46 protein-coding genes and 1 pseudogene (2 of these 47 only partly in view) are annotated in these 57,671 nt (G+C 73.7%); 26 read left to right on the plus strand and 21 right to left on the minus strand.

Going from position 1 to position 57,671, the window contains the following annotated elements; all coding sequences use genetic code 11:
- Together ACF1AK_RS16840 and ACF1AK_RS16845 are read left to right on the plus strand one after the other, a co-directional pair.
- A protein-coding gene (locus tag ACF1AK_RS16840) for an alpha/beta fold hydrolase (protein WP_391499515.1) crosses the window boundary here: on the plus strand, positions 1–573 show its 3' portion. The gene continues 237 nt to the left of window position 1, outside the view; the window shows 573 of its 810 coding nt (coding positions 238–810); its start codon lies off the left edge, out of view; its stop codon occupies positions 571–573.
- A 226-nt stretch (positions 574–799) separates the two neighbouring features.
- Positions 800–1,171 (plus strand): hypothetical protein, encoded by a 372-nt coding sequence (locus ACF1AK_RS16845; protein ID WP_391499516.1) that lies wholly within the window; start codon positions 800–802, stop codon positions 1,169–1,171.
- 603 nt (positions 1,172–1,774) lie between these two features.
- Here the strand turns inward: ACF1AK_RS16845 and ACF1AK_RS16850 are convergent.
- Complete coding sequence (locus ACF1AK_RS16850; RefSeq protein WP_391499517.1) at positions 1,775–2,533, minus strand: TetR/AcrR family transcriptional regulator C-terminal domain-containing protein; 759 nt, start codon at positions 2,531–2,533, stop codon at positions 1,775–1,777.
- 108 nt (positions 2,534–2,641) lie between these two features.
- Here ACF1AK_RS16850 and ACF1AK_RS16855 point away from each other — a divergent pair, with 108 nt between their 5' ends.
- From ACF1AK_RS16855 to ACF1AK_RS16870, 4 genes are all read left to right on the plus strand, one after another.
- Positions 2,642–3,727: an ATP-binding cassette domain-containing protein gene (locus tag ACF1AK_RS16855; RefSeq protein WP_391499518.1), complete on the plus strand. Its 1,086-nt coding sequence runs from the start codon at positions 2,642–2,644 to the stop codon at positions 3,725–3,727.
- The gene (locus ACF1AK_RS16860) at positions 3,727–4,551 is read left to right on the plus strand and encodes an ABC transporter permease (protein ID WP_391499519.1); all 825 of its coding nucleotides are present in this window, start codon (positions 3,727–3,729) and stop codon (positions 4,549–4,551) included. The genes ACF1AK_RS16855 and ACF1AK_RS16860 overlap by 1 nt, the downstream gene beginning before the upstream one ends.
- An 81-nt stretch (positions 4,552–4,632) precedes the next feature.
- A complete protein-coding gene (locus ACF1AK_RS16865) occupies positions 4,633–5,619 on the plus strand; it encodes an aldo/keto reductase (protein ID WP_391499520.1) in 987 nt (328 codons plus the stop codon).
- A gap of 293 nt (positions 5,620–5,912) precedes the next feature.
- Positions 5,913–7,412: an FAD-dependent oxidoreductase gene (locus tag ACF1AK_RS16870; RefSeq protein WP_391499521.1), complete on the plus strand. Its 1,500-nt coding sequence runs from the start codon at positions 5,913–5,915 to the stop codon at positions 7,410–7,412.
- A gap of 137 nt (positions 7,413–7,549) precedes the next feature.
- Here the strand turns inward: ACF1AK_RS16870 and ACF1AK_RS16875 are convergent, their stop codons facing one another.
- Positions 7,550–8,416, minus strand: a complete 867-nt coding sequence (locus ACF1AK_RS16875; RefSeq protein WP_391499522.1) for a hypothetical protein — start codon at positions 8,414–8,416, stop codon at positions 7,550–7,552.
- Positions 8,417–8,658: 242 nt separating this feature from the next.
- Between ACF1AK_RS16875 and rpe the strand changes: the two genes are divergently transcribed.
- The 7 genes and pseudogenes from rpe to ACF1AK_RS16910 all read left to right on the plus strand — a co-directional run.
- A complete protein-coding gene (rpe, locus tag ACF1AK_RS16880) occupies positions 8,659–9,342 on the plus strand; it encodes a ribulose-phosphate 3-epimerase (RefSeq protein ID WP_391499523.1) in 684 nt (227 codons plus the stop codon).
- A gap of 128 nt (positions 9,343–9,470) precedes the next feature.
- The gene (locus ACF1AK_RS16885) at positions 9,471–10,430 is read left to right on the plus strand and encodes a pirin family protein (protein WP_391499524.1); all 960 of its coding nucleotides are present in this window, start codon (positions 9,471–9,473) and stop codon (positions 10,428–10,430) included.
- Between the two features lie 289 nt (positions 10,431–10,719).
- On the plus strand, positions 10,720–11,166 hold the full coding sequence (locus tag ACF1AK_RS16890) for a hypothetical protein (protein ID WP_391499525.1): 447 nt from the start codon (positions 10,720–10,722) through the stop codon (positions 11,164–11,166).
- Between the two features lie 5 nt (positions 11,167–11,171).
- A complete protein-coding gene (locus ACF1AK_RS16895; protein WP_391499526.1) occupies positions 11,172–11,789 on the plus strand; it encodes a hypothetical protein in 618 nt (205 codons plus the stop codon).
- 106 nt (positions 11,790–11,895) lie between these two features.
- On the plus strand, positions 11,896–13,767 hold the full coding sequence (locus tag ACF1AK_RS16900) for a DUF4357 domain-containing protein (RefSeq protein WP_391499527.1): 1,872 nt from the start codon (positions 11,896–11,898) through the stop codon (positions 13,765–13,767).
- On the plus strand, positions 13,764–14,969 hold the full coding sequence (locus ACF1AK_RS16905) for an McrC family protein (RefSeq protein ID WP_391499528.1): 1,206 nt from the start codon (positions 13,764–13,766) through the stop codon (positions 14,967–14,969). The genes ACF1AK_RS16900 and ACF1AK_RS16905 overlap by 4 nt, the downstream gene beginning before the upstream one ends.
- A 165-nt stretch (positions 14,970–15,134) precedes the next feature.
- Positions 15,135–15,296, plus strand: a pseudogene (locus ACF1AK_RS16910) (pirin family protein); the annotation flags it as partial.
- A 143-nt stretch (positions 15,297–15,439) separates the two neighbouring features.
- Here the strand turns inward: ACF1AK_RS16910 and ACF1AK_RS16915 are convergent.
- From ACF1AK_RS16915 to ACF1AK_RS16980, 14 genes are all read right to left on the minus strand, one after another.
- Positions 15,440–16,201, minus strand: coding sequence for a thioesterase II family protein (locus ACF1AK_RS16915; RefSeq protein WP_391499529.1), 762 nt, complete (start codon positions 16,199–16,201; stop codon positions 15,440–15,442).
- Positions 16,198–17,154 carry a 2-oxoacid:ferredoxin oxidoreductase subunit beta gene (locus tag ACF1AK_RS16920; protein WP_391499530.1) on the minus strand — a complete coding sequence of 319 codons (957 nt, stop codon included), beginning with the start codon at positions 17,152–17,154 and terminating at the stop codon, positions 16,198–16,200. The genes ACF1AK_RS16915 and ACF1AK_RS16920 overlap by 4 nt, the downstream gene beginning before the upstream one ends.
- Positions 17,144–19,042, minus strand: coding sequence for a 2-oxoacid:acceptor oxidoreductase subunit alpha (locus ACF1AK_RS16925; RefSeq protein ID WP_391499531.1), 1,899 nt, complete (start codon positions 19,040–19,042; stop codon positions 17,144–17,146). Before ACF1AK_RS16925 ends, ACF1AK_RS16920 begins: the two co-directional genes overlap by 11 nt.
- 8 nt (positions 19,043–19,050) lie before the next feature.
- Positions 19,051–19,527, minus strand: coding sequence for a hypothetical protein (locus ACF1AK_RS16930; protein ID WP_391499532.1), 477 nt, complete (start codon positions 19,525–19,527; stop codon positions 19,051–19,053).
- A 61-nt stretch (positions 19,528–19,588) separates the two neighbouring features.
- Positions 19,589–20,872, minus strand: a complete 1,284-nt coding sequence (locus tag ACF1AK_RS16935) for a homoserine dehydrogenase (protein ID WP_391499533.1) — start codon at positions 20,870–20,872, stop codon at positions 19,589–19,591.
- Between the two features lie 66 nt (positions 20,873–20,938).
- Complete coding sequence (locus tag ACF1AK_RS16940) at positions 20,939–22,810, minus strand: amino acid adenylation domain-containing protein (protein WP_391499534.1); 1,872 nt, start codon at positions 22,808–22,810, stop codon at positions 20,939–20,941.
- Positions 22,807–23,643: a hypothetical protein gene (locus ACF1AK_RS16945; protein WP_391499535.1), complete on the minus strand. Its 837-nt coding sequence runs from the start codon at positions 23,641–23,643 to the stop codon at positions 22,807–22,809. The genes ACF1AK_RS16940 and ACF1AK_RS16945 overlap by 4 nt, the downstream gene beginning before the upstream one ends.
- Positions 23,640–24,650, minus strand: a complete 1,011-nt coding sequence (locus ACF1AK_RS16950) for an NAD-dependent epimerase/dehydratase family protein (protein WP_391499536.1) — start codon at positions 24,648–24,650, stop codon at positions 23,640–23,642. Before ACF1AK_RS16950 ends, ACF1AK_RS16945 begins: the two co-directional genes overlap by 4 nt.
- Positions 24,647–25,963, minus strand: coding sequence for a cytochrome P450 (locus ACF1AK_RS16955; RefSeq protein ID WP_391499537.1), 1,317 nt, complete (start codon positions 25,961–25,963; stop codon positions 24,647–24,649). Before ACF1AK_RS16955 ends, ACF1AK_RS16950 begins: the two co-directional genes overlap by 4 nt.
- Before the next feature lie 39 nt (positions 25,964–26,002).
- The gene (locus ACF1AK_RS16960) at positions 26,003–27,286 is read right to left on the minus strand and encodes an MFS transporter (protein ID WP_391499538.1); all 1,284 of its coding nucleotides are present in this window, start codon (positions 27,284–27,286) and stop codon (positions 26,003–26,005) included.
- Complete coding sequence (locus ACF1AK_RS16965) at positions 27,273–30,887, minus strand: type I polyketide synthase (RefSeq protein ID WP_391499539.1); 3,615 nt, start codon at positions 30,885–30,887, stop codon at positions 27,273–27,275. The genes ACF1AK_RS16960 and ACF1AK_RS16965 overlap by 14 nt, the downstream gene beginning before the upstream one ends.
- 31 nt (positions 30,888–30,918) lie before the next feature.
- Positions 30,919–34,326: an amino acid adenylation domain-containing protein gene (locus tag ACF1AK_RS16970; protein WP_391499540.1), complete on the minus strand. Its 3,408-nt coding sequence runs from the start codon at positions 34,324–34,326 to the stop codon at positions 30,919–30,921.
- A gap of 96 nt (positions 34,327–34,422) precedes the next feature.
- Entirely contained in the window at positions 34,423–36,135 is a 1,713-nt protein-coding gene (locus ACF1AK_RS16975; RefSeq protein WP_391499541.1) for a condensation domain-containing protein, read from the minus strand.
- A gap of 7 nt (positions 36,136–36,142) precedes the next feature.
- Positions 36,143–37,453, minus strand: coding sequence for a cytochrome P450 (locus ACF1AK_RS16980; RefSeq protein WP_391499542.1), 1,311 nt, complete (start codon positions 37,451–37,453; stop codon positions 36,143–36,145).
- A 196-nt stretch (positions 37,454–37,649) separates the two neighbouring features.
- On the opposite strand from ACF1AK_RS16980, the gene ACF1AK_RS16985 reads away from it, so the two are divergent.
- The 6 genes from ACF1AK_RS16985 (at position 37,650) to ACF1AK_RS17010 (ending at position 45,605) form a co-directional block, all read left to right on the plus strand.
- Positions 37,650–38,720, plus strand: coding sequence for an aldo/keto reductase (locus tag ACF1AK_RS16985; RefSeq protein ID WP_391499543.1), 1,071 nt, complete (start codon positions 37,650–37,652; stop codon positions 38,718–38,720).
- Between the two features lie 83 nt (positions 38,721–38,803).
- Positions 38,804–38,983, plus strand: coding sequence for a hypothetical protein (locus ACF1AK_RS16990; protein WP_391499544.1), 180 nt, complete (start codon positions 38,804–38,806; stop codon positions 38,981–38,983).
- An 86-nt stretch (positions 38,984–39,069) separates the two neighbouring features.
- On the plus strand, positions 39,070–39,396 hold the full coding sequence (gene fdxA, locus ACF1AK_RS16995) for a ferredoxin (RefSeq protein ID WP_391499545.1): 327 nt from the start codon (positions 39,070–39,072) through the stop codon (positions 39,394–39,396).
- A gap of 169 nt (positions 39,397–39,565) precedes the next feature.
- Entirely contained in the window at positions 39,566–40,672 is a 1,107-nt protein-coding gene (locus ACF1AK_RS17000; RefSeq protein WP_391499546.1) for a DUF5959 family protein, read from the plus strand.
- A gap of 333 nt (positions 40,673–41,005) precedes the next feature.
- The gene (locus ACF1AK_RS17005; RefSeq protein ID WP_391499547.1) at positions 41,006–44,833 is read left to right on the plus strand and encodes a type I polyketide synthase; all 3,828 of its coding nucleotides are present in this window, start codon (positions 41,006–41,008) and stop codon (positions 44,831–44,833) included.
- A gap of 136 nt (positions 44,834–44,969) precedes the next feature.
- Complete coding sequence (locus ACF1AK_RS17010; RefSeq protein ID WP_391499772.1) at positions 44,970–45,605, plus strand: TetR/AcrR family transcriptional regulator; 636 nt, start codon at positions 44,970–44,972, stop codon at positions 45,603–45,605.
- A gap of 83 nt (positions 45,606–45,688) precedes the next feature.
- Here ACF1AK_RS17010 and ACF1AK_RS17015 read toward each other — a convergent pair whose 3' ends face one another.
- Positions 45,689–46,885, minus strand: a complete 1,197-nt coding sequence (locus ACF1AK_RS17015) for an epoxide hydrolase family protein (RefSeq protein WP_391499548.1) — start codon at positions 46,883–46,885, stop codon at positions 45,689–45,691.
- Positions 46,886–47,223: 338 nt separating this feature from the next.
- Here ACF1AK_RS17015 and ACF1AK_RS17020 point away from each other — a divergent pair, with 338 nt between their 5' ends.
- The 3 genes from ACF1AK_RS17020 (at position 47,224) to ACF1AK_RS17030 (ending at position 49,627) form a co-directional block, all read left to right on the plus strand.
- A complete protein-coding gene (locus ACF1AK_RS17020; protein ID WP_391499549.1) occupies positions 47,224–48,396 on the plus strand; it encodes an anion permease in 1,173 nt (390 codons plus the stop codon).
- The gene (locus ACF1AK_RS17025) at positions 48,393–48,638 is read left to right on the plus strand and encodes a hypothetical protein (protein WP_391499550.1); all 246 of its coding nucleotides are present in this window, start codon (positions 48,393–48,395) and stop codon (positions 48,636–48,638) included. Before ACF1AK_RS17020 ends, ACF1AK_RS17025 begins: the two co-directional genes overlap by 4 nt.
- A gap of 74 nt (positions 48,639–48,712) precedes the next feature.
- Positions 48,713–49,627 carry an NAD(P)H-binding protein gene (locus tag ACF1AK_RS17030; protein ID WP_391499551.1) on the plus strand — a complete coding sequence of 305 codons (915 nt, stop codon included), beginning with the start codon at positions 48,713–48,715 and terminating at the stop codon, positions 49,625–49,627.
- 65 nt (positions 49,628–49,692) lie between these two features.
- Here ACF1AK_RS17030 and ACF1AK_RS17035 read toward each other — a convergent pair whose 3' ends face one another.
- Both ACF1AK_RS17035 and ACF1AK_RS17040 read right to left on the minus strand, forming a co-directional pair.
- On the minus strand, positions 49,693–50,331 hold the full coding sequence (locus ACF1AK_RS17035) for a hypothetical protein (protein WP_391499552.1): 639 nt from the start codon (positions 50,329–50,331) through the stop codon (positions 49,693–49,695).
- Positions 50,328–50,888 (minus strand): RNA polymerase sigma factor, encoded by a 561-nt coding sequence (locus tag ACF1AK_RS17040; RefSeq protein ID WP_391499553.1) that lies wholly within the window; start codon positions 50,886–50,888, stop codon positions 50,328–50,330. Before ACF1AK_RS17040 ends, ACF1AK_RS17035 begins: the two co-directional genes overlap by 4 nt.
- Positions 50,889–51,263: 375 nt before the next feature.
- Here ACF1AK_RS17040 and ACF1AK_RS17045 point away from each other — a divergent pair, with 375 nt between their 5' ends.
- A complete protein-coding gene (locus tag ACF1AK_RS17045; RefSeq protein ID WP_391499554.1) occupies positions 51,264–52,076 on the plus strand; it encodes an SAM-dependent methyltransferase in 813 nt (270 codons plus the stop codon).
- Between the two features lie 80 nt (positions 52,077–52,156).
- Here ACF1AK_RS17045 and ACF1AK_RS17050 read toward each other — a convergent pair whose 3' ends face one another.
- Positions 52,157–53,890 carry an NAD-dependent epimerase/dehydratase family protein gene (locus tag ACF1AK_RS17050; protein WP_391499555.1) on the minus strand — a complete coding sequence of 578 codons (1,734 nt, stop codon included), beginning with the start codon at positions 53,888–53,890 and terminating at the stop codon, positions 52,157–52,159.
- A 273-nt stretch (positions 53,891–54,163) separates the two neighbouring features.
- On the opposite strand from ACF1AK_RS17050, the gene ACF1AK_RS17055 reads away from it, so the two are divergent.
- Genes ACF1AK_RS17055 through ACF1AK_RS17065 form a run of 3 tightly spaced genes read left to right on the plus strand, consistent with a single transcriptional unit; the run spans position 54,164 to position 56,768 of the window.
- The gene (locus ACF1AK_RS17055) at positions 54,164–55,222 is read left to right on the plus strand and encodes an NAD-dependent epimerase/dehydratase family protein (protein ID WP_391499556.1); all 1,059 of its coding nucleotides are present in this window, start codon (positions 54,164–54,166) and stop codon (positions 55,220–55,222) included.
- A complete protein-coding gene (locus ACF1AK_RS17060) occupies positions 55,219–55,776 on the plus strand; it encodes an NUDIX domain-containing protein (RefSeq protein WP_391499557.1) in 558 nt (185 codons plus the stop codon). The genes ACF1AK_RS17055 and ACF1AK_RS17060 overlap by 4 nt, the downstream gene beginning before the upstream one ends.
- On the plus strand, positions 55,773–56,768 hold the full coding sequence (locus ACF1AK_RS17065) for a mevalonate kinase (RefSeq protein WP_391499558.1): 996 nt from the start codon (positions 55,773–55,775) through the stop codon (positions 56,766–56,768). Before ACF1AK_RS17060 ends, ACF1AK_RS17065 begins: the two co-directional genes overlap by 4 nt.
- Positions 56,769–56,771: 3 nt before the next feature.
- On the opposite strand, the gene ACF1AK_RS17070 is transcribed toward ACF1AK_RS17065, so the two are convergent.
- A protein-coding gene (locus tag ACF1AK_RS17070) for a radical SAM protein (RefSeq protein WP_391499559.1) crosses the window boundary here: on the minus strand, positions 56,772–57,671 show its 3' portion. It continues 198 nt past the right edge of the window; the window shows 900 of its 1,098 coding nt (coding positions 199–1,098); its start codon lies off the right edge, out of view; its stop codon occupies positions 56,772–56,774.

Below are 57,671 nucleotides of genomic sequence, written 5' to 3' on the forward strand. Positions count from 1 at the left end.
GTCGGCCTGGGCCTCGCCCCGGCCTACGTCTGCGGCGACTCCTACGGCGGCCTGATCGCCCTGCGCCTGGCCGCCGCCCGTCCCGACCTGCTGCGCGGCGTGGCCGTCCACGAACCGCCCGCGACCGGCACCCTGCTCGCCGACCCGGAGCTGCGGCCCCTCGGCGTCGCCTTCGCCGAACGGATCTCCGCCGTCCGCGAGCTCCTCGAACAGGCCGAATCGGCGGCCGGCGCCGAGCGCTACGTCGACACCGTCGCCTTCGGCCCGGGGGCGTGGGAGCAACTCCCCGCGCCGGTCCGCCACACCTACATCCGCAACGCGCCGACGTACCTGGACGAGCTGCGCGACCCGGACGCCCTCGACCTCGACCTCACCGCCCTCCACCGCTTCACCGAGCGCGTCCTCCTCACCCAGAGCGACGACAGCGAGCCCATGTACGGCGAGATCCTCGACCTGATCGACCTCTCCCTCCCCAAGCCCGAGCGCCACGTCTACCCCCACGCCGGTCACGCTCCGCATCTGTCCGAACCCGAGCAATGGGTCCGCACCACCCTCCCCCGCGCCCTGGGGTGAGGCGCACACGGGGGGCGCGAACCCCCGCCGCGCGCCCCCGGGAAGCGGTCCGATCGAGCCCGGCCGGTGGTCCGCATCGTCCGGCCGACGCCTCGCCACCGGGTCGCGGACGCTCCGCTTCTCTTGACCCGTCCATGGATTGACCCTGCGACCCGCGCTGCCCGGATACTGGCAACTGGTCTGAACCACTGACGACGTCGGTGGGGCCATCACGGGGAGGAAGCCCATGCGACGCGCCTTCTGGACGAGGATCGCCGTACTGGCCACCGCACCGCTGCTCGCCCTCGGCACGGCCGCCACGGCCGAGGCCCACTCGGGCCTCGACACCAGCGGGTACTCGGTCCCCGACGGCAGTGGCACCTGCGAGATCAAGGTGCACTTCTACTACAACGCCCGCTGGTACGTGCAGTACGACCTCATCAACCACGGCAACGGAACCCAGGGCTGTGCCGCCTGGGCCGCCACCAGCGACTCGGGAACCGTCGGCTACATCACCGGCGGCAGTTTCTCCACCAACGACGACGGCTCGCGCTACGTCACCCCGTGGGTCCAGCTCATCGGCAACTCCGGTACCGCCAGGCCCGGTCGCACCCGCTGACCGGCTCCGTCGTCTCTGCGCTGAGCTTCTGATCCAACGTCCGGACTCGAACATGCGGACCCGTTGAGCACTCGTTCGGGTGTCTCCGGGACGTGGGTGCGGCTGCGGCCTTCGCGTGGTCCTGAACTCGACCAAGAGGTACGGGCTTGACGCGAGGGCCGCAGTGGTCTGCGGGTCCTCGGCCGTCATGATCGGGTCCGGGCCGAGGAAGCGGCCGGTGCTGGGCTGGTAGGGGCGGGCGCCCAGGTCGGTGAAGCCGGTGGTGTCGTCCTTGAGGCCGTTGACGAAGCCCTTGTCGCCGGACCACGGGGTGGACAGGGGGTGCCGTCGCCCTCAACCCTGCGTGAGGGAGCGGCTCGCGTGGGACGAATACTGGCCCAGGTGGCCCTCGGTCGCGGAGGGGCAGCTGGCGAGCGGCGACGAGGTTGCCGGCACGGGGGTCGGCGGCGGGCAAGTCGAGCCGGGCGTCCAGACCGGGGGATGTCGGGAGAAGGCGCGGTGCAGGACTGCGCCGAGGCAAGCCGGTGATGCGGCGGGTCGGCTTGCCGGTCGCGCCGTGGTGGCCGGGGAGCGATGGGGGCGGGGTGGCGCGGGGGCCGGCGGTCAGGGCGCCGTCACCGGGGCCAGCACGGCCGTGATGACGCGGTCGAGCGAGCGCTCGAAGGCCGCGTCGGGGTCCGCGGACGGCGGCGTCGCGGTGGCGAACGCGGTGGTCAGGTGCGGGTACGCGCCGCTCGCGGCGGCGCGGCCGAGGTAACCGGCCAGCTCCGCCTGCCACTTGATGCCGGCCGCCGCCGTGCGCTCGTACTGCGCGTACTGGCAGACGAACCCGTTGAGCAGGGCGAGCGCCTCCAGGCGGGCGGTGCCGTCCAGGCCGCTGGGTTCGGTGACGGCCAGGAAGTGGTCGGTGTAGCGCAGGGCGTTGGGGCCGAGGCCGGGGCGGGCGATCACCAGGCCCGCCACCCAGGGGTGCCGGCGCAGCGTGGCGAGCTGCTCGCGGGCGAGGCGGCGCAGGTCGGCGCGGCAGTCGCCGGTCGGGGTGAGGGCGGTGTAGTCGTACTCGCCGGCGACGGCGTCGAGCATGAGGTCGAGCAGGTGCTCCTTCTTCGGCACGTAGTTGTAGAGCGACATGGTGCCCGCGCCGAGCGCCGCGGCGACCCTGCGCATGGAGGCGGCGTCCAGGCCCTCCGCGTCGGCGATGGCGATGGCGGCGGCGGCGATCGACGTCCGGCTGTGGGCCGGGCGGGGGCCGCGGCCGGTGCGCTCGGGGCGCAGCCAGATCAGCTCGGGCGTCTCGCCCGGCTGCGGGACCGGCTGCTGAGCGGGGGCGGAGCTGCTGTTCGGGGACGTGCTGGACGGCATTGGTCGATCACCTCGGCTTCCCATCTTAGATACGTACGCCGTACGTAGTACGATGCGCTCGCAGGTGCTTCTACGTACGCTGTACCTAATGAGGGAGTGGGCAGAGCCATGTCCGAAACCGTCCGGAACCATGCCGCCGCCGCCGTCGAGATGGCGGGTGTGGAGAAACGCTTCGGTACCACCCGCGCACTGCGCGGCCTCGACCTGACCGTCCCGGCCGGCACCGTCTGCGGCCTGCTCGGCCCCAACGGCGCGGGCAAGACCACCGCCGTCCGGGTCCTCGCCACCTTGGTCGCCCCCGACCGCGGCACCGCCCGGGTGGCCGGCCACGACGTGGTCCGCGAGCCCGACGCCGTCCGCCGCAGCATCGGCCTGGCCGGCCAGCACGCCGCCGTCGACGAGGGCCTCACCGGCCGCGACAACCTGCACCTCCTCGGCCGGCTGCACCACCTCGGCGCCCGCGGCGCCCGGGCCCGCGCGGGCGAACTCCTCGACCGCTTCGGGCTCACCGAGGCCGCCGACCGCCTGGTCCGCACCTACTCCGGCGGCATGCGGCGCCGGCTCGACCTCGTCGCCAGCCTGGTCACCGCCCCGCCGGTGCTCTTCCTCGACGAGCCCACCACCGGCCTCGACCCGCGCAGCCGGCAGCAGATCTGGGACGCGGTGCGGGAGTTGGCCGAGGCGGGCACCACCGTGCTGCTCACCACCCAGTACCTGGAGGAGGCCGACCGGCTCGCCGACACCGTCGTGGTCGTCGACCAGGGCGCCGCCATCGCCACCGGGCCGCCGCAGCGGCTGAAGGCGTCGATCGGCAGCCGGATCTCGGTCACCCTCGCCGACGCCGCCCACCTCGGCAGCGCCGCCGCCGTCCTGGCCGGGCTCACCGGCACCGGTGACGTGCTGGTGGACCAGGACGGACGGACGGTCGAGGCGGTCTCCCGGCCCGGGGTGGAGGTGCTGCTCCCCGGCCTGCTGCGGGAGCTGGACGCGGTGGGGGTGGTCGCGCAGGACGCGGCGCTCAGGCCGCCCTCGCTGGACGACGTCTTCCTCGCGCTCACCGGGCGCGGGGGCGGCGGCACCGGCGCGGACGCCGGCGCCACCGCCGCCACCGCTGCCGCCGCAGGCGAAGCCGCCGCCACCGAAGCCGAAGCCGCCGCCGTAGCCGCCGACGACGCCCCGGGGAGGGCCGCCTGATGACCGCACCCGCACGCCTGCTCGCCGACACCTGGTCCTCGATGCTCCGCGTCCTGCTCGCCTACCGCCGCTCGCCCGGACTGCTGGCCGCCTCCCTGGGCGTGCCCGTGGTGCTGGTGGTGGTGTTCGGCTACGTGTTCGGCAGCGCCATCGCCGTCCCCGGAGCGGGGAGCGGGCCGGGCGGCGCCACCGGCGGCTACCGGGAGTTCCTCATGCCCGGTCTGTTCGCCATGGTCGCCGTCAACGGCATCATGCCCACCATGGTCGGCGCCGCCCGCGACGTCGGGCGCGGCGTCACCGACCGGCTCCGCTCGATGCCGGTCTCCCGCACCGGCCTGCTGCTCGGCCAGACCCTCGCCGACCTGCTGGTCAGCCTGGTGGTGCTGGCCCTGCTGGCGGCGGTCGGACTGGCCGTCGGCTGGCGGATCCGTGGCGGACTCGGCGACGCCGCAGCCGCGTTCGGCCTGCTGCTGCTCTTCCGGTTCGCCATGACCTGGGTCGGCCTGCTGCTCGGCCTGGCCGTCGGCAAGGAGGAGGCGGCCGGACAACTGGCCGTCGCGGTCTTCCCGTTGGCCATGGTCACCAACGCCTTCGTGCCCACCGGCGGGATGCCCGGCTGGCTGGCCGCGCTGGCCGACTGGAACCCGATGAGCGCCGTCGTCCAGGCCGGACGCGAGCTGTTCGGCAACCCGTCCGCGCCGGCCACCGCCTGGCCGATGCAGCACGCCGGCCCGGTCGCCCTGCTCTGGTGCGCGCTCCTGCTGCTGCTCTGCGGGCCGCTCGCGGTGCGGAAGTTCGCCACTCACGGTACTAGCGGGCGCTGACCTTCCCGGCGGTGGCCGACCCGCGTCCCGCGGGGCGGAATGTGCTGGACAGCACGGCCGGTGCGGCTCAGGGTGGGCCCCATGGAGTTCACCCACCTCGGCCGCACCGGCCTCACCGTCTCCCGACTCTGCCTGGGCACGATGAACTTCGGCCCGCACACCGAGGAGTCCGACGCCCATCTGATCATGGACAGCGCCCACGAACGGGGCATCAACTTCTTCGACACCTCCAACAGTTACGGCCGCGACCCCGAGGGCAACCAGAAGGGGCGCACCGAGGAGATCATCGGCCGCTGGTTCGCCAAGGGCGACGGCCGCCGCGAGCGCACCGTGCTCGCCACCAAGGCCTACGCCCCGATGGGGGACTGGCCGAACGAGGGCCGGCTCTCCGCCCTCGCCATCCGCCGCGCCGTCGAGGCCAGCCTGCGCCGCCTCGGCACCGACCACATCGACCTGTACCAGATGCACCACATCGACCGGGACACGCCCTGGGAGGAGATCTGGCAGGCGATGGAGGTCCTGGTCGCCCAGGGCAAGATCATCTACGTCGGCTCCAGCAACTTCGCCGGCTGGCACATCGCCCAGGCCCAGGAGGCGGCCCGCAGCCGCCACTTCCTCGGCCTGGTCAGCGAGCAGTCCCTCTACAACCTGCTCGACCGCACCATCGAGCTGGAGGTCGTCCCCGCCGTGGAGCACTACGGCCTCGGCCTGCTCCCGTGGTCCCCGCTGCGCAGCGGCGTCCTCGGCGGAGCGCTGAAGAAGGAGCGCGAGGGCGGCCTCGTCCGGGGCGCGATGACGCACGCCGGCGAGATCCTGGAGGCCAACCGGCCCCGGATCCAGGCCTACGAGGACCTCGCCGCCGAGGTCGGCGAGCACCCGGCCGACCTCGCCCTCGCCTGGCTGCTCTCCCGCCCCGCCGTCACCGCCCCCATCGTCGGCCCGCGCACCCCCGCGCACCTCGATGCGGCCGTCCACGCGCTCGGCATCGAGCTGGACGGCGAGGTCCTCGCCCGCCTCGACACCCTCTTCCCGGGCCGCAAGCCGGCGCCGGAGGACTACGCCTGGTAGGAGGCGGGGCGAGGAGGACGAACGCCGGTGTGCCCGCTTCTCGCCGAGAAGCGGGCACACGTGCGAAGCGCGGGGGAGGGAGGGGGCCGGGGAGGGAGGGGGCCTGGGCGGGAGGGGTGTGCACTCTCCGCCACTCTCAACGTATAGCGCACGGGGGGCCTTGCGGCAAGGGGGTGGGGCGGGCGCAGAATCGTCGGCCTGGGCCGGGTCGTGGCGGAACGGCAGGATTCGCGGAGTCCATGACGTTCCGCCCGGATCGGCGGATCTGCGGGAACGACGGAACGGGGCCTTCGATGATGGACGTGATCGTGGTCGGCGGCGGGCCGACCGGGTTGATGCTGGCGTGTGAGCTGCGGCTGCACGGGGTTGACGTGGTCGTGCTGGAACGGCGCGAGGAGCGGGGCGGGGAATCGCGCGGGCGCGGGTTGCACGCGCGCAGCGTGGAGATCATGGACCAGCGGGGGCTGCTGGAGCGCTTCCTCGCGGTGAGCGAGAAGTTCCAGGTGGGCGGGCTGTTCGGCGGTGTCATGGCGCCCTGGCCGGACAGCCTGGACACCGCCCACCCGTACGGACTGGCCACCCCGCAGGCGGTCACCGAGCGCCTGTTGGAGGAGCGCGCCCTCGAACTCGGCACCAGCATCAGGCGCGGGTGCGAGGTCACCGCGCTGAGCCAGGACGCGGACGGCGTGAGCGTCGGTCTGGCGGACGGCACGCAGCTGCGCTCGCGCTACCTGGTCGGCTGTGACGGCGGGCGGAGCACGGTGCGCAAGGCGCTCGGCGTCGGCTTCCCCGGGGAACCCTCCACGGTCGAGACGCTGATCGGCGACCTGGAGCTGGCCGCGGACCCGGCCGAGGTGGCCGCCGTGGTGGAGCGGGTGCGCCGCACCGAGCTGCGCTTCGGCGTCGCGCCCGACGTGGACGGCCGCCCGGGGGTCGCCCGGGTGATCGTGCCGGCGGCCGGCGTCGCCGAGGACCGGGCGACGCCGCCCACGCTGGAGGAGTTCAAGGAGCGGCTGCGGGCCGTCGCGGGCACCGACTTCGGCGCCCGCGCGGCGCACTGGCTCTCCCGCTTCGGCGACGCCACCCGCCAGGCCGAGCGCTACCGGGTCGGCCGGGTGCTGCTGGCCGGCGACGCCGCGCACATCCACCCGCCGACCGGCGGACAGGGCCTCAACCTCGGTGTGCAGGACGCCTTCAACCTGGGCTGGAAGCTCGCCGCCGAGGTCGCCGGCCGGGCGCCGGAGGGCCTGCTGGACAGCTACCACGCCGAACGGCACCCGGTCGGCGCCCGGGTGCTGACGAACACCCGCGCGCAGATGACGCTGCTCGGCAGCGCGTCGGGGCCGACCGCGCTGCGGGAGCTGTTCACCCGGCTGATGGAGGTCGAGGAGGTGAACCGCTACGTCACCGGGATGATCACCGCCCTCGACATCCGGTACGACCTCGGCGACGACGGCGGCGACGGTGGCGACGGTGGCGGTGACGCCGGCGGCGGCCACGAGCTCGTCGGCCGGCGCCTGCGCGACGTCCGGCTGTCGGGGGGCCGCCGCCTCTACGCGCTGATGCACCGCGGCCGGGGGCTGCTCCTCGACCGCACCGGAGGCCGGCTCGCGGCGGACGCCTGGGCCGACCACGTCGACCACGTCACCGATCCCGGCGCGGACCTGGACGTCCCCGCCGTGCTGCTGCGCCCGGACGGCCACGTGGCGTGGGTCGGGGACGACCGGCGGGCGTTGGAGGCCGCGCTGGCCAGGTGGTGGGGAACTCCGGTGCAGGGCCCGGCCGGGGGGTGAGGCCGGGGCGGGCCCGCCTCGCCTTCCGCCACCGGGTGCGGAGGAACGCGGCGGAACGGCGGGGGCGGCGGGGGCGGCGGGGGAGCAGTCGTCGCCCCCGCCGCCCCCGTCGCCCCCGCCGCCCGTCGGGAGGGGCGTCAGGCGGTGGTGGTGGCGGTGGCGGGCAGGCCGATCGGATTGATCGGGGGCAGTGCGGTGCGACAGAGGGCCGAGATCGGCTTGAGGGCCGCGGCGAGGCGGTCGAGGTCCGCGCGCGGGTGGTCCTCCCAGACCCGGGCGGCGGCGAGGTCGGTGGCCGCTTCCAGGGACTGGTGGCGGATCCGCCCGCACTCGGTGATGGTGCCGCGTTCGGTGAGCCAGCCGCGTTCGGTCAGCCGGGCCGTCGCCGCGTCCCACTCCTCGTCGGTCCAGCCGCGGAACGGCTGCAGGGCCTCGCGCCGCACGTCCAGGGCGCACCGGACCACCAGCGCCTCGCAGCCGTCCAGGCCCGCCGAGACCAGGGCGGCGATGTGGCCGTCGCCGCGGTGCTCGCGCATCACGGTGGCGGCCTGCCAGAGCCGGCCGTGCAGGTCGGAGGGGCGGGGGAGGGCGGCGTTGGCGGAGGCCAGGACCCGTCCGGCGCAGTCCAGCCGGGTGACGGCGTCCTCCAGGAGGTCGGTCGCCAGTTCGATCAGTGCCGGGTCGACGTGCTCCAGCAGCCGCTGCAGCGCCGCCGAGGCGCCGGCGGCCCGGGCGGCGAGCGCGGTCTCCGGGTCGGCCAGCTTCCAGGTCGCGGGCAGCGCGCGCTCGATCGGCGCGGGCGCGAAGTTGAAGAACGCGGCGATCACCGGCGTCGCGTCCACCGCGCCGAGCGGGGCGGCGCGGCCGGCGAAGTAGCTGCGCGCCGCGCCGCGCAGGCCGACCGCCTCGAACGCGCCGACGCCCTCCGGGGTGAAGTAGGTGACGGCGTGCACGGGCTCGAAGAGCCACCACAGGGCCCGGGCGGGGTGGACGAGATCGGCCAAGGGAGGACCTTCCTCGGGGAGGGAGCGGGCAAATCGCACAGCTGTTCCGGTGATGAGTGGTCGTACTGGCTGATGACCACGGCGGCGGTCACGATAACCCCGCCCGGGGTGTGATGACAGTCACGCGGAGGTCTCGGTGGTGATACGCGGCCGACGACGCACGAGATGATGGCCGGGATGCGCCCCGCGCGCGTCCGATCCCTCGGAAGACGGCACGAAGGCAAGAAGAGGTAACAGGCCCCATGGCGCAGATCAACCCCAGCATCCTGTCCGCGGACTTCGCCCGGCTCGCCGAGGAGGCCGAGGCCGTGCGGGGCTCGGACTGGCTGCACGTCGACGTGATGGACAACCACTTCGTGCCGAACCTCACCCTCGGCGTCCCGGTCGTCGAATCGCTGGCCCGGGCCACCGCCACCCCGCTCGACTGCCACCTCATGATCGAGGACCCGGACCGCTGGGCCCCCCAGTACGTCGAGGCGGGCGCCGGCTCGGTCACCTTCCACGTCGAGGCCGCCGCCGCGCCCGTCCGGCTGGCCCGCGAGATCCGGGCCAAGGGGGCCCGCGCCTCGATGGCGCTCAAGCCGGCCACCCCGATCGAGCCCTACGAGGACCTGCTGCCCGAGCTGGACATGCTGCTGATCATGACCGTCGAGCCGGGTTTCGGCGGCCAGGCGTTCCTGGACATCATGCTGCCGAAGATCCGCCGGACCAGGCAGCTGATCGCCAAGCACGGCCTTGAGCTGTGGCTCCAGGTCGACGGCGGCGTCTCGGCGAGCACCATCGAGCGCTGCGCCGAGGCCGGCGCGGACGTCTTCGTCGCCGGTTCGGCGGTGTACGGCGCCGAGGACCCGGCCGCGGCGGTCGCCGGGCTGCGCAGCCTCGCCGAGGGCGCGAGCGCGGACGCCTGGTGGGCCTGCGGGCACTGAGCCCCCGGCCGGCCCGTCCCGGGTGGAGGATCGCCGCGCCCTGACGGAGGATCGTGGCACCGACCCCTCCGGCCGGGGCGGCGGCCCCCTCCCCGCCCCGGCCCCCTGCGCACGGCGGTGACCGCCCCATGAGCAACCTCGACGCCAAGCCCGCCCCGACCACCTGCGGCGGCGAGCGCAGCACCGGCCCGGTCCGCGACCTGCTGGCCGCCCGCCGGGTGCCCCTCGGCGAGAGCACCGTCGTGCGCCGCCTCCTGCCCAGCCTGGGGCGGCGGATGGTGGGGGCGTGGTGCTTCGTGGACCACTACGGTCCGGACGACATCGCGGACGAGCCGGGCATGCAGGTGCCCCCGCATCCGCACATGGGCCTGCAGACGGTCAGCTGGCTGCACGAGGGCGAGGTCCTGCACCGTGACAGCCTCGGCAGCCTGCAGACCGTGCGCCCGCGCGAGCTGGGCCTGATGACCTCCGGCCGGGCGATCTCCCACTCCGAGGAGTCCCCCCGCCCCCACGCCCGCTACCTGCACGGCGCCCAGCTCTGGGTCGCCCTCCCCGACGCCCACCGCCACCGTGCCCCCGCCTTCGAGCACCACCCCGACCTGCCCACCGTCACCGCCCCCGGCCTCACCGCCACCGTCATCCTCGGCACCCTCGACGGCACCACCTCCCCCGGCACCACCCACACCCCCCTCGTCGGCGCCGACCTCACCCTCACCGCCGGCACCACCCTCGACCTCCCCCTCGACCCCGACTTCGAACACGCCGTCCTCACCATGTCCGGCGCCCTCACCGTCGACTCCGTCCCCCTCACCCCCGGCTCCATGCTCTACCTCGGCACCGACCGCCCCCACCTCCCCCTCTACGCCCCCACCGACGCCACCTTCCTCCTCCTCGGCGGCGAACCCTTCCCCGAGAAGCTCGTCATGTGGTGGAACTTCATCGGCCGGTCCGGTGAGGAGATCCTCCAGGCCCGCACCGACTGGGAAACCGGCACCCGCTTCGGCGAGGTCCACGGCTACGACGGCGCCCGCCTCCACGCCCCGGCCCTCCCCGACATCCCCCTGAAGGCGCGTGGGCGGGAGCGCTGAGGCGGCGGGGTGTGCGGACGGCTGATGGATCGGGACGGCCTCCCCACCTGGAGCCTGATGCTCCCGTCGTGGTGAGTTCGCTGTGCTCGTCCGGCTGCGTACTGCTGTGTTCCTCTCACTCCCCAACGAAGTAGTCGAGTTCAGGTTGCCTCTCCCCAGAAGAGGCGCACCCTTGATGTCGCACTTCGCTTCGTCACCCGATCGCCCGCTCGCAAGTCGTCTGACTGAGTCTGCTTCCTCGGGAGAAGCGGCTGCTACCGCGCTCTTCGACCAGGAGCTGTGCGGGCTCGTGCTCGACACCGCGCCCAGGATGTTCGCCATGCTCCAGGTGTGTGGCAACGGTGGTGAGGACTCTGACGGGTGGGTCGTGGCCTGGGGGTTCGTCGACAAGCCGTACCACCGCACCCCAGCATGGGCGGTCGTAGGGCCGAAACGCTCCGAGCGGCCTCGCATCTGGCGGGGCGTCACGCCACCCGACGTCCTGGTGGACGCGCTCCACGCCAGGGCCGTCGCCGAGCTCGAACGCGCCGACGAACAGACCCCCTGGAGATGGGACGAGCCCGCGGCCGGCGAGATTGTGGTGCTCGCGGACGAGCTGGTGGCCCGCGGGGCGGACGTACTCATGGCCGTGGCGCAGAACAGGTGTCGAGCGGTGCAGGCCGAGCGAGGGACGAAGGCCGAGTACTTCGGGCGCGACCAGGGGGACTTCGTGCTCGTTCAGGGCGTGGGATGCTGATCAGAGTGTCCAGCGAACCGTTGTCGGGCTGGAGTGCCAGCGTCCGGGCCGACGAGGGAGGGGTCTGGCAGCGGCTCGACCTTGGCGGTCTCCTGTTCGGTGAGCCTTCCGTCGTCCCTGGTGTGGAGTCCGACCGTGTCGACCGGGCGAAGCTCGCGGGACTCGTTGCGGATCTGGCCCGCCATCCCTATGAGCCCACCGCGGATGACCGGCCCCTCGGCCGGGACGGCCTGCCCGCGCAGCGGTCGCAGGCGGCCGACCGGTCGGCGCGTTCGGTTCTGGTTGACGGCGCGGTACGAGAGTTGGCCCGGATGGGATTCGCGGACGTCGTACCGGACGCCACGGGCGGCCGTCTTGAGTCGGAGAATTTCCACATCGAGTGGTGGAGCCGTTCGAAGAGCATCGGCCTCGGAGATGTGCAGCGGATGTACGGTGCCGCCGCTGTGGAAGGGCGACGCTTGATGGTGCTCTCGGAGAGCTCGGCCACCAAGCCCGCATGTGCCTTCGCGGACCAGGCGAAGGCTTTCGTCTTTGCGATCGGTCCAGACAGTCACTGTCCCGACGCCTGCAACGAACTCGCGAGGGAGGTCGTCCTCGACAAGTCGAGCTGGGCCCCGGCGTGAGGTCCGGTGGATCGCCGGCCGAGGAGAGGAGAGGGTGAGTGTCACTTGTCAGTGGCAGGGCCTATTGTGCGTACAGGATCTTCGAGGGTGAGGGGCGGAGCGGGGCGTGGAGGACGAGTTCCGGGAGTTCGAGTTGCGGTTGCCCTATGGCGGGCCCGTCGCGCGAGGCCGGCTGCTGTCGGAGAAGGGGAGCAACGGCAGTCAGAAGTTCCTGGTGTACGAGGGGGCGCCGGCGAGGGGCACGGTCGTTCCGTCGTACTCGGAGCGCAGGGCGTCCTCCAGCCGCCTGCGGACGCAGCTGATCGACGAGGGCAAGCTGCGACCCTCCGAGCGCTGGCCCGGGAATCTTGAACTGGCCGAGGACGTGGAGTTCGGCTCCCCTTCCGCCGCTGCCGAAGTGATGATGGGCCGCTCGGCCAACGGTTGGACACGGTGGCGGACGAAGGACGACCGGCCGCTGTCGGAGTTCATGTCGGGCGTCTGGGCCGGGCCCAACCGTGCCTGGCTGGTCCGCGGTTCCAACGTCTCCGGCCTCGATCTCGTCCAGCGACTCTGGCTGCCGGAGGGCCGGGTCACCCTCGCGGCTTCCCGGTTGCGGCAGGGCGTCGGGCAGGGCACGAGCAAGGAGCAGCTGAGCGCGTTCGTCCGGGAGGACTACGAGTCCACGGCCACCTACAGCCAGAAGCAGGACCTCATCGAGGAGCTGCACGCCTTCCTCTCCCGGATCAAGCCCGGCGACACCGTGTGCACCATCTCCGGCGGCCGGCTCTACGTGGGTGAGGTGACCGGGCCGGCGGAGCAGACGGCCTCGGACGACGACCGGTCCAACCTGCGGCGTCCGGTGGAGTGGCAGAGCGAGGGGTATCCCTACGCCGATCTGCCCGAGGAGCTTCAGCAGAAGCTGTCGGTGCAGCATGACGTCGCGGATCTCACCTCCGTACAGGCCCTGGTCAAGGGCCTCGGACTGAGCGACCAGGAGTTGGAGGAGGAAGCCGAGGCGATAGAGCGTGACCCTAGTGTGGAGATCCGCATCGCCCGGCGTGAACTGGCTCTGCCCGAGACCACCCATGAGCTCGCCGAGGACCTGCTCGTCCACGACGTGGCGTGGCTCCAGGAGGTCCGCGACCTCCTCTGGGACGAGCGCCAGTTGGTGCTCTACGGCCCTCCGGGGACCGGCAAGACGTACCTCGCGCAGAAGCTCGCGGAGTTCCTCGGCGGCGGCCCCGAACAGGTCAAGCTCGTCCAGTTCCATCCCTCCTACGCCTACGAGGACTTCTTCGAGGGCTTCCGCCCCAAGGAGGACCCGGAGACCCGCGAGGTCGCCTTCCGCCTCACCGCCGGCCCGCTGCGCGAACTCGCCGACCTCGCCTCCCGCGAGGGCAACCGGCACGTGCCGCACTTCCTGATCATCGACGAAATCAACCGGGCCAACCTGGCGAAGGTCTTCGGTGAGCTGTACTTCCTCCTGGAGTACCGCAACAAGGCCGTCCGGCTCACCTACTCTGGTGACGACTTCGCCCTCCCGCCGAACCTGTTCATCATCGGCACGATGAACACGGCCGACCGCTCCATCGCCCTGGTCGACGCGGCGATGCGGCGCCGGTTCGCGTTCGTCGAGTTGTCGCCGCGGACGGAGCCGACCAGCGGCCTGCTGCGACGCTGGCTCGCGGCGCAGGAGCGCGACAGTGAGCCGGCCGACCTGCTGGACGCGCTCAACGCCCGGATCGACGACGCGGACTTCCGGATCGGCCCCTCGTACCTGATGAAGCCGGGGGTCTACCGCGATGGCGGCCTGGAACGCACCTGGCGGACCAAGATCCTTCCTCTGCTGGAGGAGCACCACTACGGCGAGGGTGCCGACATCGAGAAGCGCTACGGCCTCGCGGCACTGAAGGCCGAAGTGGCCGCGAAGCGCACCAGGTTCGCCATGCAGCCGGGCGACATCGTGTGGGACGGCCAGTCCCAGGCGGAGTCGTGACCGTCGTCCACCTGACCGAGCACGCACCGGCGGCGTCCGTTCCCCTCCCGGACGCCGCCGGCCGGGCCATCGCGGCCTCGCGCATCCTCGACACAGCCGCCCCCGATCCGTACCGGACGGGCCACTGGACACTGCGGGCCGGCAGCAAGGTCGGCGCGGTGAGCCTGGCGGTGCCGGGCGGCGATCCCGTCACCGTTCGGATCACTCCCAAGGTGCCGATCGGCCGCCTCTTCTTCCTCATCGGGTACAGCCTCGACCCGTGCGGCTGGCGGAACGGGGACGTCGAGGTCGGCGACCACGACGAACTCCTGCCGGCCCTAGCCCACGCCGTGGAGCGCCAGGTGGACCGTGCCCTGCGGCAAGGGCTCCTCCAGGGCTACCGCACGGTCGAGGACAGCGCCCTTGTGGTCCGCGGCCGGATCCGCGAAGCCGAGCAGATACGCCGCCGGTTCGGCGCCGCGCTGCCCGTGGAGATCGCGTACGACGAGTTCACCACCGACATCGCGGAGAACCGCATCCTGCGCGCCGCCGTCGAACGCCTGCTCCGCCTGCCCGGCGTGTCCCAGGACGTGCGCCGCCGCCTGCTGCACCAGCGGGTACGCCTCGCGGACGTCTCCCCGCTCGTACGTGGCCAGGCGCTCCCCACCGGGCGCGCCACCCGCCTCAACGCCCGCTACCAGCACGCGCTCCACCTCGCCCGCGTGATCCTCGACGGTTCGTCGCCTGAGCACACCGCCGGTGAACTGCGCGTCGAAGGCTTCTTGTTCCCCATGAACAAGCTCTTCGAGGACTTCGTGACGGTCGCCCTGCGCGAGGCGTTCCGGGGCACGGACCGCATCTGTCGGCTCCAGGACCCGCACCACCTCGACGAGGCCGGTGAGATCCGGATGAAGCCCGACTTCGTCCTCTACGGCTCGGAGGGGGTACCGCAGGCCGTTGCCGACGCCAAATACAAGGCGGAGAAGGCCGGCGGGTACCCCGACGGTGATCTCTACCAGATGCTGGCCTACTGCACCGCTCTGGGCCTGCGGGAGGGACACCTCGTCTACGCCAAGGGCCACGCCCCGCACGCTGCCCACCGAGTGCGGCACGCGGGCATCGTCATCCACCAGCACGCGCTGGACCTCGACCGGGGGCCGGCCGATCTGCTCCGTGAAATCCGTTCCCTGGCTCGGCAGATGGCCCCGGGCGTGACGGTATGATCACGATCGGGACAGCCGCCAGGGGGCAGGGAGTCCGCCGGTGCCGCAGCTCGCATTCGCGAACAACTTCGGGGAGAGCCTGCTCTCCGGTCGGCCGCCCCGGTGCTCGGCTTCGATGTCGCGGCGACGATCACCGCAATCCATCGCGCGGTGCCGGGAGTGTGATGGCGGTCGGCCATCGGCCGCACCGGTGAGGAGATCCTCCAGGCCCGCACCGACTGGGAAACCGGCACCCGCTTCGGCGAGGTCCACGGCTACGACGGCGCCCGCCTCCACGCCCCGGCCCTCCCCGACATCCCCCTGAAGGCGCGTGGGCGGGAGCGCTGACCCGGGAGAGGGCCGTGAGTTCCGCTCCTCGTGCCCGCCGCCTCGGAGGGCAGGGCCGCCCCCGCAGGACGTCCCGCCGGCCGGCGGGACGTCCGTGCGCCGTCGGGTGTGGGGGCGCGCTCGGGTGACGGCGGGGGGGCGGTCTACAGGGCGGCGCGGACCAGGGCCGTGACGGCGTCCGCGTGGTCCTCCAGGAAGAAGTGGCCGCCCTCGAACAGGTGCAGGGCGATCTCCCGGGCGGACCAGTCCTGCCAGGCGGCGCCCTGGGCCCGGGAGACCCGGGGGTCGCGGGTGCCCAGCAGGACGCTCACCGGGCAGTGCACCCGGCTGCCCGGCACCGGGCGGTAGGACTCCACGGCCCGGTAGTCGGCGCGGACCAGCTCCAGGGTGTACCGCAGCAGCTCCCGGTCCTCCGTGATCAGCGGGCCGACGGCGCCGAAGGCCTGGAGTTCCGCCAGCAGTTCGGTGTCGCCGAGCTCGTGCACCAGGTCCGGGCGGCCCAGGCCGATGCCCGGGGCGGTGCGGCTGGAGACGATCAGCGCGGCCGGGGCGATGCCCAGGCGCTCCAGGCGCAGGGCGGTCTCGAACGCGATGCTGGCCCCCATGCTGTGGCCGAACAGGGCGAGCGGCTCGTCCAGGTGCGGCTCCAGGGCCCGCACCACGAGGTCGGCGAGCCTGTGGAGGTCGGTGACCGCAGGCTCGTCGAAGCGGTCCTGGCGGCCGGGGTACTGGACGGCCACCACCGGGAGGTCGGGGGCGAGCGCCTGTGACAGGAAGCGGAACGCCGACGCGGACCCGCCGGCGTGCGGCAGGGCGACCAGCCGGGTGCCGCCGCCGGCCGCGGTGTCGAAGCTCCGCAGCCAGCTGCGGGCCGGGGTCGCGGCCCCGGTCAGGACGGCTGTCATCCGGCCCTCCCGGCGGGCCGCGGCACCGTCCAGGAGTCCTGGCCGCCGAGCAGGGCCGCCAGGTCCCCTGCGCCGTGGCGCCGGACGGCTTCGTCCACCTGCTCGTTGAGCTGCCGGTCGTAGACCGGGCGCTCGACGTCGCGCAGCACGCCGACCGGGGTGGGGGCGGAGAGACGGGAGAGGGCGAAGGCGCGGGTGGGGTCGGGGTCGGCGACGTCGTGGACGACCTCCTCGGCGTCCGGGGCGAGCCGGTACGGCTGCCCGTGTTCCAGGCGGAGCAGGGCGCTGTCGCGGGTGGCCGGGTCCTTGAGGACGTCGAAGGCGCCGTCGTTGAAGATGTTGCAGTTCTGGTAGATCTCCACCAGTGCGGTGCCCTCGTGCCCGGCGGCGGCCCGCAGCACCGATTGGAGGTGCCGGCGGTCGGAGTCGATGGTGCGGGCGACGAAGCTCGCCTCCGCGCCGAGGGCGAGCGACAGCGGGCGGAAGGGCTCGTCCAGCGAGCCCATCGGGGTGGACTTGGTGATCTTCCCGGCCTCGCTGGTGGGGGAGTACTGGCCCTTGGTGAGGCCGTAGATCCGGTTGTTGAACAGCAGGATCTTCAGGTTGACGTTGCGCCGCAGGGCGTGGATCAGGTGGTTGCCGCCGATCGACAGGGCGTCGCCGTCACCGGTGATCACCCAGACGGAGAGGTCGGGGCGGGAGGCGGCCAGGCCGGTGGCGATCGCCGGGGCGCGGCCGTGGATGGAGTGCATCCCGTAGGTGTTGAGGTAGTAGGGGAAGCGGGAGGAGCAGCCGATGCCGGAGACGAAGACCATGTTCTCCCGCGCGATGCCCAGTTCCGGCAGGAAGGACTGGACGGCGGCGAGGATGGCGTAGTCCCCGCAGCCGGGGCACCAGCGCACCTCCTGGTCGGACTTGAAGTCCTTCGCGGTCAGCTGGAGTTCAGTGGGCATCGGTGACCTCCAGGCCGATCTCGGACTCGATGGCGGCGGCCAGCTGCTCGGCCTTGAACGGCATGCCGGAGACCTGGGTGAACGACCGGATGTCGACCAGGTACGCGGCACGGAGCAGCAGGGCGAGTTGGCCGAGGTTCATCTCGGGGACGAGCACCCGGTCGTAGCGGCGCAGCACGGCGCCGAGGTTGGCGGGGAAGGGGTTGAGGTGGCGCAGGTGGGCCTGGGCGATCCTGCCCCCGCCGGCGCGCACCGTGCGTACGGCGGAGGCGATCGGGCCGTAGGTGGATCCCCAGCCGAGGACCAGGACGCGGGCGTCGCCGTCCGGGTCGTCGACGTCCAGGGCGGGGACGGGGATGCCGTCGATCTTGGCCTGCCGGGTGCGGACCATGAAGTCGTGGTTGGCCGGGTCGTAGGAGATGTTGCCGGTGCCGTCCTGCTTCTCGATACCGCCGACCCGGTGTTCGAGGCCGGGCGTGCCGGGCACGGCCCAGGGGCGGGCCAGGGTGGCGGGGTCGCGTTGATAGGGCCAGAAGCTGCCGTCGGGGCGGTTCGCCTCGGTGGCGAACTCGACGCGGAGGTCGGGGAGTTCGTCGGTCTCGGGGATCCGCCAGGGTTCGGATCCGTTGGCCAGGTAGCCGTCCGAGAGGAGGAAGACCGGGGTGCGGTAGGTGAGGGCGATCCGGGCCGCCTCCACCGCCATGGTGAAGCACTCGCCCGGGGTGGCGGGGGCGACGACCGGGACCGGGGCCTCGCCGTTGCGGCCGAACATGGCCTGCAGCAGGTCGGCCTGCTCGGTCTTGGTGGGCAGGCCGGTGGACGGGCCGCCGCGCTGGATGTCGACGATCAGCAGCGGCAGTTCGACCGACACGGCGAGGCCGATGGTCTCGGACTTGAGCGCCACACCGGGCCCGGAGGTGGTGGTGACGCCGAGGGCGCCGCCGAACGCGGCCCCCAGGGCGGCGCCGATGCCGGCGATCTCGTCCTCGGCCTGAAAGGTCCGTACGCCGAAGTTCTTGTGCCTGGACAGCTCGTGCAGGATGTCCGAGGCCGGGGTGATCGGGTACGAGCCGAGGAACAGCGGCAGTCCGGAGCGGCGGGCGGCGGCGACCAGGCCCAGGGAGAGGGCCAGGTTGCCGGAGACGTTGCGGTAGCGGCCCGGCCGGAACACCGCGGCCGCCGGGGCGACCCGGTAGGAGACCGCGAAGGACTCGGTGGTCTCGCCGTAGTTCCAGCCGGCCCGGTACGCCGTGATGTTGGCCTCGGCGATGTCCGGCTTCCCGGCGAACTTCTGCCGCAGGAACGCCTCGGTGGCCTCGGTCGGCCGGTGGTACATCCAGGACAGCAGGCCGAGCGCGAACATGTTCTTCGCCCGCTCGGCGTCCTTGCGGGCCAGGCCGCTGTCCTTCAGCGCCTCCACCGTCAGGGTGGTGAGGGCCACCGGGTGGACGCGGTAGGCGGTGAGCGTCCCGTCGTCGAGCGGGTCGGCGCCGTAGCCGACCTTGGCGAGCGCGCGCTTGGTGAACTCGTCGGTGTTGGCGATGATCTCGGCGCCGCGCGGCAGGTCGGCCAGGTTGGCCTTGAGGGCGGCCGGGTTCATCGCGACCAGGACGTCGGGGGCGTCGCCGGGGGTGAGGATGTCGTGGTCGGCGAAGTGGAGTTGGAAGGAGGAGACGCCGGGCAGGGTTCCGGCGGGGGCCCGGATCTCGGCGGGGAAGTCCGGCAGCGTGGACAGGTCGTTGCCGAAGGCGGCGGTCTCCGAGGTGAAGCGGTCACCGGTGAGCTGCATGCCGTCGCCCGAGTCGCCGGCGAAGCGGATCACGACCCGGTCCAGCGACCTGACGGACTTGGCGGCCGGCTCGGACCGCACGGGACTTTCGACGATCATGGCAGTCCTTAGACGAAGACGAGCTGGGTGGCGGCGTCCCGGGAGGACAGCGGGACGTAGCAGTAGCGGGCGCTGGTGACCGAGATCAGCGGGACGCTCTCCTGCTCGGCGAGCAGCACCGAGTGGCAGGCCGCCAGCACCTCGGAGCCGACCACCCGCCGGTCGACGCAGTCGGCGTACAGGCCGCCCGCGGTGAGCGCGAAGTCCACGGTCGGCTGGCGGATCTCGATCCCGGGGCGGTCGAAGAGGTCGCGCAGGGCGTCGGTCCCGTCGTCCGGGTGGTCGAGCCGGCACTCGGTGTCCCAGCAGGTGCGCATGCTGGAGCTGACCGAGAACGCGGCCATCGGAACGGTCAGGTGCAGGTCGCCGGTGCGCACCTGCTTGCGGAGCTCGACCGCGGCCGGCGAGTGACCGGACGCGAGCTGGTACAGGGCTCCCGAATCGACTACGGCGTGCCGGGTCCCGGTCGCCGACGTTCGGTCCATCGCTACCACCTGTTCTCCAAGCGATTCGTGATCGGTGGGGACGTGCGCGCGCCCGGCCGGCTCAGCGGCTCTCGACGCGCATCGTGCTGTTGACCGCCCGGACCTGGCTCAGCCCCGCGAGCGCCTCGACGGTCGCGCCCAGGGCGGCGTCCGTGGCCCGGTGCGTGACCACGGCGAGGTAGGTGCCGGTCGGCCCGTGGTGCTGGCGGACGGTGTCCACGGAGACGCCGTGCTCCGCGAGGACCGTGGCCACCGCGGCGAGCACACCGGGGCGGTCCTCGACGTCCAGCTCGATGTGGCAGCTGGTGACCACCTCGTCCATCGGCCGGACCCGCAGCTCCCGGTAGACGGCCTCGCCCGCGCCGGCCGTCCCGGCGAGCCGGTTGCGGCAGGCGCCGACCAGGTCGCCGAGGACGGAGCTGGCGGTGGGCGCGCCGCCCGCGCCGGGCCCGTAGAACATCAGCCGGCCGGCCGCGTCCGCCTCCACGAAGACGGCGTTGTAGGCGCCGCGGACCGAGCCCAGCGGGTGCTCGCGCGGGATCATCGCCGGGTGGACCCGGACGGTGACGGACTCGCCGTCCGGGTGGCGCTCGCAGATGGCCAGCAGCTTGACCACGCTGCCCATGGCCCGGGCGCCGGCCATGTCCGCGGCGGTCACCCCGGTGATGCCCTCGACGAAGACCTGGTCCGTGGTGACCCGGGTGTTGAAGGCCAGGCCGGCCAGGATCGCGGCCTTCGCCGCGGCGTCGTGGCCCTCCACGTCGGCCGTCGGGTCGGCCTCCGCGTAGCCGAGCGCGGTGGCCTCCTTGAGCGCCACCTCGTACTCCTCGCCGGTGGAGTCCATCTTGTCGAGGATGAAGTTGGTGGTGCCGTTGACGATCCCGATCACCCGGTTCACCCGGTCACCGGCCAGCGATTCCCGCAGCGGCCGGAGCAGCGGGATCGCCCCGCCCACGGCGGCCTCGTAGAAGAGGTCCGTGCCGGCTTCCCGGGCGGCCCGGTGCAGTTCGGCGCCCTGGGCGGCGATCAGCGCCTTGTTGGCGCTGACCACCGAGGCGCCGTGCGCGATCGCGCTGCGGATCAGCTCGCCCGCGGTCTCGGTGCCGCCGATGGCCTCGACCACCACGTCCAGGTCGCCCCGGGCCACGAGGGCGGCGGCGTCGGTGCTGACCAGTTCCGCGGGTACGCCGGGGCGGAGGCGGTCGGCCCGCCGGACGGCGATGCCGACCAGTTCCGCCCGTGCCCCGATCCGGGCCGTCAGGTCGTCCTGGTGGAGCGCGAGATGACGCGCCACCTCCGTGCCCACGACGCCGCATCCGAGGAGAGCCACTTTGAGTGTGCGCATGTTTCCGACCTCGTTCTGCTGTGGAAGTTGGGTTGTCGCGGCCGTTGCCGGCCGGGGTACCGCCGGTCAGGCGAGCCGGGTGGCCAGGGCCTCGACGGTCGGCGTCCGGAAGGACTGGTTGAGGTGCAGCCGGACCCCGGTGGCCCTGCGGATCTCGCCGATCACCTGGGTGGCCAGCAGGGAGTTGCCGCCGAGGTCGAAGAAGCTGTCGGTGACCTCGATGCCCTGCTCGGGGAGGTCCAGGAAGCGGGCGAACAGGCCGACCAGAAGCAGTTCGGCCGGGCCGCTCGGTGCCCGGCCGGTGCGGACGGAGGCGGCCCCGGGGCGGGGCAGCGCGGTCCGGTCCAGCTTCTCGTTGGGCGTCAGCGGCAGCTCCGCCAGCTGGACGAAGGCGCTCGGCACCATGTAGTCGGGCAGTTCGCGGGCCAGCCGCTCGCGCAGCCGCTCCGGGTCGGGCACCGCCCCGGCGGCCGGTACCAGGTAGGCCACCAGCCGCTGGTCGCCCGGTACGTCCTCGCGGACGATCACGGCCGCCTGGCCGACCTCGGGCTCGCGGAGCACGGCCGACTCGACCTCGTCCAGCTCGACCCGGAAGCCGCGGATCTTCACCTGGTGGTCGATCCGGCCGAAGAACTCCATCATCCCGTCGGCCCGCCAGCGGGCCAGGTCACCGGTGCGGTACATCCGCTCGCCGGGGACGAACGGGTCCTCGACGAAGCGCTCGGCGGTCAGGTCGGGGCGCCCCAGGTAGCCCTCGGCCACCTGGACGCCCGCCAGGAACAGCTCGCCGAGCACGCCCGGGGGCAGCCGGCGGCGCTGGTCGTCCAGGACGTACAGACGGGTGTTCCAGACCGGACGGCCGATCAGCACCGGGCCGGGGTCCGGCTTGCGCGGGCAGAACATCGAGGAGACGTCCACCGCGGCCTCGGTCGGCCCGTAGACGTTGAGCAGCCGGGCCTCCAGGACCGAGGCGAACCAGGCCTGCAACTCGGCCGGCAGGGCCTCGCCGCCGCAGACCACGTGGCGCAGGCTGGTGCAGCCGGCCGCCTCCGGCTCCTGGAGGAAGACCTTCAGCCCGGAGGGGACGAAGTGGCAGACGGTGATGGACTGGGCGGTGATCGTCTCGACCAGGTACGCCGGGTCGCGGTGCCCGTCCGGGTCGGCGACCACGATCTCGGCCCCGGCGATCAGCGGCCAGAACACCTCGCGCACGGTGACGTCGAAGCCGGCCGGGGTCTTCTGCAGCAGCCGGTCGCCGGCCCCGAGCGGGATCTCGGACTGCATGTGGTGCAGGCGGTTGGTGATCGCCTTGTGGGCGACCACCACGCCCTTGGGGCGCCCGGTCGAGCCCGAGGTGTAGAGCACGTAGGCCGGGTTGTCCGGGGTCAGCGGGGCGAGCCGGTCGGCATCGCCCACGTCGCCCGGGTCGGCCGCCGCCAGCTCCTGCCGGGTGGCCCCGTCGTCCAGCACCACGAGCCGGGCCGCGCTGTGCACGGAGTCGGCCAGTGCGGCGACGGTGAGCACCTGGGCCGGCCGGGCGTCGTCGAGCACCTGGCTGATCCGGTCGACCGGGTAGCCGGTGTCGACGGGCAGGTAGGCGGCGCCGGTCTTGACGACGGCCAGCGCGCCGATGACGTAGTCCACCGACCGGGGCAGCACCATGGCGACGATGTCGCCGCGCCGGGCGCCGCCGCGGAGCAGGACCCGGGCGAGCCGGTTGGCCCGCTCGTTCAGTTCGGCGTAGCTCAGCCGGACGTCGTGGTGCCGGACGGCGGGGCGGTCGGGGTGGGCGGCCGCGCTCGCCTGGACCAGCTCGGGAAGGGTCTCGGTCGGGACGGGGTGCCCGGTGGCGTTCCAGCCCTCGATCAGGGCCAGGTCGGCGGCGGACAGCAGCTCGGTGCCGACCGCCGGGGCTACGGGGTCGAGGATGTCGGTCATGCGCGTTCTCCTGCAAGGGACGGGAGGATGGCGTCGGAGGTCGTCGCGGCGGGTGCGGACAGCAGACGGGCGGTGGCCTCGGCCACCCGGTCGTCCTCCAGCAGGGCCGCGGTGGTGGTGTCGAAGACCAGCTCCCGGCCGGTGTACCGGGCGCCGGGGCTGGAACCGGCCGAGGTCAGCGCGGTGGCGGTGGCCCAGCCGGACTCGGGGGCCAGCTGCCGGGCCGCCGTCAGGTAGCGGACGTAGCTGCGGAAGAGGTCGAGCAGCTCCTCGCTCTCCTCCTCGTCCAGGCCGAGCCGGTCGAAGGCCTCGCCGGCCGCCGCCTCGTAGACCGCCGTGATGCCCGCGGCCGCCGCGGCGAAGTCGGTGCCCCCGGCGGCGTGGACCGCCTCGGCCCGGGCCCGGTACGCCGCGCGCTCGGGGCCGGAGAGCACGGCCATCACGTCGAGCGCCTTCAGGAAGTCCCGCAGCACGCTGCCGTGGTCGACCGGCTCGGGGTCGAAGAGCAGCACCTGCGGGCGGAAGCCCTGCCGTGCGGCGATCCGGTCGGCCAGGTCGCCGGTGAAGACGCCGCCGACGCAGTAGCCGAGCACCGCCTCGACCGGACCGGCGGCGGCCGGCGGGAGCTGCCACACCCGCAGGTAGTCCTCGGCGGTGGGGTCCGGACCGGTCTCCGGCTGGACGGCGTGCCAGACCGCCAGGCCGGCCAGCGCCGGGTGGGCGGCCAGCCGGTCGAAGCCCGCCTCCGGCCGGCCGGCCGAGTCGTAGTCGACCGCGAGGACGGTGGCGCCGTCGCCGTCGCCGATCCGGCGCCAGGCCGGCTGCGCGGTCACAGCCGCACCTCCAGCGTCCTGAGCAGCCCGGTCTCCTCGGCGTCGGTCAGGCCGGCCTTGCGCTCCCGGTCCAGCCCGAGCCGGCGCTCGTCGGCGAGCACATCGCGCAGGGTCTCCTCGACCGGCCGGGGCCGCAGGCCCGCGGCGAGCGCCCGGCCGTTGTCGTGGGCGCAGAACCCGGCGTCCTCGTCCGGCATCCACAACGGCATCGACTTCGGGCCGCGCCAGTACTCGACCCGCTCGGCCGTGAGCACCGGGACGGGGACCGGCACGAGCTCGGTGTCCGGCGCGCCGACCGCCCCGACCACCCGGTCGAAGAAGTCGCCGAGCCGGTGCGCGGTGCCGACGCCGTTGAAGACGCCGCCGAGGCGCCGCTCGCCCGCGTCGACGATCCAGCCGGCCAGGTCGCGGACGTCCAGCCACTGGGTGATCTGGCCGGCGGCGTCGGGCACCGCCACCCGCCCGCCGCGGGAGATCCGCGCGGGCCAGTAGCCGAACCGGTCCGAGACGTCCCCGGGACCCACGATCAGCCCGGAGCGGACCACGAACGCCCTCGCGCCGAGCTGCTCCAGGACGGCCTGCTCACTGGCCGCCTTGATCGCCCCGTACAGGTACGGGTGCTGGATCCGCTCCTCCGGCGGGGCCTCCTCGGCGATCGGCTCATGCAGCGCCGCGGTCTCGTCCTGACCGGCGGTCACCGCGTCCGCGTAGACGTTGATCGAGGAGACGAAGGTCCAGTGGCCGGCGCCGGCGCCGACCGCGCGCAGCGCGTCCAGCACCCAGCGGTGCGACATGGTCGCCACGTCCACCACGGCGTCGAACCGTTCCCCGGCCAGCACCTGCACGCTGTCCGGCTCGTTGCGGTCGACCTTCACCAGTCGGGCCCCGTCGGGTACCCGGCCGGAGCTGCCGCGGGCCGCGCAGACCACCTCGTGGCCGCGGCGCAGCGCCTCGGCGGCGACGGCGTGCGAGAGGAAGACCGTCCCGCCCAGGACCAGGACCCTCATGCCGACGCTCCGGTGAACGGGCACACCCCGGCGGCGGGCACGGCGGCGGCCTCGGCGGCCGCCGCGGCCTCGTCGGCCACGGGGTCGGTGCTGCGGGGCAGCCGGCGCGTGTAGCGGATCGGCAGCGAGGCCAGGCCGCGGCTCACCGAGTTGTCGTACACCCAGTCCAGCTCCTCCTCGGGCACCGCGAGTTCGATGCCCTCCAGGCGGCGGAGCAGGGTCGGGAAGACCAGGTGTCCCTCCAGCCGGGAGAGCGGGGCGCCCGGGCAGAAGTGCGGGCCGTGGCCGAAGGTCAGGTGACGGTTGTTCCTGCGGGTGATGTCCAGCGCGTCCGGGTTCTCGAAGACCTTGGGGTCGCGGTTGGCGGCGGCGATCAGCAGGTGGACGAAGGCCTCCTTGCCGATCTCCACCCCGTCGATCTCCATGTCCTGGGCGGCGACCCGGAGGGTGCCCCGGTAGCTGGGCGCCTCGAAGCGCAGGAACTCCTCGACGGCGGACACCACCAGTTCCGGGTTGCCGCGCAGCAGTTCCAGCTGGTCGGGGTGGGTGAGCAGGGCCGACAGGCCGTTGCCGATCAGGTTGGTGGTGGTCCGCTGGCCGGCGATGATCACCAGCGACATGGTCGAGGCGATCTCGTCGGTGGTGAAGACGTCCTCGTCGGCGGCCCGCAGCAGCTGGCTGACCAGGTCCTCGCCGAGGTCGGCGCGGCGGGACTCCAGCAGGTCCAGCAGGTACTGCTCGTACCGGGCGCTGACCTCCTTGAGCCGGCGGTTCTCCTCCTCGGTGTGGTACGGCGCGCCGCCGAGGATCGGGGCCCAGCTGTAGAGCATCGCCCGGTCCTCGATCGGGACCCGCAGGTACTCGAAGATGACCATCACGGGCAGGACCCGGGCGAACTCCATCAGGTCGACCTCGCCCGACTCCGGGAAGGCGTCGATCAGGTCGTCGGCGATCTCCTGGATGCGCGGGCGCAGGGTCTCCATCCGGCGCGGCACGAAGGACTTGCTGACCAGCTTGCGCAGCCGGGAGTGGTCCGGGGCGTCCGCGATCAGCAGGTTCTTGGCCTGGACCGGGCTGGCGTCGAGCAGCTGGTCGCGGAACCACTTCGGGGCGTTGTCCAGCGACTTGGAGATCCGGTTGTCGCCGAAGGCCTTCAGTGCGAGCTCGTAGTCGGCGACGATGTACGCCTCGGCGCCGGGCGGGTGGTTGATGCCGCGGACCGGGCACTGCTCGCGCAGCTGCGCGTAGACGGCGTTGCGGTCGGCCAGCGGGTCGGTGAAGAACTCCGGGGGGAGGATGCTGCTGTCAGTCATGGTCCGACTCCTGCGGTTGGGAAGGGCGGTGGTGGAGCCTCAGGAAGTGATCTCGTCGAGCGGACGGAGCGTGCGGACCCCGCGGGTGAAGGTGGGCAGAGTGCCCAGGGCGGCGACGGCTGCGACCGCGACGAACACCCAGAACGAGCCTCCGGTGTCGAAGATCGCGCCGACCGCCAGGACCCCGATCGGCGAGGCGACCATCGAGGTGAAGACGATCGCCCCGAGCACCCGGCCCTGGATGTCGTCGGGCACCAACTTGGCCGCGTAGGTGAGGAACAGGGCGCTGATGATCGGGCCGCGGACGAACACGCAGGCGATGATCACGCCGAGCGGGGCGACGCCGGGCACCACGGCCAGCGCCATCGCCGCGATCGGGCCGATCCCGTAGCCGATCATGAAGACCAGCGGCGGGGGCGTACGCTTGATCACCTCGCCGGCCACCAGCGAGCCCAGCAGGCCGCCGGCGCCGGCCAGCGCCAGCGTGATGCCGGTGAACCCCTCGGAGGCGCCGCGGTCCTTGGCGGTGGCGATCACCGCCAGGAAGATCCCGGTGGTGTTGAACGCCATGTTGGAGAGCGTGATGCTGATCATCAGCGGCCGCAGCACCGGGTGGCGGAACAGGTACCGGAAGCCCTCCGTGGTGCCGCGGCCGGCCGAGGTGGCGGCGGGCTTCTCCGCGGCGGGCACCTTGACCAGCATCAGCAGCAGGTTGGAGACCACGAAGGCTGCCGCCGCGCCCACGAACGGCAGCGCCCGGGCCAGCCCGAACAGCCAACCGCCCACCGGCGGGCCGGCGGTGATCGCGCCGAACCACCGGATCTGGTTCTGCGCGGTCGCCTCGGTCAGCTGCGACGGCCGGACCAGCTGCTTGATCAGCGCCATCTGGGTCGGCATCGTGATGCCGAAGCAGGCGGCGGAGACCAGTGCCACCGCGAAGGTGACCGCGATCGGGACCGTGCCCACCGCGATCATCCAGCAGAACGCCCCGAGCAGCACCGCACGGACGGAGTTGCACAGCATCAGCATCCGGCGCCGGTCGAAGCGGTCCGCCAGGGTCCCGCCGACGATCGACAGCACACCGGTGGCCAGCAGCTGGGCCGAGCCCACCGCCCCGGCGTACGCCGCCGAGCCGGTGGTGGCCAGCACCAGCAGCGGGTAGGCGATGTCCGCGGCCTGCTCGGCGACCGCCGCCAGCGTCTCGGCCACCCAGAAGGCCTGCCAGCTGCGGTTGCGCAGCAGCGACCCGCGCTCGGCCGCCGGGCTCCCGCCCACCGGCTCGACCACGGCCTCGGTGATCGGCGGCGCGTCATCGATCGCCATCGTGTTCTCCCTCCATCGGCGACGGCTCGACCGCCGCGGCTGCGTCCACGAGTGCCGCGGACAGCTCTTCGGCGAGCCGGCCCGCCTGTGGCGGCCGGAGCATCGACCAGTGGTCGCCCCCGACCCCGCGGACCCGGACACCCGCGGTGTACATGGCGCCGATCCGACGCTCCAGGCGCCGCGCCCCGGCCGGCGAGGTGTCCACGGTGAAGACCACGACCGGCCAGGCCGCGGGCCGCGGCCGGTAGCGGGACAGCAGCCGGAACTTGTCCAGCAGCAGCCGGCGCAGCGCCGGGTTGCGCCGAACGGCCCGGCCGGACGCGCCGAGCCCGAGGTACGCCCCGCCGAGCAGGCGGGCGTGGCCGAGCAGGAAGTCGGGGGTCGCCCCGAAGGCCCGGCCGGGCGGGCCCGGCAGGTAGGAGTCCAGGCAGACCAGCAGGTCCACCTCGGCCCCCCGGGCCTTCAGCCGGGTGGCCGTCTCGTGCGCCACGACCGAGCCGAAGGACCAGCCGCCGAGCGTGTACGGGCCCTCGGGCTGCACCGCGAGCAGCGCCCTGACGTGGTGGGCGGCGATCTCCTCGATCGTCCCCCGCCCGCTGTCGGCGTCCACCGGCTCCAGCACCACGACCGGCCGCTCGGTGTCCAGGGCCTGCGCCAACTCCTGGTAGCTCCAGGCGGATCCGGCCGCGTCGGCGACCAGCACGACCGGCCGGCCGACGCCCTCGCGCAGGGTGACCGCACCGACCAGCGGGGGCGGCCCGGTCAGGGCCCGCTGCTCCTCGGCCAGGGCGAGCAGCCGGCCGAAGGTCGCCTCCCGCATGAACTCGGAGGCCACCACGGAGATCCCGGCCCGCTCACGGAGCAGGCCGAGCAGCGAGAGCACGGTCAGCGACTCCCCGCCGAGGGCGAAGAAGCCGTCCTGGTCGCGGACCGATGCCACGCCGAGGGTGCGGCACCAGAGCCGCTCCACCAGCGGGCGCAGCGCGTCGGGGTCGTCCGCTCCGGCGGCCGCGGTGACGGGCTCGGCCGGTTCCAGCTCGGGGTCGCTCTCGGCGAACGGGTACCCGGGCAGCGGGACCAGGGCGGGACGGGTGCCGTCGGCGCCCAGCGGCGGCTCCAGGACGTCGAGCCCGCGCTCCCAGAGGGCGCCGAGCGCCCGCAGCAGCCCGAGTTCGCCGTCCTCGGGCCGGCCGAGCACCGGCACGGCCGCCCGGCTGCCGTCCCATCCCTGGTTCCAGCGCAGGACGCTGAGCATGGTGGCGCCGGGGCCGAGCTCCAGGAAGGTGTCGCAGCCGTGGTCGAGCAGGGTCGACATGCCGGCGTCCAGCAGGACCGGCCGGCGCACCTGCGCGGCCCAGTACTCCGGGGTGGTCACCGCCGCCGGGTCGGCGAAGCCGCCGCTGACGTTGGAGACCAGCGGGACGCCCGGCAGCTGGGCGGGGACGGTGCCGACCAGGTCGGTCAGCCGCTCCGCGACCGGCATCAGGATGTCGCAATGCGCGGCCCGGTCGACGTTGAGCACCCGTAGGTCCAGCCCGGCCAGGGCGTCCCCGTCGAGCAGTTCGGTCATCGCGGCGGCCGGCCCGGACAGCACCACCCCGCCGCGGGCCAGCATGGAGAGGGCGATCGGCCCGTCCAGCGGGACCCGCGCGGTGACCTCCGCGAGCGGTGCGTTGACCGCCACCATCCGGCCCGGCTCGGTGGCGCGCAGGGCGATCGCCCGCTCGTACACCAGCCGCAGCGCGTCCTGCGGGGCCCAGACGCCGGCCACCGCGGCCGCCGCGTACTCGCCGGCGCTGTTGCCAAGCATGGCCGCGGGCTTGACGCCCCACTCCTGGAGCTGGCGGCCCAGCGCGTAGCCGAGCGTGAACAGCCCCACCTGGTGGTTGACGAACTCGTCGAACCACTCGGCGGGCGCGGCCTCGCCCGCCACCAGCGGGGAGAGGTCGAGGCCGAGGCCGGCGGCCGCGGTGTTCAGCTCGTCGAAGGCCCGGGCGAAGTCCGGGAGCCGGCGGTAGGCGGCGGTGCCCGCGGCGTGCCGCAGCACCCCGTGGCCGGGGAAGAGGAAGGCGACCTTGTCCAGGCCGTCGCCGCGGACCGGGTCCGGGGCGGCCAGCAGCGCCTCGGCGGCGCCGTCCCGGTCGGCGACCGCGACGCCCTGCCGCAGCGGGTGGCGCCGCCGCTCGGCGAGGGTGCGGGCGACGTCCGGCAGCTCCAGCTCCGGGTCGTCGCGCAGCCGTTCGGCGAGGCGGACGCGCATCCGGCGCAGCGCCGCGGGGGTGGTGGCGGAGAGGGTGAGCACCCGCGGCCCGCGGTCGGCGGCGGCCCGCTCGCGCGGCGGCGCGGCCTCCAGCACGACGTGCGCGTTGGTGCCGCCGACGCCGAAGGCGCTGACGCCGGCGATCCGCCGCTCCGGGGCCCAGGGCCGGGTGGTGGTGCCGACCCGGAAGTGCGAGGAGTCCAGGTCGAGCAGCGGGTTCGAGTCCTCGAAGTGCAGGCTGGGGACCAGCTCGCCGTGTTCGAGCATCAGCACGGTCTTGATGAAGCCGGCGACGCCGGCGGCGGTGCTGGTGTGCCCGATGTTGCTCTTGACCGAGCCGAGCCAGCAGGTCTCGGCGTCCTCGGCGGACAGCTGGAAGGCCTCGGTGAGCGCGGCCACCTCGACCGGGTCGCCGAGCCGGGTCGCGGTGCCGTGGCACTCGACGTAGCCGATCTGTCCGGGGTCCACCCCGGCCACCTTGTGGGCGTGCCGGATCACCTCCGCCTGGCCGGGGATCGACGGCGCGGTGAAGCCGAGCTTCTCGGCGCCGTCGTTGTTGATCGCCGAGCCGCGGACCACGGCCGCGATCCGGTCGCCGTCGCGCAGCGCGTCGTCGAGCCGCTTGAGCACCACCACGCCGACGCCCTCGCTGGGGACGGTGCCGCCGGCGCGCGCGTCGAAGGGACGGCAGTGGCCGTCGGGCGAGAGCACCCCGCCCGGTTCGTGCTGGAATCCCCACTCGCCCTTCGGCGAGACGGCGACGCCGCCGGCCAGGGCCACCTCGCACTCGCCGCCGAGCAGGCTCTGCACCGCCATGTGAATGGCCGTCAGTGAGGTGGAGCAGGCCGTCTGGACGGTGACGGCCGGGCCGCGCAGGCCCAGTTTGTAGGCCACCCGGGTGGCGACGAAGTCCTTCTCCAGGCTGATCACCCGCGCCAGCGGGCTGAGGTCCGGGCTGGGGACCGCGGTCCGGTCGGAGCCGGCGTAGACGCCGATCCGGCCGGTGAAGCGGGTCGGGTCGAGCCCGGCGTCGTCGACGGCGGTCGCGGCGCACTCCAGGAAGACCCGCTGTTGCGGGTCGATCACCGCGGCCTCGGCCCGGGGGTAGCGGAAGTAGCCCCAGTCGAAGGTGCGGGAGCCGGCGAGGACGCCCTTGGACCCGACGAACCCGGGCCGCCGGACGTACTCCGGGTCCGCCCCGGCCGCGAGCAGCTCGTCCACGCCGAAGTGGGTGATCCCCTCGACGCCGGCCCGCAGGTTCGCCCAGAACTCCCGGACGTCCGACGCTCCCGGGTACCGGCAGGCCATTCCGATCACGGCGATCGCACGGTCGGCTACCACGGCCGCCACCTCCTCTCGACGGTCCGGCCGGTCACTTGCCCGCCGCCTTGTCGGCGAGCGCGCGCACTCCGGTCGGGGTGGAGTTGAGCAGGAACTCGCGGAGCTTGAGGGTGACCCCGAGCTCCTGCTTGATCAGGCGGATCAGCTGGACGGCGGCCAGCGAGGTGCCGCCGATCCGGAAGAAGTCGGTGTCCCGGTCGACCGCGGGGACGTTCCGGCCCCGGCCGCCCGCGCGCTCGATCGCGGTGGCGAACAGGGCGGCGACCCGATCGGTCGGATCGGCCCCGGCGGCGGGTCCGGCCGGCTCCGGCCGGCCCGTGCCGGCCGGGGCGGCCGCGGCGAGGATGGCCTTGCGGTCCACCTTGCCGTTGGCGGTGACCGGCATCCGCTCCAGCAGCGCCCACAGCACCGGGACCATGTAGCCGGGCAGCCGCCCGGTGAGCAGGTTGCGCAGCTCGGCGGCGTCCAGCGGGGAACCCGGTACCGGGACGACCGCTCCGACGATCCGCTTGCCGGCGCTGTCGTCGTCGGTCACCACCACCACGGCGTCCTGGACGTCCGGGTGGGTGGCGAGCACGTCGCTGATCGCGCTGAGCTCGATCCGGTAGCCGCGGATCTTGACCTGGTGGTCGGAGCGGCCGAGGAAGGAGATCCGGCCCCGGGTGTCGAGGCGGACGACGTCGCCGGTGCGGTAGAGGCGCTCGTCGACCTCGGGGGAGAACCGGCCGAAGCGGCGGGCGGTCTCCGCCTCGTTCTGCACGTAGCCGTCGGCGAGGCCGTCGCCCGCGGCGTACAGCTCGCCCACCGCGCCCGGAGGGACGCGGCGGCCGCGCTCGTCGAGCACGTACACCCGGGTGCCCGGGACCGGGCGGCCGATCGGCAGCGGGCCGTCGATGTCCTCGGGGCGGCGCACCGAGTGGGTGGTGGTGAAGGTGGTGTTCTCGGTCGGCCCGTAGCCGTTGGTGATCACCAGGCCGGGGTGGCGGGCCAGCATCCGGGCCACGTGGTCGTGCGGGACCACGTCGCCGCCGGTGAGCAGCTGGCGCAGCCCGCCGAGGCCGTCCGGCGCGAACTCGGCGACCAGCCGGAAGAGTCCGGCGGTCAGCCAGGCGACGGTGATCCCGCGCTCGACGAGGAAGGCGCCCAGCTCGGACGGGGAGGGCAGTCCGGCCGGGTGGACCTCCAGGGTGGCGCCGGTGAGCAGCGCGCCCCACAGCTCCAGGGTGGAGGCGTCGAAGGCCAGCGGCGACAGCCGCAGCATCCGCTCGCCGGGGCCGAGCCGGACGTAGTCGACGTCCAGGACCAGCCGCAGGACGCCGCGGTGCGGGACGCCGACGCCCTTGGGCTCGCCGGTGGAGCCGGAGGTGAAGGCGATGTAGGCCTGCCGCGCGGGGTCCGCGGCGGGGTGGTCCGGGTCCTCGGCCGGCGCGGGACGCCAGGCCGGGTCCCACGTGTCGACGGTCGGGATGCCGGCCAGCGCCTCGTGCGTGCGGGCGTGCGCCGGGACCAGCGCGGCGGCCGGGGCGGCCTTGGCGGTGATCTGCCGGGTGTGCGCCGCGGGCAGGGCGAGGTCCACACCGACGTAGGCGGCGCCGGCCGACACCGTGCCGAGCACGGCGACCGCCTCGGCGACCGAGCGCTCCAGACCGACCAGGACGGTGTCGCCCGGGACCACGCCGGCCGCGCGGAGCAGCCGGGCCTGCTCGGCGACGGCCGCCGCGAGCTGGGTGTAGGTCAGTGCGGTGTCGCCCTCGCGGACCGCGACGGCGTCCGGGTGGCGCCGGGCGGCGGCCCGGAACGCCTCGTCCAGGGAGGTGGCGGGGACCAGCTGGGCGGAGTCGTTCAGCCGGTCGAGCAGGGTGCGGCGCTCGGGGGCCAGGCAGCGCACGTGCTCCAGCGCGGACTCGGCGGTGGCCAGTTCGGCGACGGCGGCGCGGAAGTCGGCGACGAACGCCGCTGCCTCGCCTCGGCGCCAGACCGCCGTGGCGTACTCGACGTGGCCCGCGTAGGCCGGGTCGGAGCGGCCCACCAGGAGGGTGAGGTCGAACTGCGAGCCGCCGCCGTGCCCCTCCTCCACCCGGACCGCCAGGGCCTCGGTGCGCAGCCGCTCGGGGACCAGCTGGTCGTGCATGCCGAAGCAGACCTGGACCAGCGGGTGGCAGCCGGGGGTGCGCTCGGCGCCGAGGCGGGAGACCAGTTCGTCGAAGGGCAGTTGGCCGGCGTCCATGGCGAGGGCCACCGAGTCGTGCACGCCGCGCAGGTAGGCGGCGGTGTCCGCGTCGTCGTCGACGTCGATCAGGACCGGGACGAGGTTGCCGGCCACGCCGACCAGCCGGGCCAGCTCGCCGGTCTCACGGCCGAGCAGCGGTACGCCGACCAGCAGCCGGCGGGTGCCGGTCCAGCGGCTCAGGGTCAGGCCGAACGCGCCCAGCAGGAAGGAGAACGGGGTCACGCCCAGCTGCCGGGCCCGCCCGGTCACAGCGGCGCTCACCCCGGCTCCGAGGTCCAGCGGCAGCCGGTCGCCGGCGGCGTCCTGGACCGCCGGGCGCTGCCGGTCGGCGGGGAGTTCCAGCACGGTCGGTACGCCGGCCAGGTGCCCGTTCCAGAACTCGGCCTGCCGCTGCCACTCGCCGGCCGAGCGGAGCTCCTCCTGGCGGCGGATCAGTGCGTCCAGCGGGACGGCCGGCTGCTGGTCCGCCGCCGGCCCTCCTTCCAACTCGCGGTAGTGGGCGAAGAGTTCTTCGAGCAGAAGGCCGACGGCGGTGCCGTCGAGCAGCATGTGGTGGGCGATCAGGGTGAGCGCCCCGCCGCCGGACGGGTTGCCGAAGAACAGCAGCCGCAGCGCCGGGGCGGCGGCCAGGTCGAAGGGCTCCGCCCCGTGCCGGGCCGAGATCCGCCGGACGTGGTCCTCGAACTCGGCGTCGAGGACGTCGTGCTCGACGGCGACCAGCTTCGGCGTCACATCGTCCAGGACGTGCCGGACGGCGTCGCCCTCGGTCTCCCGGAAGACCGTGCGCAGCCCCTCGTGGCGGCGGGCGGTGCGGTCCACCGCCTCCTGGAGCAGGCCCTGGTCGAGCTTGCCCTCCTCGACGAAGCAGGTGAACACCAGGTTGTACGGGGATCCGCCGGTGATGCTCTCGATCAGCCACATCCCGCGCTGGGTGTAGGACATCGCATCGGTGGCCGCGGCCGGGCCGCCGGCCGGCGCCGCGGCGGGGGCCGCGGGGGACTCCACGGCGTCGGCCAGCACCTCGGCCAGCGGGCGGCCGCCGAGCAGGTCCCGCATCGCCAGCCGCAGCCCGAGCTCCTCCTGGGCCGTGGCCGCGAGCCGCATCGCCCGCAGTGAATCCCCGCCGAGCTCGACGAAGCTCAGCGTCCCGAGGTCCGCACCGGCCGGCTGGAGGCCGAGCGCGGAGCGCGCCATGTCATGAAGCGTCATCAGTTGCTCTCCAAGAAGGAAGGGGTGGGTGGACGCGGCTCGCGTGTCGCCCGGGGCGGGTCCGGCGGTGGGGCGCCGGACCCGCCGCAGGAGGGGTCAGCGCGCGGCGGCGGCCGCCCGGGCCGCGCCCAGCAGGCGGTCGCGGCTGCCGGCGGTGCCGGAGCCGGCCGGCGAACCGGCGGTGACCAGCAGCTCGGCGTGGCCGCGTACGGTGCCGGCCCGGAACAGGTCCATGGTCTTCAGGGCACGGCCGGTGGTCTGGACGAGGCGCTCCACGAGCATCACCAGCAGCAGCGAGTCGCCGCCGGCCTCGAAGAAGCTCACGTCGTCGCCCACCGAGTCGAGCTTCAGTACCTCCCGCCAGAGCGAGCGTACGAGCTCCAGCCGGGCGGCCGGGTCGTCCAGGTCCACGGTGGGGGCTGTGGCTGCGGTCACGGGTTCCTCCGGAGAGTGGGCGATGAGTGCGGCGTTGTGCCGCATCGCGTCGAGTAGTCGGCTGATGTCAGCGGCGTCGAACAGTGCCCGGGTGAAGTCCACGGACAGCTGGAGACGCCGGCCCCGCGGGGTGTCGTCCACCCGGACGAACAGGGCGAGGTCGTACTTCATGGGGAGGCGGTCGAGCGGCAGCAGCCGGCCCACCACCCCGTCGCCGAGGTCGAGGTCGCGCGGCGACTCGTTGAGGTTGACCAGCACCGCCGACAGCGGCGGCCAGATCACGGTCCGTTCCGGCTTGAGGCCCGCGGTCACGGCGTCCAGCGGGACGTCGGCGTCGATGAACGCCTCCATCGCGCCGATCCGGGCGCCGACGAGCAGCTCGCCCCAGGTGGTGCGGTCCCCGTCGAGGGTGACCCGGAGCATGGTGGTGTTCATGAACATCCCGATGACGTCCGCGATCGCCGGGTCGTCCCGCCCGGGCCAGCCGAAGGCGATCACGAAGTCGCGCTGCGGGCCGATCCCGGCCAGCGTGCCGGTGAGCAGGGCGACCCCGAGCGCGAACGGGGTGCAGCCCGCCGCGGCGGCGGTGTCGAGCAGCGCGCCGGTCAGCTCCTCGTCCAGGTCGATCGCCAGCGTCCCGCCGTCGAGGTCGGGGTCGGCTCCGGCCGGCACCGGGCGGCGGAACGGGACGTCGACCTCCAGCGGTGCGCCGGCCAGGCGCTCCAGCACGTCCGGCAGCCGCTCGGCCAGCTCCTCGGCGTCGGGCCCCACGGTGACCTCGCCCGGGTGCGGCGGCACCGGCAGCGCCGGGTCGACTCCCCGGGCGAGGGCCCGGTAGACGTGCTCGATCTCCCGCAGGATCAGCGAGTGGGACCAGCCGTCGCAGACGATGTGGTGCACCGTCAGCACCAGCCGGACGTCCTCGGGCCCGAGCACGATCAGCTCCGCCCGGGCCGGGGCCTCGGCCGCCAGGTCGAACGGCGCGTAGCACAGCACGTCGATGAGCTCCGGCAGTTCGGCCGCGGTCCAGCCCTCCGAGGCGGCGTCGATCACGCCGGCGCGGGCGGGCTCCAGATCGGTGCGGAACTCGACCCGCTTGTGCTCCGGGTCGAGCCGGAAGCGGGAGCGCAGCGCCGGGTGCCGGTCGAGGACCCGCTGCACGGCCGCGGTCAGCCGGGGGACGTCGACCGGGCCGGTGAAGCGGACGACGGTGGGGATCAGGGTGGTGCGGCGCAGCTGCTCCACCCGGTCGAGCACCCACAGCCCCTTCTGCGCGGGGTTGGCGGGGTACCAGCGGTCGTCGGCGGTCCGGCCGTCGGCGGTCCGGCCGTCGGCCCCCGTCCGGGCCTCGGGCTCGGTCGCGGTTGTCGTCATCCCCGGCTCACTTCCGCCGACGGGCCGTGACCGGCACGTACTTGTAGCCGGAGGCGAAGTTGGACACCAGCCGCTCGGGCGTCCCGGCCAGCCGGAAGTCCTGGTAGCCGGCCAGCAGTTCCTCGAAGAGGATCGAGACGGTGACCCGGGCGACGCTGTGGCCGACGCAGTAGTGCGGGCCGATGCCGAAGGCCAGGTGCTTGTTGGGCTTGCGGCGGATGTCGAAGGTGTGCGGGTCGTCGAACACCTCCTCGTCGCGGTTGGCGGCGCCGAGCCAGACCACGACGGCCTCGCCGGCGCCGATCTCGGTGTCCCGGACGACGGTGTCCCTGGTGGCGTACCGCAGCACGTGGTTGACCGGCGACGCCCAGCGCAGCGCCTCCTCGTACGCGGTGGCGTGCACCTCCGGGTGGGCCGCCCAGTCGGCGAGCACGTCGGTCTCGGCGAACTCGGCCATCACGAAGGTCGGCGCGTGGGGGGTGGTGACGTTGGCGCCGAGCAGCAGGCTGTAGCAGTTGGAGACGACCTCGGCCGCCGACATCTGCCGCCCCTCGAAGGTGGTGGAGATCAGGGTGCTCAGCAGGTCGTCGCCGAGGTTCGCGCGGCGGTGGCGGGTGAGGTCCTGGAAGTAGCCGAAGAGTTCGCGGTGGGCCTCCGCCAGCGTCGCCTCCTTGCCGTCCGGCCCCTGGAAGTCGGGGTCGTCGGCGGCGATGCAGATGGTGGTGAGGCGGGTGAGCCAGTCCCAGTCCTGCTCGGGCAGGTCCATCATGGTGCCGGTCACCGACATCGGCAGGCCGAGCATGGCCGCGCCGAAGTCGAACACGCCGCCGTCGCCCAGGGGTTCGAGCAGCTCGCGGACGATCGGGGTGATCATGCTGCGCTGGCGGCCGATCGCCTTGCTGGCGAGGGCGCGCTTCAGCCGGGCCTGCCGCGGGGTGTGCCGGGGCGGGTCGGTGACGGCGAGCTGCTGGCCGCCGGCCGGGTCGTCGGTGCCGAGGATGTCGAGCAGGGTGCCCCGCTCGGAGGTGAAGGTGGCGGCATCCCGCAGGACCAGGTCGGAGTCGGCGTACTTGACCACCGACCAGAATCCTCGGTCCGCGTCGACCTGGTGCCGGCCGAGCGTCTTCTCGGCGCGCATCCGCTGCCAGATCCGCCAGGCGTCCCCGTCGCTGTAGAGCCGGGGGTCGACCAGGTCCGCTGCCGCGCCGCCGGTGACCGGGCACCGGGATACGGGCGCATCGTGGGTAATGATGGCCGGATTCCTTTCCGGGAGATCAAATATGAACCCATGTCCATCTCGCGGCTCGAAGTCAAACATGGACCCAAGTCCATGTCAATGGGATTCCTGGGCGGTGGAGGCCGCTCCGGGCAAGCCCCGTACGCAAGCTGACGATCCGTCAGCGCTGTTGCGCCGGGTCGTGGGTGAGGTACCGTCGGGACCCCCCAACCCCCTCTCACCGCGCCGCCCGGTACCCCGGCGCGGCCTCCGCCACGACTGAATGAGGAGCCGGACCATGCACTACCGCACCCTGGGTGGCAGCGGCATCGAGGTCAGCGCGTACTGCCTCGGCACGATGAACTTCGGGTTCGTCGGCAACCCCGACCACGAGGACTGCGCCCGGATCATCCACGCCGCGCTGGACCACGGGATCAACTTCGTCGACACCGCGGACATGTACTCGGCCGGCGAGTCCGAGACCGTGGTCGGCAAGGCGCTCGAAGGGCGGCGCGACGAGGTCGTGCTCGCCACCAAGTTCCACTTCCAGATGGGCGAGGGCCGCAATCGCAGCGGCAACTCGCGCCGCTGGATCGTGCAGGCCGTGGAGGAGAGCCTGCGGCGGCTGCGGACCGACTGGATCGACCTCTACCAGGTCCACCGCCCCGACCGCTCGACCGACCTGGAGGAGACCCTCGCCGCACTGAGCGACCTGGTCCGGGCCGGGAAGATCCGCACCTACGGCCTGTCCACCTACCCCGTCGAGGACCTGGTCGAGGCGCACCACCTGGCCGAGCGCCGCGGCCTGCTGCGCCCGCGCACCGAGCAGCCGCCGTACTCGCTGCTGGCGCGCGGCGTCGAGGCGGCGGTACTGCCGACCTGCCAGCGGCTCGGCATGGGCGTGCTGACCTGGAGCCCGCTCGCCTTCGGGTTCCTCTCCGGCGGCTACCGCCAGGGGCGGCCGGTCGACCTCGCCCGGGGCCGCGCCGCCGTGGTGCCGAGCCGGTTCGACCCGAGCATCCCGGGCAACGCCCGGAAGCTGGAGGCGGTCGAGCGGTTCGCCGGGCTGGCCGACGAACTGGGCTGCACCCTGCCCGAGCTGAGCACGGCCTTCGTGACGGCGCACCCCGGCGTCACCTCGGCGATCATCGGCCCGCGCACCCTGGAGCAGCTGGAGGCGACGCTCAAGGGCGCCTCGCTGCTGCTCGACGACGCGGCGATGGACCGGATCGACGAGATCGTGCCGCCCGGCGTCGACCTGTACGACCCGAACGCCTCCTGGCCGCCGCCGGCCATTGCCGACGCCGCGCTCCGCCGCCGTCCGCTCGCCGGGCGCAGTGCCGCGCCGTCCGCCGTGCCGACCCATTGACATTGAACTTGAGTCCATGTTTGCCTATTGACGAACAAATGGACTCAAGTTCAAGTTCCGTGAACTGCCGACTGGAGGCTGCCATGTCTGCGACGTCCCACCCCCATGTGCCGCAGGAGCGACCCGAGGTGCCGCGCGGCGAGATGGCCCGGATGGAGAGCTACGAGCACAGGCCGGCTCCGGCCGGCGGACCGCTCGGCGGCGCCCACGCTCCGGACGGCGTCGGCAGCAGCGGCGACGCCCCGTACCTGCGCGGGCTCTAGGTCCTCCCTCCCGGATCACGTCGGACGCCCGGCGTGATCCGGAGGAGAGGGCCCGGGTCCGCATCCCTTCCGAGGAGGAACAGCACGTGGCCTATGTGATCGCGCAGCCCTGCGTGGACGTCAAGGACAAGGCGTGCATCGACGAATGCCCCGTCGACTGCATCTACGAGGGCGCCCGCTCGATGTACGTCCACCCCGAGGAGTGCGTCGACTGCGGAGCCTGCGAGCCGGTCTGTCCGGTCGAGGCGATCTTCTACGACGACGACCTGCCGGACGAGTGGGGGGACTACCGGAAGTCGAGCACCGGCTTCTTCGCCGAGCTCGGCTCGCCCGGCGGCGCCGCCAAGCTCGGTGCCGTCGAGCGGGACGACCCGTTCATCGGCGGGCTGCCGCCGCAGAACGCGGCCTGTTGAGCCGTCGGCCCGCCGGTCCGCCGGCGCCGCTGACGCACTGAACCCCTGTCCCAACGACGGCCTGGAACGGAGACGGACCATGGATGCGCGCGGTGAAGCTCCGACCCGGGTCGTGACACGGCGGGACCGCAACCGGCAGCGGGTCAGGGACCGGGTCTACGCCGCGGCCATGACCCTGATCAGCGAGAAGGGTTACGCCGGCGCCTCCGTGGAGGACATCGCGGAGCACGCCGACGTGGCGCGCGGCACCTTCTTCAACCACTTCCCGCGCAAGGAGGCGCTGATCAGCGCCTGGGTCGAGGCGCGCCAGGAGCGGCTGATGGAGCGGCTCGCGCTGGCCGGGCTCGGGCGGTGCGGCTCCGAGCGGGAGCGCCCGAGCCCGGCCGACGGCCTGCGGCAGTGCCTGGCCGTGCTCGGCGCCCTCAACGAGGAGGAGCCCGAGCTCAGCCGGGCGATGCTCACCGCCTGGGTGCAGACCGGGCGGCCGCTGGAGGAGGAGCCCTACCTGGGGGAGATCCTGGCCGAGCTGGTCGCGATCGGCAGGGCCCGCGGGGAGATCGCCACCCGGCTCAGCTCCGAGCAGGTCGGCGAGGCGCTGCGCGACCTCTACCTGGGTGCGCTCTACCGGTGGACCCGGCGGGCGGCCCGGAGCGAGCGGCCGGGCCGGCTCAGCAGTGAGCTGGCGTCGGCGCTGGAACTGGTCCTGCACGGCCTGGCCGTCCCCGAGCGCCTGGCCGGTGACGGACGCGTGGAGGTCCTGACGAAATGGCGCCCTCCGTTCGGAAATCGCCGGCCGGCCGAGGCGGAGGCGTGTCGGGCCCGCCCCGGCGTCCGGGGAATCGGCGCGGTGACGGCCGGTCAGTTGGACCTGGCGCTGCTGTGCGATGACGAGGGCAACGGTGTGCGCATCACCGTGCTCGGCCCTCTGCACGGTGTGGCCGGCGGGCTCTCCGCGGAGATCGTCGTCGACACGCCGTTCGTGGCCGGCCGGCTGACCCTCTCCCTGTGGCGATCCCGGCTCACGTCGTGGGCCGAGGCCCTGGATCGCCTGGAGGCCGGTGAGGATGTCGCCCTGCTGCACGTCCAGCGCGGGCCGTCCGTCTTCATCCACCTGAACGGCGCGCGTCACTGCCCCGAGGTCGTGGTGGAGGACGGTCTCGTGTCGATGACGACGGTGCGGGTGCCCATCGACCTGCCGGCCGACTGGGTCACGACCCATCGGGCCCTGCTGGCCGCCGTCCTCGACGGCTGGGACGGGCACCTGTCGCAGACGTGAGCTCGGCCCGCGCCGCCGGACGCCCTGCGGCCGCCGCCCGGGGTTCGTGACGCTCCGCGGGATCCCATCATGTGATGATCACTTCGATGTCGATCGGCCGTCGGGGCGACGGGATGCCGTCGCCCCCGACGGCCCGTCATCGTTTCGGTACCAAGCATCGAATTCTGTTCTCTTCGAGGCGCTCCGGTTGCACGTTCGGTCAATGGACTCGGAGTCCACCATGGAACCCTATGAACAAACTTGGGTTCCGGTGTAAATTTGGACCCGATCGCCCCTGAGCCGCGCACTGCCATGCACGCCACCGGTCTTCGCCTACCGAGATGGGGTCAACCCATGGAGCACGCACACCAGCACTCCCGTACCGAGGTCGCCGTCGTGGGCATGGGGTGTCGCTTCCCCGGGGCGGACGGTCCGGAGCAGCTCTGGGAGAACCTGATCGCCCAGCGGGACTCGGTCACCGTGGTGCCCGCAGAACGTTTCGACGTCGGGGCCGACTACGACCCCACCCCCGGTGTCCCCGGCCGGACCGCCTCCCGGCACGGCGGTTTCGTCGCCGACCCCTTCTCCTTCGACTGCGGATTCTTCGGCATATCGCCCGCCGAGGCCCGGGTCATCGACCCCCAGCAGCGGCTGCTGCTGCACGCCACCTGGGAGGCGTTCGAGGACGCCGGCATCCGCCCGTCCACCCTGGCCGGCACCCACGCCGGCGTGTTCATCGGCCAGGCGACCGCCGAGTACTCGGAGGCCACCCGCTCCGAGAGCGGCCCGAACGTCCGCGACGTGGCCGGCAGCCGGCTGCGTGCCGTCACTGCCGGGCGGCTCTCCTTCGCCTTCGACCTCTTCGGCCCCAGCGTGGTGCTCGACACCGCCTGCTCCTCCTCCCTGGTCGCCGTCCACCAGGCCCGGCAGAGCCTGCTCGCCGGGGAGTGCGACCTCGCCCTCGCCGGCGGCGTCAACTTCGTGATCTCCCCGCATGACGCCATCGCCTACTCCCAGGGCAGCATGCTGTCGCCCGCCGGCCGCTGCCGCTTCGGCGACGCCGGGGCCGACGGCTTCGTCCGCAGCGACGGCGTCGGCGTGGTCGTGCTCAAGCGCCTGGAGGACGCCGAACGGGACGGGGACCGGATCCTGGCCACCCTGCTCGGCAGCGCCGTCACCAACGACGGCCGGGGCAGCGGACTCCTGCTGCAGCCCGCGATCAGCGGCCAGATCGACATGCTGCGCGCCGCCTGCCGCACCGCCGGCATCGCCCCGCAGGACCTCGACTACGTCGAGGCGCACGGCACCGGCACCGCGGTCGGCGACGCCGTCGAACTGCAGGCCCTCGCCGCCGCCACGGCCCGCCCGCACCGGCGCCCGCTGCTGACCGGCTCGGTGAAGACCAACATCGGCCACGCCGAGTCCGCGGCCGGCATCGCCGGGCTGATCAAGGCGGTGCTGATCGCCCGGCACGGCGTCATTCCGGCCTCCCTGCACTGCGTGGAGCCCAACCCGGTGATCGAGCGGCACGGGCTCGGCGTCGCCGTCGTCACGGGCGCCACCCCGCTGCCCAGGAGCGCCGGCCGGGCCCGGCTCGGCGTCAGCTCCTTCGGCATCTCGGGCACCAACGCCCACGTGGTGGTCGGTGAGTACCTCCCCACTCCGGCCGCCCGGGCCGCCCCCGCCGTGCCCGCGGCCGCGCCCGCCCGTCGCGGCGCCGCCGAACAGCTGCTGGTGCTCAGCGCCCGCTCGGCCCGCTCACTGACCCGGCTGGCCGAGGACTGGGCCACCCACCTCACCGACGGGCCCGGCCGCGAGCTGCCGCTCGCCGACCTGTGCGCGGCCGCCGCGCTGCGCCGGGACGCCCACCCCTACCGGCTCTGGGTCCGCGGCGACCACCACCGGGTGATGGCCGCGCGGCTGCGGGAGCTGGCCGCCGGGACGGCGATCCACGAGGGCGGCACCGCCGAGGCGGGCTTCGGCGAGCCCCGCCGACTGGCCTTCGTCTTCCCCGGCCAGGGCTCCCAGTGGCCCGGCATGGGCCGCCGGCTGCTGGAGACCTCCCCGGCCTTCCGGGAGAAGCTGCTGGAGTGCGACGCCGCGATCGACCGGGAGCTCGGCTGGTCGGTGGCCGGCCTGCTCCGCGGCGTCGAGGAGTTCCCCACCGACATGGACCGGGTCCAGCCCTCGCTGTGGGCGGTCGGCGTCGCCCTGGACGCCGCCCTGCGCGAGGCCGGCCTGAGCCCCGACGTGTGCGTGGGCCACAGCATGGGCGAGGTCGCCGCGGCCCAGAGCGCCGGTGCGCTCGACCCGCGGGACGCGGCCGCGGTGATCTGCCGCCGCAGCCGGCTGATGCGCCGGCTCGCCGGGCGCGGTGCCATGCTCGCGGTGGAGCTCTCCGCCGAGGGCGCCGAGGAGGTGCTCGCCTCCGACCCGGAGTTCGCCGCCGTGAGCGTGGCGGCCCGGAACTCCCGGTCGTCCACCGTGCTGGCCGGCCCGCCGGCCGCGCTGGCCACGATCACCGAGCGGCTGCAGGGCTCCGGAGTGCTCTGCCGCCTGGTCAAGGTCGAAGTGGCCTCGCACTCCCAGGACATGGACCTGATCGGGGCCGACCTGCTGGCCGCCCTGGACGGCCTGGCGCCGCGCCGGGCCCGGACCGTGCTGATGTCCAGCGTCACCGCCGCCCCCGTCACCGGGGAGGAACTCGGCCCGCGCTACTGGCTGGACAACCTTCGCCGCCCGGTCCGCTTCCTCGACGCGGTCCAGTACCTGGCCAAGACCGACACCGTGTTCCTGGAGGTCAGCCCGCACCCGGTGCTGACCTCGGCGATCGACGAGACGGTCACCGAGGGCGGCGGCGAGGCGTCCGCCGTCGCCACCCTGCGGCGCGGCGGCGACGAGGCGGTGCTGCTGCTGGAGGCGGTCGGCCGGGCGTTCGCCCAGGGCGCCGCCGTCGACTGGTCCCGCTGGTACGGGTTCGAGCCCGCTGCGGTGCCGCTGCCCAGCTACCCCTGGGACGCCACCCGGCTGCGCCGGGCCGCGGCGGGCGACGCGCCCGCGCCGCTGGTGCACGAGTACCGGCTGGACGGCTTCGGCCTGCCGGGCCCCGGCGCCGGGGTGGCGGTGCGCGGGACGGAGCCGGTCCTCCCCGCCGTCTTCCTGGAGGCCGCCCTCGCGGCCGCGGGCGAGGCCGCGCCCGGGAAGCGGTTCGCGCTGACCGGGGTGCGGCTGGGCGATGCCGCGCTCACCCTCGCCGACGTCCCCGCCACCGTCCTGGCCGTCACCGTGGACGCACCCGCACCGGACGGGTCCCGCGGGGTCCGTGTGGAGGCCCGCCGCGGTCCCGGGGCGCCCCGCGGGCTCTGTGCGGACGGCCGCCTGGAGCCGGCCGCCGGCGCCGCGCCCGAGCGGCGCGAACTGCTGGAGACCAGCCTGGCCCGGCACCGCGAGTACCTGTCCGCCGACGCCCTCTACGAGGCCGCCGCGCAGCACGGCGTCCAGGTCGGGGCGGGGCTGCGGAAGGTCGAGCACCTCTGGCGGCGCGGCGGCCGGGTGGTCGCCAGGATGCGCCGCGAGGGCGCCGCCGCGGCGGTCGGCTGGGAGGCCGGGCTGCTCGCCATGCTGGCCGGCTACCCGGCCGGCGCCGGCTACCTGCCGCTCGGCATCGGCACCGTGCGGTGCCACGCCGCGCTCCCCGACGAGTACTGGAGCCTGTGCCGCGTCACCCCCGGCCCGGGCGGCCGGCGGGCCCGTGGCGACGTGCTGCTGCTCGGCACCGACGGCTCGGTGCTGGCCGAGTTCCTCGACATCGAACTGGCCGCTCCGGCCAAGTCCGGGACCGGCCGCGGCCAGGGCCTGCGGGCGCTGGTCGGCCGCCGTCCCGCCGCCCGCCCCGTCCCGGCGCTGCTGCCCGGCCCCCGGCCCGCCCCGACGGTCACGTCGCCGACCGTCGACACGGCCGTGCGCGCCGCGACCGACGTGGTGCTGCACCGGGTGTCCCGGCTGCTCGATCTGCCCGAGGTGGAGATCGACCGCCGCCGCTCGCTGCGCGACCTGGGTCTGGACTCGCTCATGGCCACGCAGCTGCGGGCGCAGATCCGCTCCGACTGCGGGCTGGACCTCACCGCCGGCCGGCTGCTCGGCACGGAGAGCCTCAACGGCCTGCTGGCGGCGATCGGGTGAGACTTCCCACAGTCGGGACTCGCTTCCGCGGGGTAGAACTTCGACTGTGAAGCATAGTTAAACTGAGGTGCACCGAGTCGGGGAGGAGCGTGCCCTCCCCGGCCGACACCACCGATCGGAGACCCCGTTGAACACCATGCGAGCCGAAGCCGCGCCGGAGGCGGCGCCCCTCGGGCGCCGCGAGCGCAACAAGCTGCGGGTCAGGGAGCGCCTCTACACCGCCGCTCTCACACTGTTCACCGAGCAGGGGTACGACGAGACCTCGATCGACGAGATCGCGGAACGCGCCGACGTCGCACGCGGCACCTTCTTCAACTACTTCCAGCGCAAGGAGGACCTGCTCGGGACGTGGGGCGAGATGCGCCGCGACCGGCTGCGGGACGCGCTCGCTGCGGACGCACTGGGCTCCGGCGCCGCCCGGACCCGGCTGCAGGGCTGCCTGCGGGCCCTCGGGAAGATGAACGACGAGGACCAGAGGGAGACCAGGGCCATGCTGATGGCCTGGGTCCGGGCCGGCCGGCCGCTGCTCGAAGAGCCGTACCTCGCGGAGCTGTTCTCCGAACTGGTGGCCGACGGCGTGGCCCGCGGCGAGTTCCGCGCGGGCACCGACGCCGACCGGGTCGGCAACGCCCTGCGCGACCTCTACCTCGGCACCCTGTACCGCTGGTGCATGCAGCCCGGCCGCAAGGGGGCGCTCTCCAAGGAGCTGCTCGCCACCCTCGACCTGCTGCTGTACGGGGCCCTCGCCCAGCCCGCCCCCGCCCGGGCCTGACCGGTGCCGCGCCCGGGCCCGACCGGTGCCGCGTCCGGGCCCGACCCGGTGCCGCCTCCCCGCGAGGAGGCGGCACCGCCGGTTCACGCCCCGGCCGCGCCGAGCTGCCCGAAGAAGGCCCGGATGTCGGTGATCAGCAGCTCCGGCTGCTCCAGCGCGGCGAAGTGACCGCCCCGGTCCAGCTCGGTCCAGCGCACGATGTTGTTCGTCCGCTCCGCGATGTGACGCAGGATCAGGAAGTTCTCCTTGGGGAACAGCGCCACGGCGGTCGGCGCGGTCGACGGCTCGGCCGGCCGCCCCGAGTAGTCGGCGTGGGCGCGTTCGTAGTACAGCCGGGCCGAGGACCCGGCCGTCCCGGTGAGCCAGTACAGCATCACGTTGGTGAGCAGCTGGTCGCGGTCGACGGCGCCCTCGGGCCGGTCCGCGGAGTCCGTCCACTCCTCGAACTTCTCGGCGATCCAGGCCAGCTGGCCGACCGGTGAGTCGGTGAGGGCGTACGCGAGAGTCTGCGGCCGGGTGGTCTGGATGTCCGCGTAGCCCTTGCGCTCCCGGTTCCACTCGCGCAGCCGCTCCCAGGAGGCCAGCGTCAGGTCCCGTTCCCGGGGGGAGAGCCCGGCGAGTTCCTCCTCGGTGGGCTCGCTCTCCGCCGCGCTGCCCGGGATCAGGTTCAGGTGCACGCCGATCACCCGCTCGGGGTGCACCCGGCCGAGCTCCCGGGAGATCGCCGAGCCCCAGTCGCCGCCCTGCACCCCGTACGCGTCGTAGCCGAGACGCCGCATCAGCTCGGCGAACGCCGCCGCCACCCGCCGGTACTCCCAGCCGGCCTCCCGGGTGGGGCCGGAGAACCCGAAGCCGGGCAGGCTCGGGATCACCAGGTGGAAGGCCGGCGCGGGGCCGGCGCCGTGAGCCCGGGGGTCGGTGAGCGGTCCGATGAGCTCGGTGAACTCGACGATCGAACCGGGCCAGCCGTGCGACATCAGCAGCGGTACCGCGTCCGGCTCCGGTGAGCGGACGTGCAGGAAGTGGATGTCGGCACCGTCGATCACGGTGGTGAACTGCGGCCACTGGTTCAGGCGCGCCTCGGCGGCCCGCCAGTCGTAGGCGTGGCGCCAGTAGTCCGCCAGCTCCCGCAGGTAGTCGCCGGGGATCCCGTAGGCCCAGCCGACCCCCGGCAGTTCGTCCGGCCAGCGGGTTCGGTCCAGACGCCGGCGGAGGTCCTCCAGGTCGCTCTCCGGCACGTCGATGCGGAACGGGCGGATGGCTTCGTCGGGTGTCGTCATGTGCCCCGATCGTAGTGGCCTGCACACGATCAAGCTGACGAACCGTCATCTGCGGTCGCCCGGGCCTGGCCGGCCGCCGCCTCCCGGGCGATGGCCTCGGCCGGCCGGCCGAAGGTGCGGGTGAGGACCGCCCGGCGTGCGTCCTTGACGACCGGGCAGGGCCCCGGACCGCCGATGCTCCCCCCGGGCGGCCCATGAACGTGGTCGGACCGTGCCCGGAGCCCGAGGGGGCCGAACGGGCGTCGTGCGCCGTACGGCGTGCGTGGTGTTGGGCCGATCGGATGGCGGGCGTCCGTCGTTCGGTGCGGCGCCCCGGCCGGCGGGCTAGGTTCGGGGGCGTGACCGGCAATGACGCGGTCCTGGCGTTGATGGTCGTCACGGCGCTGGGCTTCGACTTCACCAACGGCTTCCACGACACCGGCAACGCGATGGCCACCTCGATCGTCACCGGGGCCCTGCCACCGCGTGTCGCGGTCGTGGTCTCGGCGGTGCTGAACCTGGTCGGCGCGTTCCTGTCGACCGCCGTGGCGGCGACCATCGCCAACGGCCTGGTCTCCAGCGGGGAGGTGACCCTGACCGTGGTCTGCGCCGGCCTGACCGGCAGCATCCTGTGGAACCTCGCCACCTGGTACCTCGGCATCCCCTCCAGCTCCTCGCATGCGCTGATCGGCGGCGTGATCGGGGCGACGATGGCGGCGGCCGGCTCCTCGGCCGTCAAGTGGCAGGGCCTGGTCTCCAAGGTGATCGTCCCGGCGGCGCTGTCGCCGTTCATCGCCGGCCTGGTGGCCGTGGTCGGCACCTGGCTGGTCGGCCGCATCACCCGGGACGTGTCCGAGGGCCCGCGCGAGCGCGGCTTCCGGCTCGGCCAGATCGGTTCGGCCTCCATGGTGTCGCTCGCCCACGGCACCAACGACGCCCAGAAGACCATGGGCGTCATCACCCTCGCCCTGATCGCCAACGGCACCCTGGCCCCCGGGGCGAAGGCCCCCGACTGGGTGATCGTCTCCTGCGCGCTGGCGATCGCCCTGGGCACCTACGCCGGCGGCTGGCGGGTGATCCGCGCCCTCGGCAAGGGCCTGGTGGAGATCGCGCCGCCGCAGGGGATGGCCGCCGAGTCGGCGTCGGCCGCCGTGATCCTCTGCTCCACCGACTTCGGCTACTCGCTGTCCACCACCCACGTGGCCACCGGATCGATCCTGGGCTCGGGGGTCGGGTGGAAGGGCGCCGAGGTGCGCTGGCAGCTCGCCCGCCGGATGGTGACGGCCTGGCTGTTCACCCTCCCGGCCGCCGCCCTGGTCGGCGCGGCGGCCTACGGGGTCGCGGACGGGATCGGCGGGACGGCCGGGGTGGTCGTGGTCTTCACGATCCTGGTGCTGGCCTCGATCGCCTTCTTCGCCGCCTCCCGCCACCCGGCCGTGACCCCGGAGAACGTCAACGCCGCGTGGACCGGCACGGTGGTTCCGGACCCCGCCGAACTCGCGGTCGGACCCAAGGACGGGGTGGGCCCGTGAGCTCCTGGATCAACCTGGGCGCGGTCTGGCGGATCGTGGTGGTGGGCCTGCTCACCGGCGCCGGCCTGCCCGCGCTGTTCGCCCTCGGCCTGCGCCTGCTCAACCCGCCCGGCCCGCCCGCCGACGGCCCCGCCGGGCGCCCCACCGCCGGACCGGCCGGCTACGCCCTGGCGGGCCTGCTCTTCGCGGTGGTGCTCGCCTCGATCGGCTGGGGCATCTCCGTCATCGTCGGCCACAGCTGACACCCGCTCCGCAGAGCTGTCCCGCCCGGGCCGAGCGGAGCGGCTGCCCGCCCGGAGAGCAGGAGGTGGTCGTGGTGACCTTCCAACCCGTCCTCGTCACCGGTGTCGGCGGGCGCGTCGGCGGAGTCGGGCGAGCGGTCCTGGACCGGTTGCGCGCCGGGGGCGTGCCGGTCCGGGCTTTCGTGCACCAGGACGACGAGCGGGCCTCGGCGCTGCGGTCCGTGGACGGCGTCGAGGTGGTGGTCGGAGACCTCACCCGCGGCGCCGACGTGCTGAAGGCCTTGGCGGGCTGCCGCCGGGCCTACTTCGGGATGGGTGTGTCACCCGCGTACCTGGAGGCCGCGACGACGGTCGCCGCGGCCGCGCGGGCGAGCGGGAGTCTCGGACTGCTGGTGAGCATCTCACAGCTGACGGTCTCGCAGATGGATCTCACCGGTGCCGCCGAGTCCCGGCAGCAGCGGCTGCACTGGCTGGCCGAGCACGTCCTCGACTGGTCGGGCCTGCCGGTGGTCCACGTCCGGCCCACCGTGTTCATGGAGAACCCGCTGTTCGCGCGGATCGCCGTCGCCTCGATCCAGCGGGACGGCACGATCCGCCTGCCGTTCGGCTCCGCCCGGACCTCACCGGTCGCCGCGGCCGACGTCGCGGAGGTCGTCGCCCGGCTCCTGCTCGATCCGGCACCGCCCGCCCGCCGCGTCCACGAACTGACCGGGGCACGTTCCCGCGACATGAACGCCATCGCCGCCGAGTTCTCCGCCGCCCTGGGCCGTACCGTCACCTACACCGACGTTCCGTACGAGGAGTGGCTGGACCGCGACCTCAGGACGCAGGACCTGCCGCCCCACGTCCACGAGCACATTGCCACGATGGCGCGCCTGCACGCCGAGAACCGCTACGACCGGGCCACGAACGACATCGCCGACCTGCTCGGACGCCCCCCACGGGGCTTCGACCACTTCATCGCGAACACCCCCGGCCTGCGCCGGTAGGCCGCCTCCCGCCAGCCCCTGCCTCCCGGTGATCCCCGCCGCGGGCGCGGCCCGGGGCAGTGGGGTCAGGGTTCGACGGTGAGGTCGTGGACGAGGGTGCTGCTCAGCTGGGGGAGTTCGCCGTACTCGGGGTCGTCGCCGGCGACGGGGAGTTGGTGGATGACGGCGGCGAGGCGGGGTGGGAGTCGCACGTCGAGGCCGTAGTGACAGCGGGCGAGGATGTCGGTGAGGACGCCGGCGGGCAGCAGGGTGCGGGTGGAGCCGAGGACGCGTTGGGGGGCGCGGGGTTTGGTGGCCAGGACTTCGGCCTGCTGGCGCCAGACCTCGGCGTCCAGGAACTCGCCGAGGCTGCGGTGCAGCAGGCTGAGGAAGGACGCGGAGGTGTAGGAGCCGCCGCCGGCCGCGAACTGCCACCAGAACTGGGCGCCGTCGCGGTGGCCGGCGACGTGGAGGAGGGCGCCGAGGACGAGGGCGCCCTCGGGGTGGATCTGGTCGCCGTCGACGAGCAGGGCCAGGGAGTCCGCGGCGGAGGGCATCGCGAGGACCAGGGAGACGGCGAGGTCGAGTTCGTGGGCGGCCTGCTGGTGGTCGGAGGACACCGGGCTCGGGGCGGTCAGCAGCCGGTCCCAGGACACGCCGGCGCCGCCGGGCTGCGGGCGCGGGGCGCGGGCGGGGTGCAGGGCGCTGTCGGGTTCGGTGGTCACCGTCCCTCTCCCCTCCGGCCGCCGAGCGAGGCGGCCAGGCGGTCGAGGGCCTGGCCCACGGTGGAGCGCACGCCGGCCTGGGTCGTGCCCAGGTAGTCGGCGATCCGGTCGTCCGGCAGGCCGAGCAGGTAGCGCAGCACGATCACGTCGTGACGCCGTTCGGAGAGCCGTCGCAGCGCGGCGTACAGCTGTTCGTCGCTGCCTTCGGTGTCCGTCAGGTGCTGCGCCCGCTCGGCGGCCGTGCGCACCGCGCGGACCCAGGCCGGGACGCTGGTCTGCGTCGGCAGCGGCTCGCCGTTCATCATCATGCCCGCCAAGGAGGCACCGATCTCTTCCTTGAGAATCGCCCAAGCGTGGAACGGGGGGATCTTCTCACGCAGGATGCGCGTCCACCCCTCCCACACGCGGACCTTCGCGAGTTCCACCACCGCGTGGGCGACGGCGTCGTCCCGCAGGCGCGCGCGGGCGAACCCGAGCCAGGCCTTCCCGTGCGTGTCGCAGAACGCGTCGAACGTCAGGCGGTCCCGGTCTCCGACCACCCAGTCGCTCTCGTTCACGTTCCATCCTCCCCCGCGGCGTCCTGGTCGGCCGCCGCCCGGTGCGGGCCGCCGGTCGCGGGGGGCACCCGCGGCCGTACGGCGGTCACAGCGGGAACGCGCGTCCCCGGGAGGAAGGTTAAGGCGTATTAGGTGCCGAGATGTTAAGGCGGGGCAAAGGGTTTGAAGGTCAGCAGAACGTACGCCGGACGGTGACAGAAATCTGTTCGAACGTGGTCGGAACGGGCCGTCATGTGATCGAATTCAGTCATCCTCCTGTGCGGTCCCGCCGCCGTCGGCCGAGGCCCTTGATTGGGCGTCCGGGCGTGCGGGCATAGTGACCGGGCCGCGCCAGGGGGCGGCGCCAGCGACGATCCAGCCAGCAGGGGGAACCACATGACGGACGGCACCGCCAGCACCGGCGAGGTGGAAGTCGAACTCGACATCCACCTGGCGCACTCGGCGCGGATGTACGACTACTACCTCGGCGGCACGACGAACTTCCCCGCCGACCGGGAGGCCGCCGGGCGGGCCCTGGCGGTCTTCCCCTACGCCCGGACCGCCGCACGGGCCAACCGCGCCTTCATGCGCCGCTCGACGCGGTGGCTCGCCGAGGCCGGCATCCGGCAGTTCCTGGACATCGGCACGGGCATCCCCACCTCACCGAACCTGCACGAGGTCGCGCAGTCGGTCGCACCGGACGCCAAGGTCGTCTACGCCGACAACGACCCGATCGTGCTGCTGCACGCCCAGGCGCTGCTGCGCGGCACCGAACAGGGCGTCACGGCCTACGTCCAGGCCGATGTGCGCGAGCCCGGTGACCTCCTGGAGGCGGCCCGTGCCGTGCTGGACTTCAGCCGGCCGATCGCGCTCAGCATGAACGCGCTGCTGCACTTCGTGCCCTTCGACGCCCACCGGATCACCGAGGGGCTCAAGGCGGAACTGCCCAGCGGTTCCGCGCTGGTGATCAGCCACGTCACGCCGGACTTCGCGCCCGAGGAGACGGCCCGCCTCATCCAGGTCTACACCGCCGCCGGGACCCCGGTGGCCGCCTGCACCCGCGAGGAGTTCACGCGGTTCTTCACCGGCTGGGACCTCCTGGACCCGGGCGCCGTCGCCACCACGCGCTGGCGCCCGGACCCGGACGACACCGAGGACATCAGCGACGCGGAGGCCTCCTGCTACGGGGGCGTCGCCCTTCGCCCCTGAGCGGGGGGAAGGGACGGGGGGAAGGCACGGGGGAGGAGCGGACGGCCCCGGGTCGGGGGACACGGGGCCGGTCCGCGGGGTCAGACCACGGTGAGCAGGGTCCCCTCGTACGCCAGCCACTGGGAGTAGGCGTGCAGCCCCTTCGCCGGTGCGGTCGCCGGGGCCCAGCCGGGCGGGCGCGCGCCGTCGGTGAACTCCGGTGCGGCAGCGGGGGGTTCGACGTCCGAGGGCACGTTCAGGACCGGCACCGGGCGGACGGCGGCGTGCACGGCGTTCGCCAACTCGCCGAGCGTGGTGGGTTTCTCGTCGGCGACGGTCAGGGTGCGCGCCGCCGGGCGGGTGCGGATCACCGTCAGGACGGCGTCGGCCAGGTCGTCCACGTAGACGGGGTGCACCTCGGCCTCGGGGCTGCCCTGGACGGTCACCGGCAGGCTGCGCAGGGCGTCCCACACCATGCGCCCGATGAGGGTGTCGCGGGAGCAGCCGGGGCCGTAGACCTCGCCCACGGCCAGGGTGTACGGGCGCGGGTCGTCGGGCAGCCGGATCCTCAGCTCCCGGGCCGGGGCGCCCTCGCGCAGACCGGTCAGGTCGAGGACGGCCTCGGGAAGCCCGTCGCCGTGCGCGCCCGGAGGGCCGGCCAGGTCGGCGAGCCGGCGCACGAGGTGCTCGCCGAGCGGTGAGGCGCCGCCGCGCACGGTCAGGCCGCCGGGGCGGTGGGCCCGGCGGGTGCCCGTCCGCCCGCCGCCGCCGTGCGCGGCGGCCCCGCCGTGCCCGGCGGCCTCGTACCCGGCGGCCAGCGCCCGCCGCGCCGCGTCCGCCAGGACCTCGCGGCGTTCGGCGATCCGCTCCTCGGTGCTGGTGTTGCTGATGCCGCCGGACCCGATCGTCGCGATCGCCTCGGCGTAGACCTCGGGCCGCACCGCCGGTGCCGAGCCGTCGGGGTCCAGTCCGAGGCGGGCGGCCTCGTGGCCCATGGCGAGGGCGGTGAGCCAGGTGCCCCGGACGTCGGGCGCGTCCGACTCCGGCCCGGTGGGCGGCACGAGCAGCGTGCGGGGCAGCTCCAGGCCGCGCAGGTACTGCTCGCAGTCCATGTGCAGCCAGCGTTCGGGGCCCGGGCCGTCGACCCGCACCGCGCAGCGCGCGACGCCGTACTTGAAGAACGGCAGGACCCGCAGGCCGGTCAGCCGCCGGTCCTCGTCTCCGGGCCGGTCGCCGGGCAGGAAGCAGACCGAGCGGCGCGGCCCCCGGAAGGCGTTGCCCGAGATCGAGCCGTGGTCCTGGTGTTCGGCGAGATTGGGGACGGAGACGTAGCGGGGGACGCCGAGGTCGGTGAGGTAACGGTGCATCAGGATGTCGTCGGGCCAGCCGCCGAGGCGCTTGCGGCCGTAGCGGACGAAGCCCTCGGCGACGGTTCGGGGAAGTACGATCGCGACGCACGGGAAGTACTCGTTGACCGCGCCGACCCAGCGGGCGCCGGCCATGGCGCCGAACCGGATCGCGGCCCCGTTGCGGGAGTCCCACAGGGCGAACAGCGCCAATGCCGCGTCCGGCATCGCGGCGACCGCCCGGTCGACCCGCTCGAAGAACGATTCGGACAAGAGCATGTCGTCCTGGACCACCAGGTGGTGGGTGGCGCCGTCCTCGATGGAGTCCCACGCGGCGAGCGCCGTGCGCAGCACCGAGGGGGTGCCGGTCGGGTCCGGGTCCATGACGACGCGCAGGGCGCCCGGAGGTGCGGCCTGGGCCATCCGCTCGGCGGCGTGCCGGCGCTTGGGGTGGGTCATGACCGCCCCGCTGAGCTGATGGCGCGTCACGTCGTTTCCCTCTTTCTGTTGGGGTGTGGGGGACTTGATGGCACTCGTGTCGTAATCTGCTACTGCGGGTGCCATCGATTCCGGACAGTACGGATCGAGCCCGGGGCTGGCAAGAGTGCCGAATTCACACTGGTGTCACGGTTGGTGGCCAAAGGATGCTGGACTGGCACACCACCTTCCGTGTGAAGCGTGTGGCTGTGCGTGAGCGCGTATTTCGAGAGTTCGCCGTCTTCACGGAGGGAACCCCTTATGTCCGCTGGATCGCATGCACCGATGAACGAAACCGGAACCGGCGGCGGTGAGAGCGTCGAGGCCCGGCTGGAGAAACTGCGCGATGCCCGCATCGTGGTGACGGGAGGCGGCGGCCTGGTGGGCAGCCGGCTCACCGCGCTGCTGTGCCGCGCCGGTGCCGAGGTGTCCGTCCTGGACCGGATGGACGCCTACCCCGAGGACGTTCACACGATCTTCGGGGTGGAGAGGACCGGGGCCAGGCTCGTCGTGGGCGACATCTGCGACCGGGAGGTGGTCGCCGGGCTGCTCCGGGACGCCGACTACGTGGTCCACGCCGCCGCCTACGCGGACGTGGCCGCCTGTACCCGCAACCCCGACATCGCCTTCCGGGCCAATGTGCAGGGCACCCAGGTCATCCTGGAGGAGGTGGCCCGGACGGGGGTGCGCCGCCTGGTGCTGGTCTCCTCCGCGTCCGTGTACGGCGACGGCCCCGCCGACTCGCCCGGTCCGCACATGTTCCACGAGGACCAGGCGCTGTTCCCGCTGTCGGTCTACGCGAACGGCAAGCTGTGGGCGGAGCACCAGACCCGGCTGATGCTCGGGGCCGCGTCGGGGGCCGAGTACGCGATCGTGCGGTACTTCTCGGTCTACGGCGAGCCGCAGGTCCCGAAGCCGGGCAGCCACTCCTGGATGGTGCCCTGGCTGTCGCTGCAGGCCAAGCTGGGCCGTCCGATGCGCCTGAACGGCGGCGGCGTCCAGGTGCGCGACATGATCCACGTCCAGGACGTGGCCGAGGCGACGGCGCTCGCGCTGGTCGAGGAGGGGATGGCCGGCCGGACGGTGAACGTGGGGACCGGGCGTCCGACCGCGGTCCGGGACGTCGCGGACCTGCTGATGCCCTACTACCCCGACGCGCAGCGGATCGTCACCCCGCGCCCCGAGGGCGACCCGCTCGGCGGGTACGCCGACACGGAGCGGTCCCGGGAACTGCTGCGCTGGCAGGCCCGGGTCGACGTCGCGGAGGGCGTCGACCGCTATGTGCGGTGGCTGGAGAGCACGCCGGAGGCGGTGCCGCGCTGGCTCGTCGAGGACGGCGCGTGACAGTCTGCGACCTCGTGGACGTCCGCCGCGGGGCGGACGCCGAGGGAGGTGGTGCGCGCATGGGCTACGTCGGGTCCTACGTCTGGTCGCTGCGTCAGAAGGCCGGCGGCAGAAGGCTGCTGGTCCCGGGGGCGCAGGTCCTGCTGATCGACGGGGAGGGCCGCGGGCTGTTCCAGCAGCGGGCCGACAACGGTCTGTGGGAGCTGCCCGCGGGCGCCTGCGAGGAGGACGGTGGCTTCGCCGACGCCGCCGTCCGGGAGCTGGCGGAGGAGACCGGGCTGCGGGTCGCCAAGGAGGACCTGGTCGCCTTCGGCTCGCTGTCCGAGCCGGCCGTGCACACCGTGACCTACCCGAACGGGGACGTCAACCACTGTTTCGCGCTGTGCTTCGCGGCCCGGCGCTGGTCCGGGGAGCTCTCCCCGGGGGCGGACGAGGTGGTCCGGGCGCGGTTCCGGCCCCTCGACGATCCGCCGCAGCCGCTGCACCCGCCCACGCGGGTCGTGCTGGAGATGTACCGCGCGTTCCTCACGGACGGGAGGTTCCGGGCAAGGTGAACGAAGAGCAAGGGATCCGGGTGGCGGTGCCGTGCCGGGCGTGTCTGTCGGGGGAGGACCTGGACTGGCTGGGCGGCGGCCGCTCGGTCAGCCTGGCCCTGGACCTGCCGACCACGGTCGAGGTGGTGCCCGCCGGAACGCCCGGGGCGCGGCCGCCGGCCGAGGACGGCTGGCCGGAGCAGGTGTGGACGTTCCTGGGCGAGCGGCTCCCCGGTGTGCACGGCCCTGCGCCGGCCGTGCGCGTCAGCAGCGAGGCGCCCTCCGCGAGCGGCCTGTCCTCGTCCACGGCGCTGATCGTGGCGCTGTTCCGGGCGTTCGCCCGGTCGGCCGGGACGCCGGACGGCGTTCCGGTGCCGGACGCCTCGGTCGTCCAGTGGGCGTACGAGTTCGAGTTCGCCCGGTTCAACGGCGGCGGCATGGACCACCTCGCCGTCGCCGAGGGCGGCGCGCTGCTGATCGACGGCCGGGAGAGCGGCCTGCCGCTCGTCCGGGAGCGGCTGGAGCTCCCGGAGGACTGGGGGGTGGTCGTGGTGGACTCGGGCACCCGGAAGAACACCGCCGACCACATCCGCACGGTGCGGGCGCAGCTGGCGGCCGGTGATCCGGCCCTCGCGGCGTACCGGGCCGAGGCCGACCGGGCCTCGGAGGCCGCCTGGGCGGCGCTGCGCGGGCACGACCACGAGGCCCTGGGGGCGGCGATGAGCCGGGCGCACGCGGCGATGCGCGACTTCCAGGGCATGTCGACCCCGCTCCTGGAGGAGCTGCGGGCGCTGGCGCTGCACGCCGCCGGCCTGCCGCTGAAGCTCAGCGGGGCCGGCGGCGGCGGTTCACTGGTCGGGGTGTGCCCGTCGGCCGAGCTGCCCGGGGTGGTGGCGCGGCTGGCCGACGCCCTGCGCGGCCCCTTCCCCGGGGCACGCGTGATCCCCGCCCGGGCGGCTCCGGGGAGCCGGAGTGCCCGGACGGGGGAGCGGGTCGGCGTCAGCGCCGACTGACGGTCACAGGAACGGGTCGTAGTCCTCCCCCGGGGGGACTGCGCCCGTTCCCTGTCCTATCAGCTCCAGTTCCAGGTTGGAGCGGTGCCGTGCGCAGTGGAAGCGGCAGTCGCGGCTCGGGTCGACGATGCCGCGGTCCGAGGTCTTCCAGATGTCGGCCAGGCTGTCGGTGACGGCGTCGCCGATCCGGGCCAGCGGGTTGCCCCGGTGGTAGGAGCAGATGTACACCCCGGACGGGGTGACCAGGGTGCGCAGTTCGGCGACCGCGCAGCGGTGGTAGTCCTTGGGCTGGACCGGCCCGGTGTGCCGGCGCAGCGAGGTGAGCGTGGAGGAGTTGATGAGCTGGAAGGTGTCGCTCTCCAGCCGCGCGGCCTCGGCGAGCTGGCTGTCGACCGAGTCGAGGATCTCCTGGGAGACCTGGATGACGTGGTGGTCGTCGTCGAACATCGCCTTGGTCTCGAAGTAGTCGCAGCCGATGTCGTGGGCGAGTTCGGCGGCCTGGAGGACCTCCGTGTGGTTGGTGACGACCCGGCCGTCCGGCTCCTGGCGGGTCATGACGAGGAAGGAGTAGCCGAGCGCGCCGGTCTTCACCCCGGCGAGCAGCCGCATGTTCGCGACGACCTTGTCGAAGACGCTGCGGCCCTTGCGGTCGGGGCGGAAGAGGCCGTACGTCCCGGAGGTGCCGGCGTCCATGGAGACGCGGACCCAGGAGGCGTAGGCGGCCAGTTCGTCGAGGTTCTTGTCGATCATGGTGCCGTTGGTGACGACCCCGACGGCGATGCCGGCCTCGCCGAGGATGCGCAGGACCTGGCGGGTGCCCCGGTGGGCGAGCGGTTCGCCGCCCCCGATGAGGACCACGGCCCGCACGGACATGGAGACCAGTTCCTCGGCGAGCGCGGCCAG

The organism is Kitasatospora sp. NPDC015120, from assembly GCF_043080305.1.
GTDB lineage: Bacteria > Actinomycetota > Actinomycetes > Streptomycetales > Streptomycetaceae > Kitasatospora.

Coding starts and splice junctions, on each gene's coding strand:
- ACF1AK_RS16955 (WP_391499537.1), bottom strand. CDS start 25,963: ATGACTGACAGCAGCATCCTCCCCCCGGAGTTCTTCACCGACCCGCTG.
- ACF1AK_RS16970 (WP_391499540.1), bottom strand. CDS start 34,326: ATGACGCTTCATGACATGGCGCGCTCCGCGCTCGGCCTCCAGCCGGCC.
- ACF1AK_RS16985 (WP_391499543.1), top strand. CDS start 37,650: ATGCACTACCGCACCCTGGGTGGCAGCGGCATCGAGGTCAGCGCGTAC.
- ACF1AK_RS16915 (WP_391499529.1), bottom strand. CDS start 16,201: ATGACAGCCGTCCTGACCGGGGCCGCGACCCCGGCCCGCAGCTGGCTG.
- ACF1AK_RS16860 (WP_391499519.1), top strand. CDS start 3,727: ATGACCGCACCCGCACGCCTGCTCGCCGACACCTGGTCCTCGATGCTC.
- ACF1AK_RS16850 (WP_391499517.1), bottom strand. CDS start 2,533: ATGCCGTCCAGCACGTCCCCGAACAGCAGCTCCGCCCCCGCTCAGCAG.
- ACF1AK_RS17015 (WP_391499548.1), bottom strand. CDS start 46,885: ATGACGACACCCGACGAAGCCATCCGCCCGTTCCGCATCGACGTGCCG.
- ACF1AK_RS16920 (WP_391499530.1), bottom strand. CDS start 17,154: ATGCCCACTGAACTCCAGCTGACCGCGAAGGACTTCAAGTCCGACCAG.
- ACF1AK_RS16960 (WP_391499538.1), bottom strand. CDS start 27,286: ATGGCGATCGATGACGCGCCGCCGATCACCGAGGCCGTGGTCGAGCCG.
- ACF1AK_RS17045 (WP_391499554.1), top strand. CDS start 51,264: ATGACGGACGGCACCGCCAGCACCGGCGAGGTGGAAGTCGAACTCGAC.
- ACF1AK_RS16925 (WP_391499531.1), bottom strand. CDS start 19,042: ATGATCGTCGAAAGTCCCGTGCGGTCCGAGCCGGCCGCCAAGTCCGTC.
- ACF1AK_RS17055 (WP_391499556.1), top strand. CDS start 54,164: ATGAACGAAACCGGAACCGGCGGCGGTGAGAGCGTCGAGGCCCGGCTG.
- ACF1AK_RS16865 (WP_391499520.1), top strand. CDS start 4,633: ATGGAGTTCACCCACCTCGGCCGCACCGGCCTCACCGTCTCCCGACTC.
- ACF1AK_RS17000 (WP_391499546.1), top strand. CDS start 39,566: ATGACCCTGATCAGCGAGAAGGGTTACGCCGGCGCCTCCGTGGAGGAC.
- ACF1AK_RS17010 (WP_391499772.1), top strand. CDS start 44,970: ATGCGAGCCGAAGCCGCGCCGGAGGCGGCGCCCCTCGGGCGCCGCGAG.
- rpe (WP_391499523.1), top strand. CDS start 8,659: ATGGCGCAGATCAACCCCAGCATCCTGTCCGCGGACTTCGCCCGGCTC.
- ACF1AK_RS16990 (WP_391499544.1), top strand. CDS start 38,804: ATGTCTGCGACGTCCCACCCCCATGTGCCGCAGGAGCGACCCGAGGTG.
- ACF1AK_RS16885 (WP_391499524.1), top strand. CDS start 9,471: ATGAGCAACCTCGACGCCAAGCCCGCCCCGACCACCTGCGGCGGCGAG.
- ACF1AK_RS17005 (WP_391499547.1), top strand. CDS start 41,006: ATGGAGCACGCACACCAGCACTCCCGTACCGAGGTCGCCGTCGTGGGC.
- ACF1AK_RS16935 (WP_391499533.1), bottom strand. CDS start 20,872: ATGCGCACACTCAAAGTGGCTCTCCTCGGATGCGGCGTCGTGGGCACG.
- ACF1AK_RS16870 (WP_391499521.1), top strand. CDS start 5,913: ATGATGGACGTGATCGTGGTCGGCGGCGGGCCGACCGGGTTGATGCTG.
- ACF1AK_RS16940 (WP_391499534.1), bottom strand. CDS start 22,810: ATGACCGACATCCTCGACCCCGTAGCCCCGGCGGTCGGCACCGAGCTG.
- ACF1AK_RS16930 (WP_391499532.1), bottom strand. CDS start 19,527: ATGGACCGAACGTCGGCGACCGGGACCCGGCACGCCGTAGTCGATTCG.
- ACF1AK_RS16845 (WP_391499516.1), top strand. CDS start 800: ATGCGACGCGCCTTCTGGACGAGGATCGCCGTACTGGCCACCGCACCG.
- ACF1AK_RS16980 (WP_391499542.1), bottom strand. CDS start 37,453: ATGTTTGACTTCGAGCCGCGAGATGGACATGGGTTCATATTTGATCTC.
- ACF1AK_RS16855 (WP_391499518.1), top strand. CDS start 2,642: ATGTCCGAAACCGTCCGGAACCATGCCGCCGCCGCCGTCGAGATGGCG.
- ACF1AK_RS16950 (WP_391499536.1), bottom strand. CDS start 24,650: ATGAGGGTCCTGGTCCTGGGCGGGACGGTCTTCCTCTCGCACGCCGTC.
- ACF1AK_RS16975 (WP_391499541.1), bottom strand. CDS start 36,135: ATGACGACAACCGCGACCGAGCCCGAGGCCCGGACGGGGGCCGACGGC.